This window comes from Malonomonas rubra DSM 5091 (assembly GCF_900142125.1).
GTDB lineage: Bacteria > Desulfobacterota > Desulfuromonadia > Desulfuromonadales > Geopsychrobacteraceae > Malonomonas > Malonomonas rubra.
This window is the reverse complement of the sequence record NZ_FQZT01000008.1, coordinates 57,230-114,760: the sequence shown is the minus strand read 5'-3', so window position 1 is coordinate 114,760 and position 57,531 is coordinate 57,230. Positions and strand designations below refer to the sequence as shown.

The following is a 57,531-nucleotide window of genomic DNA, read 5'->3' as shown; positions in this document are numbered from 1 at the left end:
AGGGCGAGGTGCAGTTTTTTCACCACGTCGCTCGGGCGGGTTTTGAGGATCGATTCGCCCATAAACTTGATATCGCCACCGACAACGCGCGGTGCTTCCGGCGGCGGCAGACGGGTGATGGTATAGAGGCTGGTGGTCTTGCCGGCACCGTTGGCACCGATCAGGGTGACGATCTCGCCTTCGTTAACATGAAAGCTGATCCCGTGCAGCGCCTGAATATTACCGTACTTGACTTCGAGATTTTCGACTTGCAGCAGCATCAGATATTATCATCTCCCAGGTACGCGGTGATAACCGCGGGGTGGTTGCGGATTTCTTCGGGATCGCCCTCGGCGATGGTTTCACCGAAATCAATGACCTTGATCTGTTCGCAGAGTTCCATCATGACGTCCATATGGTGCTCAATCATCCAGATGGTGACGTCGAACTTCTCATGGATCCAGCGCACCAGTCGGATCAGGTCTTTCGCATCGGCCGAGTTGAGCCCGGCAGCCGGCTCATCCAGCAGGAGCAGCTTCGGGTGGGTTGACAGAGCGCGAGCGATCTCCAGTTTGCGCTGGGTTCCGTAGGGCAGGTTCTTCGGGAACTCGTCGGCGAATTGCATCAGGTCGAAGACTTCCAGCAGCTCATAGGCTTCTTCGGAAATCTGTGCCTCGCGCTGCTTGTACTGTTTGGTGCGGAAGACGCTGCTGAAAAAGCCGTAGTTGAGCCAGTAGTGTTGGGCCACGCGGATGTTGTCGAGCACCGTCATGTCGTTCCAGAGGCGAATGTTCTGAAACGTCCGGGCGACACCGAGCGAAGTGACCTTGTGTGGCTTGAGGCCCGCCGTTGGCTGGCCGTTGATGAAGATCTCGCCGACGGTCGGCTGGTAAAAGCCGCTGACCAGGTTGAAGACGGTGGTCTTGCCGGCACCGTTCGGGCCGATTAGTCCGGTCAACTCTCCCGGCATCAGCTTGACGTTGAAGTCGGACACGGCGCGCAAGCCGCCGAACTGCTGGGTCATGCCGCGGACTTCGAGAACCGGTGTGGTGTCTGTTTGTATTTGTGTCTGTGCCATCATTTAAACCTGTAAAACTTCTTCAACTTCGGGAACACGTCGCTCAGCTCGCGGTTACCCATGATCCCTTCCGGGCGGAACTGCATAACGATGACCAGCAGCAGCGGGATCATCACCCACTTGATGACACCTGCAGAGGGTTCCCAGTCGGGGAACATGAAGGTTATCGGTGACACCAGGCCGTCGATGATCGCTTGTGAGCGCAGGATCTCCATCAGTCCGGTGAACAGGATCGCCGAGATGATGGCGCCGGAGAGCGAGCCCATACCGCCGAGGTAGACCATGACCATCGCTTCAGTCGATTTGAGGATGTTGAACGACTGCGGGTTGACGTAACCGATGATGTGCGCGTAAAGGCCGCCAGCGCAGCCAGCAAGGCCGGCAGCGACCATAAAATTGATGATTTTGATCTTGTTGGTGTTGACGCTCATGATCTCGGCGGCGACTTCGTCCTGGCAGATGGCGTTGACGCCTTTGCCGTAGGTCGAGCTGATGAAGCGTCGGATCACCCAGACGTTGAAGGCGGTGAACAGGATCACCCAGAACAGCATCCAGGGACCGTCGAAGATATCGATCATCGCCCAGTAGGTGTCTTTCATCCCCTGGAAACCGCGTGAGCCGCCGATGAAATCCATGTTCTCCAGCGCCGAGATGATCATGTAGTTGACAGCAATCGAGATGATCGCCAGATAGTCATCGCGGGTTTTAAACGATGGGATCGACACCAGCAGCGAGGAGACGGCAGCGACTGCACCACCGATCAGCAGAATGAACGGGAAAACAAGCAGCACCGAGCTGGCGGGCAGCATCGGATCGCCGAGCTTGGTGCCGAAACAAAAGACCGAAATGACCGACGAAACGTAAGCGCCGACGCACATGAAACCAGCGTGGCCGCAGGTAAATTCGCCCATGTTGCCGTTGACCAGGTTCAAACTGGTCGACATGATGATGTTGATGCCGATGGTCATAACGACAATCTGGATGTAGTTGTCGATCCAGCCGAAATGGGCCGCGACCAATAGCAGCATGGCAACGAAGGCCATCAGAACGTTGAGAGAATACTGTCTCATAGATATCTCTCCCAACTAAATCTTGGTCGACTGCGGGATACCGAACAGACCGGTCGGTTTCATCCACAGGATCAACAGCAGAATGGTAAAGGCGAACAGGTCGCGGTATGTAGACGGGAAAACCGTGACCACCGCTACCTCGATCGCGCCGAGTAGAAAGCCGCCGACGAACGCGCCTTTGATATCGCCGATACCACCGACGACGGCGGCGATAAAGGCCTTCCAGCCAATCAGCATGCCCATGAACGGCTCCAACACCGGGTAGCTCATGGCAAACAGTAGACCGGCCAGTCCGGCAAATCCGGATCCGAGGATAAAAGTAATAACGATGATGTTATCCATCGGAATGCCCATTAGCGGGATGGCGAACTTGTCGTAGGAGATGGCTCGCATTGCCATGCCGACCCGGGTGCGGGTGACCACCCACTGCAGGAACAGGAAAACGGCTATGGCAGCGACGATAACCAGTACCTTCAGGTTGGTGATGGCGACTCCGCCGACGTTCCAGATCTGCTTGTCAACCAGTTCCGGAAATTTCAACCGACTGGCACCCAAGACCGCCAGGTTGGAGTATTCGAGGATCAGTCCGCACATCAGGGCCGTGATGACCACGTACAGCCGGTGAGCGCCTTTCCTTCGCAGCGGGCGATAGGCGATCCGCTCCAGGGTGACGCCGACGCAGGCTGTTAAAATCATGGTCAGCGGCACGGTGAGCAGGAAGGTCATCATCGGCGAGAGCCCGGCGAGCGGGCCGAGCAGGAACCCGGCGACAAAAAAAGAAATGTAGGCGCCGACCATGAAAATATCGCCATGGGCGAAGTTGATCAGACGCAGAACCCCGTAGACCAGGGTGTAGCCGAGGGCAATGAGAGCGTAAAAGCTCCCCCACTGCAAGGCGTTCAAGACATTCTGAAAAATAAAATCCACTGAACTTTTTCCTTGGGTAATTCTTTAAAGCGTGCAACGGCCATAATTGACGCAGTAAAGCGGGGGTCCGAAGACCCCCGCACAGTACAATACTTATGTTCTTTTTTTATTACTCGGGGCAGACAGATTCCTCAAACTGGAAGCTACCGTCGTTGGCCACCTTAACAACGACAGCGCACTTGATCGGGTCTCCCTGCTCGTCGAATTTTGACGAACCGGTGATGCCGTCAAACGACTTGATGGCGGCCAGACCGTCGCGGATTGCTTGGCGCATTTTACGTGGGTTCTTCTCAACCTTGCCGGCATTCTTGATGCCTTCAACCAGCAAGCCGATGGAATCCCAGGTCAGAGCAGCGTAATCAGCCGGCTCAGCACCATACTTTGCCTTGTAGCGGTCGATGAAAACCTTGGTGGCGCCGGTGGCACCAGCGGCAGCATAATGGGTGGAGAAATATTGGCCGTAGCACTCTTCGCCACAAAGCTTGACCAGGTCAGGAGTACCCCAGGCATCACCGCCCATGAAGGGGCCCTTGTAGCCGAGGTCACGTGCCTGCGGGATGATCAGGGCAACCTGGTTGTAGTTGTCCGGGACAAAGATGAAGTCCGGGTTTGCTTTGATAATGGTGGTCAGTTGAGCCGAGAAGTCCTGGTCCTTGGTGCCGTGAGATTCGTAAGCGACAACCGGACCGAGACCTTTTGCGTCCCAGGCAGCTTTGAACGCTTCTGCCAGGCCGACGGAATAATCGTTGGAAATGTCGAAGAGAACCGCAGCAGTTTTAGCGTTATATTTTTTTGCTGCAAAGTTGGCTGCAACTGGGCCTTGGAAGGGGTCGAGGAAAGCAGCGCGGAAAACCCAGGGACGATCCAGGGTGGTGTTCGGGTTGGTCGACCAGGGGCTGATCATCGGAACGCGGTTGTCGTTGGCGGTACCACCGCCTGGAACAGCCTGCTTGGAAGAGTTCGGGCCAATAATGGCAACAACTTCTTCCTGCTCGATCAGCTTCAGGGCTGCGGTAACAGCAGATTCGGCTTTCGACTCGTTGTCCATGTAGACGAACTCGAGCATGTATTTTTTGCCACCGACTTCGACGCCGCCGGCACCGTTGATATCGGCCAGGTACATTTCGGCAGCGTTTTTGGAGCCTTCACCGACTTCCGGGATATCACCGGTCATCGGGATGTTGAAGCCGATTTTGATGGTGTCGGCTGCCATTGCCGGAATAGCCAGCATCATGGCGATAGTGGTCATCAGCAGTGTAGTCAGAACTCTTCTCATAAAATTCCTCCGTATCAAGTGGTGATGAAAACCGCAGTTGCAGATGCAAACGCAGCAAAAATAAAAAGCCGCCCAGTCGGCTCTTTCTGTCCAGACTTTTGGCGGCATCGTTGCACACCCGGATAACCGGCGTTGGCTCCTCCTGTGTAAAGTCGAGTAAAACTCTATGTCATGAAGACGTATCATTTTTCATCTTTGGAAAAAATGCAACAAATTTTGTGAAAATTAGTTTAGCCGCGATGAACTTTGTTTTTTAAAGGAGCTACAGCGATGCTGCGGAATAAAATTCACGCTAAGACATCCCACAAAAGGAAAAAAACAGCTATCCTTTAGATGACTAATCTACTCAACAAATTTTATAGCACAATACTTGGCAAAGAAAACAGCCATGGTGAGCCAATAGAGGAGAAAAATGAAAAATCGTACGATGAAAATGATCCTGCTTGCTGTTATTGGCCTGTTGGTCATGGCCTTTTTTCTTTTCGACCTGGGGCAGTATTTCACCCTGGAGTACCTGAAAAGCCAGCAGCAGGGTTTCAACGATTTTTATCTGCAGAACAAGCTGTTAACCCTCGGTATCTATTTTTTCATTTATGTTGCGGTGACAGCCCTCTCTCTGCCGGGTGCAGCTGTGATGACGCTGGCTGGCGGTGCGCTGTTCGGTTTCTGGGCGGCGCTGATCGTAGTGAGTTTCGCCAGCAGTATCGGTGCGACATTGGCGTTTCTGGTTTCCCGTTTTTTACTGCGGGACTGGGTGCAGGGCAAATTTGGAGACAAGCTGCAGGCGATCAACCGGGGGGTGGAAAAAGAGGGCGCGTTTTATCTCTTTTCGCTACGGCTGGTGCCGCTCTTCCCGTTCTTCGTCATCAACCTGGTGATGGGGTTGACGCCGCTTAAAACCTCTCTTTTCTACATCGTCAGTCAGATCGGCATGTTCGCCGGGACGGTGGTTTACGTCAACGCCGGAACCCAGCTTGGCCAACTGGAGAGCGCTGCGGGCATTCTATCGCCCGGTATCATCTTCTCTTTTGTTCTGCTCGGGATCTTCCCGCTGGTGACGAAAAAAATTCTCGGCATTTTTCAGGCGCGAAAGGTTTACGCTGGTTATCAGCGGCCGCAAAAATTTGACTATAACCTGGTCGTGCTTGGTGCCGGCAGTGCCGGACTTGTGAGCAGTTATATTGCCGCAGCAGTCAAAGCGAAAGTGGCGCTGATTGAAAAACACAAGATGGGCGGCGATTGCCTGAATACCGGTTGTGTGCCGAGTAAAGCGTTGATCCGCAGCGCCAAGATGCTCTCTTACGCCAAACGGGCCAAAGAGTTCGGTTTCGAAAAAGCCGAGGTCGAGTTCGATTTTGCCCGCGTGATGGAGCGGGTGCAGCAGGTGGTGGAAAAGGTTGAGCCACATGATTCGGTGGAGCGTTATACCGGGCTCGGTGTTGAGGTCATCGCGGGCGAAGCGAAAATCACCTCGCCCTGGACGGTTGAAGTCAACGGACAGGTGTTAACGAGCCGCAGCATCATCATCGCCACCGGGGCGCGCCCTTTTGTTCCGCCGATTAAAGGCCTGGATCAGGTTGAGTATCTGACCTCCGATAACCTCTGGGGGTTGCGCGAATTGCCGGAAAAACTGGTTGTTCTTGGTGGTGGCCCGATCGGTAGCGAACTCACCCAGGCCTTTGCCCGACTCGGGAGCCAAGTGACCCAGGTAGAGATGTTGCCACGGATTTTGAGCCGTGAAGATCCCGAGGTTAGCGCGTTCGTGCAGGAGAAGTTTGTCAGTGAAGGCATAACCGTTCTGACTGGCCACGCGGCTAAAGAGGTGCAGGTTGCTGAGGGCAGACAGGTCCTGGTTTGCGAGCATCGGGGAGAAACGGTTGAAATCGAGTTCAGCCATCTGCTGGTCGCGGTCGGTCGCAAAGCGAACGTGACCGGTTTTGGACTGGAAGAGCTGGGGGTGGAACTCAATAAAAACGGCACGGTTGCCGTCGATTTGCTGTTGGCGACCAACTACCCGAATATTTATTGTGCCGGTGATGTCGCCGGACCTTACCAGTTTACCCACACCGCCAGCCACCAGGCCTGGTACGCATCTGTCAATGCCCTGTTCAGCGGTTTCAAGAGCTTCAAGGTCGACTACCGGGTCATCCCCTGGGCAACCTTCACCGATGCTGAAGTGGCGCGGGTCGGGCTGAATGAATTCGAAGCGACAGAACAGAAAGTTCCTTTTGAGGTCACCCGTTACGGTATTGATGATCTCGACCGGGCGATCGCCGACAGCGAGGACCATGGCTGGGTCAAGGTGTTGACCAGGCCGGGCACGGATAAAATTCTCGGTGTGACGATTGTCGGCACCCACGCCGGTGACTTACTGGCCGAGTACGTGCTGGCGATGAAGCACAACTTGGGCCTGAACAAAATCCTCGGCACTATTCACACCTATCCGACGTTGGCAGAGGCGAACAAGATGACGGCCGGAATCTGGAAGAAAGAGCACGCGCCAGAGAAGCTGTTGCAGTGGGTGGAGAAGTTTCATGCCTGGCGGCGGGGTTAGGGGAGCAGCCGCCAGGCAGGAGAAGGGAATCGTGGTTTATGCCCAGATTTCGTCGTCGCTCGGGATCAGTTTGTCTCTTTGTGGGTACCCGACTTGGGAGACATTGATCAAATGCTTGTAGTCGAGGTTTTCCGAGATCGAATTGTTGCCCCATGAGCCGCAACCAAGAGTTGTCGTCGGCGCGAAACCGTTATAGAGGCTCCCTCCCGCGGTGGTAGAACTGGGCTCGTTGACAACAAGGCGACTGATCGGCAGTTCGATGCCGGCGCTTTCGATATGTTCGTCGTTATTCGAGTGGATCGCCGCCGAATGGCCGGCACCCTCGATGGTCAGGTTCTTCTTCGCAATGGCGAGTGCTTCACTGAATGAATCGTACTGGAAGGTGGTTATGACAGGAAACATCTTCTCTTTACGTAGAATGTCATCATCCCGGTCGTTTGAGCGCAGCAGAATCACTTTGGCCTCTTCCGGAACCTCGACGCCTGCCAGTTCGGCGATCCTGGCAACGCTCTGACCAACCGCGTTCAGTGATAAGTGGCCTTCTTCAAACAGCGCTTGGCGAAACTTATCGACGGTCGCCTGTTCTTCAATATAAAAAGCTCCGTTGGCCGTGAAAGCTTCTATCACCTCGGTATATTTTTCTTTCGGGGCGATGATTGTTTGCTCGCCGGAGCAGATAATGCCGTTGTCGAACTTCCGGCCGTAAATCACTTTCTGCGCCGCATCGTTGTAGTCGATATCTCGATCCAGTAAGACCTGTACATTGCCCGGCCCGACACCGTACGAAGGTTTGCCGCTACTATACGCTGCCTTCACCATTTCCGGGCCACCGGTTGCTACCAGAACATCGACTGTTTTCATCAATTCCTGGGTCAGTGCTAGGGAGGGCTCTTTAATGTACTGCAGCAGGTTGGCGGGGGCGCCCAGTTTGTCGAGTTTTTGCTGCATCAGGCGGGCTGTTTTTCCGGTAATTTTTTTGGCCCGGGGGTGAGGTGCGATAATGATGGAATTGCGTCCTTTGAGCGCATACATTGCATTGCACATCAGGGTGACGACCGGGTTTGTTGTCGGCATGATCGCACCGACAACCCCCTTCGGTTTGGCGACATAGACGATACCGCTGGTCAGGTCGCGACCGATGACGCCGACCGATTTTTTGTCTTTTAAATGATTCCAGATGACCTTCGATTTGCCTAGGCACTTGGCAACTTTGTCTTCGTAGACTCCCATTCCGGTTTCTACGACGGCCTCGTAAGCAAGCTCATGGGCGTGGTCGTAAACAACTTTTGCGATGACTTTGACGATCGCATCGACACCTGCCTGATCAAAAGATTCAAATGATCTCTGGGCGATACGAGCTTTTTTCATCATTTTTTCAATTTGGGTCGGTGCTGCCATCTGAAAAATCCTTTCTCTACCTGAAGCTGATACTTGATGTTTCACTGGAAACAGACCCAGGCGTTACAACTTCAAAGGAGTAAGCAGCATTGTAGAGTTGAAGCCAGCGGGGGCCTGTCAATGAATATTATCACTGTTGTGTGAAAAATTACCATAAAATAAAAGGTGGGGGCAGCATTCTGGGTGGGAAGTGCCTGGCAACGCGAGCGGTGATTTGGCCGTGCGTCACCAGGCTGAAAAGATCAGAAGGTTATGACCTCGTAACCCTGCTTGATGAAGTTCGAAATGTATTCGCCAACGTAGATGATGTTAGCTCCCTTTGCTTTCAGTTCCTCGGTAATCTGCATGTCGTCCGCGACAAATTTGCAGTAGGCGGCCTCATTCTGCTGCAGCAGCTCAAATGTCTCGGGGTGTTCTAGCAGCAGACGTTCACTTTCACCGAAAATGACAAACTGCACATCATCCAGCCAGCCGAATTTGCGGGCGTTGGTGCCATACAGAATGCCAGGTTGCAGTTTTTCAAGGTCGCCGGAAGCGAGCCAGATGAGAACTTTTGCCATAAGCTTTCTCCTGATTTCTGTTGGGTAACTGTAACTATTTTACTCCAATATAGCAGGGGTGGCAGATGATTTCACGTTTTCAGAGCAGCTGACAGTTCATGTGGCCTGCAACGATTGGTGCAGAAGTGAAAAAGACAGGACAGCCGCTTGTTCGATCTGTTAAGAATGGTTCAATATGTCTGGAAGCACCTTCTCGCTCAACGGTACATTATGAAACCTATAATTTTTTCTCTTCTGCTGCTATTGCAATTTTTTATCGGGGTCATCTTCGCCCAGCAGGACGGAGATCAGGTGACAGTGCTCGCCTCCGGCCCCATGAATCTTTCGGGCTGGTCGGTCTTTCTGTTAGCGGCGGTGGTTTTTGCTGCCGGTTTTTATTGGCAACGCAAGCTCTCGGTTGAGCGCGCCCGTACTGAAGATGTACGCGCAGAACTGGATGTCGTTAAAGCAGAACTGGAACAGAAAACTTTGGAACTGCAGCAGCTTGCCACCGTTGATTTCCTCACCGGGCTGTATAATCGTCCCAAACTGGAAGAGAGCCTGCAGAGTGAGCTTGATCGAGCTGAGCGTTATAAGCTGATGTTTGGTGTGGTGTTGTTCGATATTGATCTATTCAGGCAGGTCAATGACACTTATGGGCCCGATGTTGGTGATCGGGTTTTGCAGGAAATCGCTGAACTGCTCGCTTGCAATACCCGCCTGACCGATACGGCCGGTCGCTGGGGAGGGGAGGAGTTCATCATCATTTGCTCGGAAACTGAGGAAACGGGACTGCTGCGATTCGCGGAAAAGCTCAGGGGCATTATCGAAAGCTACGATTTTCCGACCATCGAGAAGAGAACGGCCAGTTTCGGGATTTCATTATTTCACCAGGGAGATGACAAACGGGCCATTGTCGGTCGGGCTGAAGAGGCTCTTTGTCGCGCGAAAGAGGGTGGACGCAACCGGGTGGAACTGAAACGCTGAGTACTGGCCAGCGATTTTCGTTCCACATATCACAGCAGTTCGCGAGATTTGAATTTATCTGTTTTCATGCTCACATTCTTTTTTTTTCCCATTCATTTTTTCCGGAACCTTTATACAATCACTTCTTTAAACCCTTTGCCGCAGCTTTTGCGAGGATCTGCTGATGAGTGACAACGCTGAAAACTGGATCGATTTCGACCGCAACCACCTCTGGCACCCGTACACCTCGATGACCGATCCGATGCCGGTTTTTCCGGTCGTCTCAGCCAGCGGGGTGCGCTTAACCCTGGAGGATGGGCGGGAGCTGATCGATGGCATGTCCTCCTGGTGGTCGACGATCCACGGCTACAATCACCCGCGCTTGAATGCTGCAGCGAAAGAACAGCTGGAAAAAGTGTCGCATGTGATGTTCGGTGGTTTGACTCATCCTGCTGCTGCCAAGCTGGGCAAGCTGCTGGTTGATCTCACTCCGGACCCGTTACAGCATGTTTTCTTCTGCGACTCCGGGTCGGTGTCGGTTGAAGTTGCGATCAAGATGGCGATTCAGTACTGGCACGTCTCGGGAAAACCGGAGAAATCGAGGCTGTTAACCATCCGCAACGGTTATCACGGTGATACTTTCGGGGCGATGTCGGTTTGCGACCCGGTGACCGGGATGCATCATATTTTCAGTCATCTGTTGCCGGAGCACCTGTTCGCCGATGCCCCGACCTGCCGGACCGATAACGACTGGCAGGATGAGGATATTGCTGGCTTTAAAGCTTTGGTCGAACAGCATCATGGCGAGATTGCCGCGGTGATTTTAGAGCCGATTGTACAGGGCGCCGGGGGAATGCGTTTTTACGCACCGGAGTATCTGAGGCAAGTTCGTCAGCTCTGCGACCGGTACGATATCCTGCTGATTGCCGATGAAATAGCCACCGGTTTCGGCCGGAGTGGCAAATTGTTTGCCTGTGAACATGCGGGAATCTCGCCCGATATCCTTTGCCTCGGTAAGGCGATCACCGGTGGCTACATGACCTTGGCAGCGACATTGGCGACGACAACCGTGGCCGAAGTTCTCTCCTCTGGAGACCCCGGAGTTTTCATGCATGGCCCCACTTTTATGGGAAACCCTCTTGCCTGTGCTGTCGCCTGTGCCAGCATTGAACTTCTGTTGGAGGGCGATTGGCAGAAGCAGGTCACCCGTGTCGAAGCCGGGCTGGAAAAAGGGCTGGCTCCCTGTCGCGGCTTGGCAGCTGTGGCCGATGTCCGCGTCCTGGGCGCCATTGGTGTGGTCGAAATGAAGCAGCCGGTCGATATGCGTAGAATCCAACCGATGTTTGTTGATGAAGGTGTCTGGGTGCGCCCTTTTGGTAAGCTGGTTTACGTGATGCCTCCCTTTGTTATGACAGATTCAGACCTGGCTTTTTTATCATCAGCGATCTGCCGGGTCGTTGCTGCACAATAAAAGCTTTTCCCGCTAGTGATCATAATCCACATTTTTTTGTGTGAATTTTCTGTTTATACATATTGACATCTGAATGCCTTTGCTCTATTTTGTGCATATGCACGAAACTTGGAGGGTGCTGCTCCGCGTTTTAAACGAGTTGAAATGCGTGAGCCCCTCAAAACCATCAGAAATGGAGATTTTATATGCGTGGACAAGGTAGAGGAATGGGACAAGGTAAAGGCCAAGGCCGTGGAATGAATTGTCGTGCTAATGGGCAAGGCCGGGGTTTGGGGCGTATGCAAGGTCAGGGTCGTGGCCAGGCTTGTGGGGCAGGACGTGGCCAAGGGCAGGGCTTCCGCATGCAGACCGCAGAATCTGAGATTGCCGAACCAGGTATGGGGCGTGGCATGGGCCGTGGCCGTAATGGAATGGGTTTCGGAGGCTGAGGCCTCCTTTCTACTTGAATAAAACTGAGGGAATGAAAAATGTCAGCATCAATCTATCATGCAGAGACCAGTAAACCAGTCGATCAATTTATCAAGGATTTTGCGGTTGCGGCAGACAAGCGGGGCTTTCTGATCCACAACGAAGACAAGATGGAAATGGCGCATACTTTTGGCAAGCACGGTGTCGAAGTTGCCGAAGGGTTCGACATGCACATGGTTCAGGTTTGTAAGCCGAATAAAGCAGCCATGACCCTGAGCAAAAACCCGGAACGCTGCGTTCTGCTGCCGAAATTTGTTTTTGTTTTCACCAAGGACGGAACCACCGCTGTACGAATGCTGCGTTTCAGTGCTGAACGAGTTGCTGAATTGATCGATGATGCTGAATTCCCGAATTCGGTTGTTGAAAGTTTCAACACGATTATTGCCATGATAGAAGAGGCTCTCTGATCGTTATTCTGTCGTGTAATGAAAAGCAGCTGTTGTTCCGACAGCTGCTTTTTTTATCCGAAACGGATCATCCATTGTTTCATCGACTCTCTTCGGTTATTTTCTGTTGACCAACCTTTAAAGCTCATTCTGTTTTACATGAGGGATTAAATGTCTCCACGTCCTAAAAAACTTCGCAACTGTTGCCCCAGCCGTCAGCCGGAGGATCTGGTTTTTAAACCGGCAGGGACCCCGATGAGTAAACTCGAAATTTTATCCCTGGCGGTTGATGAGCTGGAAGCGATCAGCCTGTGTGATGGCGAGGGTCTGACGCAACAGGAAGCCGGTGAGAAGATGGGCATCTCCCGGGGGACCGTACAGCGGCTGGTGACGAACGGGCGGAGAAAAATCGTCGAGGCTATTTTGCAGGGCAAAGCGCTGGAAATTCACATTCCCGAAACTGACGCGGACGAGGAACCAGGCTGCTGAAGAGACACATCGAAATAGATTCGAAACAACAGCCCTTTTACCTCGCTGAAATGTTCGCACGGCAAAAGGGCTGTTTTGTGTTGACTGTTTGTAGAATGAACCGTCTTTAGAACCCGAACATCTTTTGTATCTTTGATCCTCCGGTCGTTTTTCCCAACGAGCCGGCACTGCCGCTCAGGTCCGTGAGCGCCTTGCTGCGGTCGCCCAGCAATCCCTCGATATCGACCAAGTTGCCCGCAGTTCCCTTGAGAGTGCTGAGCTTGTCGCCCATCTGCCCGTCGAGCTTTGATTTAAGTTGCTGCTTGTAGACCAACGCTTCTTTGGAGAAGCTCTCGCCAAGGCCTTTGGCGATCTTGCCATCGAGGTCGGTCGCGACTGAAACCGTCGGCTGCAGTAATGTCCCCCCGAGATCGACATTCGTTTTAAAGGCGTTGATCCCTTTCAGTATCCCCGCTGCCAGATTCATCATCTTGCCTTCGCCTTTGAGGTCGATGACAGTGTCACTGAAAGCCAGGCTACTGGCTCCCGCGAGCGCTTTCATGCCCTCCAGAGAGACTTCGCCGTTGAAGGCGAGCATACTTTTGCCGAGTTCGAGCGTTTCGAACTTCATCGGTTCAAGAGGCAGCCCGGCTGAGGCGAACCGGATGCGGTTGGTGACGGGCTCGCCCAGGCGATTATCCTCGCCGCTGATGACCAGCTTGCTGACCTTCGGCCCATCACTGTTCATTGTGAAAGTCAGCGGGCGACCAAGCTGCTTTTGCTGGTCGGTGATATCATTGACCTGCGCTGAGAAGGTCTGTCCTTTCAAAATCCCGTCGACGACCATTTTGGCGATCCAGAGATCTGGGTCCGGCTGGGTCAGCGGATATTTCATCCAACGCCCTTCTCCTCGCGGCGGAACCGGCGGTTTTGGTTCACTTTGCAGATAGGGTTCGGCCATCGTGTAGTAACGCCGTGCCTGCGCGATATAGGTCTTGATCTGATCTTCGAAAATCGCCCCGATGATGTTCATAGCTCCACCACTGGAGAGGTCGTAGGCCGATTTAAGCTTGTTGAAATCTTCTGCTGATGCCTTTCGCATGAGCGCGTAGAGCTCTTCGATCCGCTTGCGGTCTTTGCTGAAATCGGTTTTGACCGTTTCGAGCCGTGTTTTGTAGGTATTGACCTTTTCCTGAAAAGCTTTCACATCTTTCGCCAGCGCGATCAACTGTGCCGGATCTTTGCTCTTGCTGTTTTGTTTCAGCGCGTCTAGCTCGTTTTTTAGTTCATCAAGCTTTGCGGTCGATAAATCGTCGCCCTTGGCAACCTCTCCCCATTTGGCGATGATCGCTTTGATCTCCTCTTGCGCCTGGTTATAGGCTGTGACTATTTTCAGGTCCGCCTTGGCCAGCAGGGATTCGGGAGTGGGGAGCTCGAAGCTCGGTAAGCCGAAGCCACCGGAACCTGCGTTGGCATTTTTTTCTTTCGCAGGCGGGGCAGGATCTTTTTTCATCGTTGCCGGAGTCTCAAACCCCATTCCACTGATGGTGATATGCTCGATATGGGTGCGGTTTAGCAGCAGGGCGTTCAAATCGATATCGATGGCGGCCCGGTCAAACGAAACCGCATCGACTCCCTCCTGCTCGCTCGCGATTTCGAGCCGATCGATGGTTACGGAACCTTCAGAGAAGCTGACGTTGACCCCGCCAACACGCAGGTCGCGCTGCAGCAGGGCGCTGCCTCCTGCCTCGAGGCTCCATTTTGCCAAGGGGTCTACCAGCACAATAGCGATAAAAGCAACCAGCCCTCCCAGCACGACGAAGATGGCTGCTCCCCACCAGCGCAGTAACGGATCGCGCTTTTCAGTGCTCTTAAGGATGCCGAAGAGCCCAAGCTTCGGGGCTTTTTCCAGCAGGGCAGACAGCGCCGTGCGGTAATGGTTGATCGCCCATCCCAGCGCAAAGTAGAGAGGGACTGCCAATGCCAGTGCCACAACCGTGGACCCGGCGACCAGGGTGTTGTTGAAGTGGGTCATGCGCATCAGGCCACTGTTGTACCATGTGGTCCAGATTCCCTTGAGCCCTTCACTGCTCAAGATTGCGTAGCCAATCTGCTCGAACCAGGGGTCGAAGAGATAGCCGACTCCGGCGAATACCGCCGAAGCGACAAAGAATAGCCCCAAATGAATGTTAAGCAAAAAAACGAGGAAAAGGATGAGGATAGACTGGATTCCCGAGATGGGTGTGAGACCTGCAATCATCCCCAGTGTTATTGCCAGAGTGACCTGCCAGGGAGTCTGCGCCGAGTTGAGCGCTCTGAAAAGCTTCAACAGGAATTGCATAAAGTCCTCCTTCTATAATCGCAAATTTTAACACACTCTGGCAGTGTTGCGATTATCACGAGAGACAGTCTAGAAGTTTTTAATATCACTTGTTTTATCCTGTTTTTAAGATAAGTTTTTAACTGACTGCTGGATGGCTTTTTAGTGTCATTGTGGACCTGTTGCTAGAGGAAGGAAATTGGAATGAAGGTTTCAGAATGCATGAGAACAGAAGTTCTCCTTGCGGGAAAAGACTGTGATTTCAAGATGCTGCTTTGCAAGATTACTTCTTCAAACCCACGTCAGGTTTATGTTGTTGATGAAAAATACAAACTGCTGGGGTTGGTGACGTCGATGGATTTATTACGGGAGATTATCCCTTCATACCTGAACGCGGACTTGGCGCGTTCTTTTACCGACGAGGCGGATTTTTTGCTGAAGCGGGTTGAGAAGGTTAAAAACAAAACGGCCGAAGAGATTATGGTCACGCGGTTTGTTTACGTTCATCCACATCACCAACTCCTTGAAGCCGATGCGTTAATCGCTGAAAAAGGCTGTAATACTTTGCCGGTCATTGATGCGCAGGGGCGACTTTTAGGTGAGGTCAGCCGGCGGGATATTTTAATCCGACTGGTCCATTCTTGCCCCGACTGGGGGGCAGAGAAGAATCAATTGGTTGATCTGGCTAAGTTGTAACGGGTATCGGCATGCTGCCACACTGGCAATTCTCAATTTGGAGACTGTGATGTTCTGGATCGCCACAGCTATTTTCTTTGTATCCTACGTGCTGATCATTTCGGAAAAAGTCCATAAAACAAAAGTTGCCCTCTTTGGCGCTGCCTTGGTGATGATCACCAAAGTGCTGCTCCAGGAGGAAGCGTTCAACGACATCGAACTGGGGGTCGACTGGAATGTTATTTTCCTGCTGATCTCAATGATGGTCATCATCAACATCATGACAAAAACCGGGGTATTCCAGTACGTGGCGATCAAATGTGCCAAGGTTGCCAAGGGGGAACCGTTCCGCATCATGGCCTTGTTCGCAGTCATTACCGCGATCGGGTCCGCTTTTCTGGACAACGTCACCACGGTTCTTTTGCTTGCTCCGGTCACTCTGTTGATCGCTGAACAACTGGAGATTGATCCGATACCCTACCTGATCACCGAAGCGCTGGCCTCCAATATCGGTGGCACCGCAACACTGATCGGCGATCCTCCGAACATCATGATTGCATCCAAAGCCGGCCTCAACTTCATGGATTTTATTTACAACCTGAGCCCGGCAATCATCATTATTTTTCTCTGTTGGATGCTGGCGTGGAAGCTGCTTTTCGGTAATCGCCTAAAGGTCAAGGCGGAGTTGAAGGAGCGGATCATGTCCCTGGATGAAAGGGAACAGATCAATGATGCGGGGCTGTTAAAAAAATCGCTACTGGTTCTTGGCTTGACTATCCTCGGCTTTATCCTCCATGGCCTTTTCCATTACGAACCGGCCACTGTTGCGCTGATGGGGGCAACAACTCTGTTCTTCATTTCTGGCGAGGATCCGCACACAATACTGGCAGAAGTGGAATGGCCAACGATCTTTTTCTTCATTGGCCTGTTCATTATTATCGGAGGAATCGTCAAAGTTGGACTGGTAGAGGACATGTCCCGCGCTATGATCAACGTTACCAACCCACAGCCGCAGGATATGACTTTACTCAGCATGGTTATGCTCTGGTTTTCAGCAATAAGCTCTGCTGTAGTCGATAATATTCCTTTTGTGGCTACGATGAACCCATTGCTGATCGATATGGCTCACAAGGTCTACGGTGTCGAGGCAGGAATGGCGACTATCGATCATATTCAGAACCCAGCGATGATGCCGGTCTGGTGGGCCTTGGCTCTTGGTGCCTGTCTCGGTGGTAACGGCTCGCCGATTGGTGCTTCAGCCAACGTCATTGTTGTCGGGCTGAGTGACAAAGCGGGACACAAGATCAGCTTTGTTCAGTTTCTCAAGTACGGGCTGCCCGTTATGTTTTTGACCATAGCTCTGTCGATGGTCTACCTCTATCTACGATATTACTTTTAGCGCGCCGGTTCGTTTTGTATCGGATTTGGAAGGGAACTGAAATGAACAGACTAACATGGTACGGCCACGCAACCCTTGGCCTGGAAACGGATGGGCACCATTTGGTGATAGACCCCTTCTTCGAGGGAAATCCAGTTGCCTCAACAACGGCGGATCAGGTCGAGGCCGATTTTATCCTTGTCAGTCATGGCCATGGTGATCACATCGGTGACACGGTAAGGATTGCCAAACGCACTGGAGCCGTCGTGATCAGTAATCACGAGATAGCCATCTGGCTGCAAAAAAATGGGCTTGAAAAGGTTCATGGACAGCATATTGGCGGTGGCTACAGGCACACGTTTGGCTACTTGAAACTGACATTGGCCCTGCATGGCTCTCAGTTACCAGATGGTTCAGATGGCGGCAATCCATGTGGATTTCTGTTGACGGCCAACGATGGAAAGAAAATCTACCTGGCCCAGGATACCGGGTTGTTCGGTGACATGAAATTGATCGGCGAGGAAGGGATAGATGTTGCGGTGCTCCCCATTGGCGACAATTACACCATGGGACCTGGCGACGCTTTGAGGGCGGTGAAAATGCTCCAACCGCAGACAGTAATTCCCATCCACTACAATACGTTTGATCTGATCAAGCAGGACGCCAGCGCTTGGGCCGCGCGGGTGGAGACTGAGACCGATAGCAAGGTTGCAGTTTTAAAGCCTGGCGAGCAGTTCAATTTTTAGGAAGCTCCAGGCTGTCACGTTCTGATTTCGGTAATTAATTCTTTGAGCCCAGTTGTTACAGCATCCAAAGTCACTGGTTCGCGGGTAGGGTATGTTTTTGTGAGCCGCTTCCTTCCCCTGGAGCATTGTCGGTGTGCTTGCAGGGCAGGTTCACATCACCCTAGTGTCTTCTTTGCATGACTGTGACCGGGCAGGATTGCTCAAAAACCGGCTCTGGTTGGCGTGCTTCCAGCTTCTTCAGCCAAAGCTTTACCAGCATCGGAAACAGTGCAATCAGCAGGAATGAAGAAACAACACCGGGGGACAGCGCCCCCCAAACTGAATCCAGCTTGTTCAGCTGGGTCCCTGCATTTGAATAAATCATATTATGAGGAAGCTTGCCAAGCTGAGTCCCCCAGTAAAAGGTTGTTACCCGGATTCGTGTCAATCCCATCAGCAGGTTGATGAGGATACAGGGGAAGATCGGCATCAGTCGCAGGTAGAGTAGGTAAAACCATCCCTTGCGGTCAATGCCGGCATTAACAGCTCGAAAACGGGCAGGGTAACGTTCTTGCAAATAGTTGCCAAACAGGTGACGGGAGCCGAGAAAAGCCAGTGTCGAACCGAGCACATCGGCGCAGGATGTCACGAGCAGGGTGGGGATAAAGCCGAACAGGGACCCACCAACCAGAATCAGGATCGATACCCCGGGAAGCGAAAGAGCCGTCAAGGTGAGGAACATGAAAAAATAGATGAGCAGAGAGAGGATGGGATATTGCCGGCAAAATTCTTGGTAGATGGCGTGGCGAGTCCGTAGCTCGTCAAGAGACAGATACTGTGCAAGATCGAAATAAATAAAGCTGCCGATCAGCAGGACTATTCCCAAGGGGAAAATCCACCTGATGCCCGTTTGCTTCATAACAAGCCACCCCTATTCTGGACGGGAGCGCCCATCTTGTTAGGCACTGCATCATTTATATCTCATCAGGGAAGACTTTTAAACATAAATATATAAATATATTATTTTTACAATGCAGCTAAAGAAAAGAAACCTCAGAGAAGCGGCGCTAGAATGCGTGCAAACCCTTCCTTCAGGCGTTCACGATGGGACAGGCCGGCCCGACTGGCAAGATCAATTTCCTGTGCCGGCTGGCTCTGACTCAGAAAATCGTCAGCCAATTCTGTGGCAATCTTCTTGCCGAAGAACATCAGGTTGCCTTCAAAGTTCAGGCGAAAGCTGCGCTGATCCATATTCGCCGATCCGGCTGAAGCAAAGACCCGGTCGACAATGACCGTTTTGGCATGGGAAATGGTTCCATCCAGAGTAAAAAGCCGGACTCCTGCATGCAGCAGTTCATCAAAGAAAGAGCGTCCGGCATAGTCGACCCAGATATGGTCTGAGCGTTGTGGCAACAGCAAGCGAACATCGAGGCCACGCAGAGCTGCAGACTGCAATGACATAAGAATCGGCGGGTCAGGGACAAAGTAGGGCGTTTCGATCCAGACGCGCTCCTGGGCGCTGTTGATTGCTACAAACAGTAAGGTGTAGATCGCCCGCCAGCCGTCATCTGATGGGCCGCTGGCCAAAAAGTGAGCACAGACATCTCCGCTGATGTGGGTCGAGGGGAAATATTGTTCAGTGGCAAGATCTTTGCCTGTAGAGTGATGCCAATCCTGGCAGAAAACGCTTTGCAGCTCATTGACCACCAGTCCCTCAACTTTTATCAGCAGATCACTCCAGGAATGTGACAGACCAGCGTACAGGTCACCAATATTCATGCTGCCGGTAAAGGCGGTTGTGCCATCAATCACGATAATTTTACGATGATTGCGATTGTTCACGGAAACCTGCCGGCTAAGCAGGTTCAGCGGCAGAAAACGGGCGACCTCTCCTCCTGCCACAACAAGCTCGTGGAAGAAATCGGTCTTGGTTAAATATGACCCGACATCGTCCACCAGCAGGCGCACTTCAACGCCCCGCTGGGCTGCCCGGGTCAAAGCCTGGCAGAAACGCTGGCCGGTGGTATCCGCTTCCCAGATGTAAAACATCAGGTGGATGTGATGCTCTGCTGCGTCGATTGCGCTCTCCAGGCTGTTGAAAATCTGCTCGGCATCACGGCACATCTCGACTCTGCAGCCCGGCTGTGGACCGCACTCGTCCAGTCGCGTCGCAAGGGAATAGAGCGAGCCCGCCACCAGGTCGTCATCCCCTGTCAGTTGCTCTTGGCTCCTGAGTCTCTCCAGCGATGGTGTCAGCCGTGCTTCTGCGCGGTGCCTTTTACGACGCAGCAGCTTGATCCGTGTCGACCCGAGCAGCCAGAAAAGCAGCAGCCCCAAAAAAGGCAGAAAAATGACAACCAGAATCCAGGCCAGTGTCGCACCCGATTCTCGTCGCTGAAGGACGATTTTAAATACCAGCAGTGGAATTGTCAGCGCGTGCAGAAGCAGCAGGAGCTGAAGTATCCCCCAAATTGACCAGCTCATGGCCTAGGTCCCTTCATTTTCAACAATATTTGAGCCAACTGTAACCGGCAACAGGCGGGTTTGGCAATCGGCAACGCGGGTATCCCCTCACTTGGAGATGATTAGTCTCCGGTAAATATTGGGATTTTAGTTTCGTTTGTCCATTTGTTCGAAGATTCATCAGCAGCTTTCGGGAAAGAGCCGTTTTTTTCTATTGCCACGGCTATTGATTTTACCGATGGAAGGTATTTGTAAAATTGAATATATCTGTTTGACCTGTTACTGCAACTGCTTTATTCCTGACATATATCTTCATCTTTCAGAAACAGGTCAGCATGCCTCTATACGCCGATAAAATATTTCAGACCACTTTGTTTGAGCGCCAGCTTAAAACACTGCAACGCAGTGACAAGAAGGGGGCTGCTGCTGCAATAAGAGCTGAAAGTTTGATAAGCTCCATCGCCAGCGGGCAGTTAAGCGAAGAAGAGATGCTTTCCAAGCTGACAAAAAATGGTGAGCTGCGTTTGAGCAACTGCAGAAAATTTGATCTTGGCAGCGGTTACAGACTGATCAGTCTGCGCGAAGAAAACAGTTTATGCTTCGCCTTTGTCGGGACCCATGATGCATGTGATCGTTGGCTGAATAATCGTCGGGCCGAAGGGGTAACCCTGAATCGGTCACATTTGAAATCGGTGTGCGTGAATCAAGACCAAGTTGCTGAAACGGATCTGCCCGAAGAGCTTTTGCAGGCAGAAGCCGAGTATGAAGCCTATCTTTCTTCAAAACTCGACGACGAGACGCTTCGAGCCATTTTTAGCGGCCTGTGTGGGTATTAGCCCTTCCCATCCTCCTTTCACACGCCTGGCAGTAGAGTCGCTACAGAAAATGTTGCCAAAGCCGTAGCTTGCAACCGAGATGAAATGAAAAAGGTCCCGCCAGAATATTGAGCGGGACCTTTTTGTTGGGTTACCTTTTGCGTTTAGTGGGTCGGCGCAAAAATCTTTCCGGAAATAACCCCTTTGGCCGTGCGGAGCAGGACCAGGGTCCAGACAACCAGCAGGAAAATGACGGCCAGGTAGTAGAAGTTCTGAATCAGCCCGACATTGGTGATTTTCCAGGCGACACCGGAGGATACGCAGAGAGCGCCGGAAGGGAAGGTGAAAGCCCACCAGGAAAGGGCATAGGGCAGCTGCAGAACTTTCAGGTAATAGCTGATAACGATAACAGCCATGATGAACCACCAGGCGGAAAACCCCCAGGTTGTTAAAATGCCGATTTTGGCGATCGGAGTAAAAACTTCGCCGCTGATGCCGAAATAGGCGTGATGTTCAAACAGGTGGATCATCTTGAACAGGATGACCGAGATAATAGCAGTCGGAGCTATGCCGATAAAAAAGGTTGCGGCAAATCGCGCCATCGGCAGCTCATGGTAGATGTAGCGGTGGTAAACGGCCGCTCCGACAAACAGAAACAGGAAGAAACCGACACCGAGGCTGATCATCGACAGGGTAATGGCGAATTCTGCTTTATCTGCCAATTTTGCTGCCAGCTCGAAACCGGCAATCGGTATGATCAGTTTCGAGACCGGTGGGATGTACCAGCCGAAGTTGGCGTGATTCAACTTGATTTCCTGATGGCGGAAAATATGCGTCAGGATGATAAAGCCCATCAGGTAAATGCCAAGTGATCCGAATAACCAGAGATAGTAAGCCAGGATCAGAGAGGTTTCCTTGCTGAAAAACATGGTCGGAAACTTCATCAGGTTCAGCGAAAACAGAATCAGCGAAATCGGCATGGTCGGGAAAAAGTTGGCCGCGATCGGATGATTCAGGTCTTTTTTAACACTCGCCTGGTAGAGAAACAGTTTTGCTGTCCAGGGCATTAAAAAAGCGAAAAACAGAATCGCTGAGAAGATCAGGAAAACCATCGCCAGCGGTTGAACCCAGGATGCTTTGATAAATGAAATGGCCAGAGGGATAACAGCAGTTCCCATCACTGAGGCAAACCAGGCCGGGTTAAAGTGCTCTGTAATTGCACTTGGAGTTGCTTTGAATTGTTCAGACACGGCTTATTCTCCTTTTTCCTGAACTCTGACTTAAACGGCAGCTTCGACGCTGGCTTGCATGGCCGAAAAAATTCCTGCCATGCGCTCGGCAAAAACGTCATCGCTGAAGCCTTGCTCGTATTCATTGTGTCCCAGCAGGTCAGCCATCAGTTGCTGAGAATATCTTAAAAAGCGGATTTCGGTTTTGCCGCCCCGATTGAAAATAAAAAAGAACTTTTGTACCAGCAGGGAGCGCTCAGGGTTAACCTGGAGGGCCTTGCCGGAATTCTCCGGTTTGCATAACTGCAGGACCCGGTGCTCGTAGTCTTCCGGCCACTCAACACCAAAGGATCGGTAAAAATCGCCAAGATCAGATTTGTCTAAATGGTAGAAGCCGAATCCCCGTTTTTCAACTTCTTTGCTCAGGTCAGCAACAAAATCTGCCAAAGATTTTTCCGTGCAATTTCTGTAGATACTTACAGTTTCCATGATATGTCCTTTGTATTCGCCTAACGCTTTGATTGCGTAAAAACCATTTCTTGGTAAATTGTCGATTAATCAACCATCAAATGTTACAAAAGCGATAATATCGTATTATTCATAAAATCGAATGTCAACGTTATTTTCAACTCACTCAGGTGAGAATCAGGAGTTCTTTCTCGCCTTGATTTCTGACGCTTATCGCATGGGTCTTTAACCTTTGCACTGACTTCAACCAGATGGATTGGGGCAGCGAAAGGTACCGCAAATTCTTCCTCTGGTGTAGACTGTAATAGCCGGTGGAGTGGCTCTTGTCGGCTTTGTGTCCGAAGGGGAAAATATGAAGAAAATAACCTTCTTGCTGCTCGGCTGTTGTTTTTTGCTGACTGCTGCCGCCCAGGCTTTTGATCACAAGCATACCGCCTGGAACCGTTTGCTGCGTGAAAATGTTTACTGGAACAGCAGCGGGGTCGCCTCGACAGTCGATTACCAGTCCCTTGCAAAGCGGCAGGCAGAACTGGATCAGTATCTCGCAGGGCTGTCAGCTGTAACAGAGGAAGACTACAATGACTGGCAAAAACAGCAGCAGCTGGCTTTTCTGATCAATGCTTACAACGCCTTTACCATCAAGTTGATACTCGGTAAATATCCCGACCTGGAATCGATCAAGGATCTTGGGTCACTCTTCACGTCGCCGTGGAAAAAACGCTTTTTCAGCCTTCTCGGGAAAGAACGGCACCTTGATGAAATTGAGCATGATATGATCCGTCAGCCGGGTGTTTTCGGCGATCCGCGCATTCATGCGGCCGTGGTCTGCGCCTCGATCGGTTGCCCCGGGATTCGAGATGAGGCTTTCGTCGCTAAAAAAATCGATGGCCAGTTAGAAGATAGTATGCGTCGTTTCCTTTCCGACCGGGCGCGCAACCGCTATAATCCTGCAACAGACGAACTGGAAATCTCAAAGATTTTCGACTGGTACGGAGATGATTTTATCGGCTTTCGTGGGCATCCTTCAGTTTCTGCATTTTTAAGCGATTATGCGGAACTGCTGACCGATGATAAGGCGTTACAGCTGCGGATAAAAGCAGGGGATACCCCGCTCGACTATCTTGATTATGATTGGGATTTGAACGACTATCGGCCATAAGGTTTGTTGCAGGAGAGTTTTTGTGCAGATCGAAATTTTTACCACCGGCGGCACAATCGATAAAATCTACTTCGATGCCAAAAGCAATTATGAGATTGGCGAACCGCAGATTGTGGAACTGCTGCGCGATGCCAACCTGACGGTTGATTACAAGGTAACCTCTCTGTTGCGGAAAGACAGCCTGGAGTTGACGGATGATGACAGGCAGCTGATACGTGCAGCAGTTGAAAAGAGTGAGGCGGGAAATGTCGTTATCACTCATGGCACCGACACCATGATTTCCACCGGACTGGCACTGCAGGGTCTTGCCGGAAAGACGATCGTTATGACCGGGGCCATGCAACCGGCACGTTTCCGTTTTACCGATGCGATCTACAACGTCGCCAGCGCGATTACTGCGGCGCAGACGTTGCCGGCCGGCGTTTATATCGCCATGAACGGGCAGATTTTCGATCCGCTGAGATCGCGCAAAAATGTTGAGATGAACCGCTTCGAAACCGTTTGAGGAGGGATAAAATGTCTAAAATGAATAGTGACGCCGGAATGCCGATCGCCATCACTCTGGAACCGGGCACGTATTTCCGCTGCACCTGCGGCAACTCGCAGAACCTGCCGTTCTGCGACGGTAGCCACCAGCCGGGCGAAGGCTGTCCGCTACGGTTTGAAATCAAGGAAAAGAAGAAAGTGTACATCTGTAGCTGCGGGCAAAGCGGGAAACAGCCGTTTTGTGACGGTACCTGCGGCGTGAACCTCTGATTATTCCGTTTTTTCTCGCCGGCGGATCTTTTTCAGCTGCTTATGGAATGCCTCTGCAATGGCTGTGATTGCCTCGACCTGGCGTTCGGAAAAGCTGTTTTTCTGTTGTGAACAGAAGATCAGTACGGTGCGCATGGCGCCTCGTTCGTAGCAAGCTTTGGCAATATAAGAGTACAGCCCTTTCGGCACGAACAACATCCAGTCGATTGCCTTGATGCTGCTTTGAGTGTTGTCAACGATGAGATATTCAAGATTTTCTTTGGCGATGTTCTCGGCAATCGTTCCCGTGTAGGGGAATCTGCTCCCGGGGGTCAGGGGTTCTTTCAGTTCGCCATGAGAGTAGACAACGACCCGGTCTTTGCGCGCATAAATATCAGAATACATGACAGCATCCAGCCCCGGAAACAGCTCACGAGATTGGTAGATCCGGGCCAGCATCGCTTCGATCGACCAGCAGTCGGCCAAGCTGCTGCAAAGTTGGCTGATGTCCTGAGTCGTGGTTTGAGGGTTCTGCTCCGCTGGTTTTGAGATGCTGTTGTCGTCCAACATGGCCAGGCGCAGGTATGCTTGGCCAGCGTGGCTGAAATATTCAAGTCGGCAGAGAACTTTGTGGGTCGGCTGCAGACCTGTCGTCAGGGTCAACTCGGTTGTCAGGTGGCGCTCGGACATCAGGCTTTCCAGTAGCAGAGGCAGGTTGATGTCGCCAATCAGCAGGTCTTTCAGCTGTGTTTTGCGATTTTTAGCCGCATTCAGGTCGAGACGGTCAACAAATGCCAGGTTGGCTTTCTGCAGGGTGAGACACGGCCAGAGAAACAGGGCGACCGGGTAGGGAACAGCATCTTCCAGCAGCATTCGGTTCTGGTCCTCAAAGATATTTTTCAGCTGATGTATCTGACCCGTTATTTCCTCGACACTTCCCTCGTATAATCGGAAATCCTCAGCCGGCCAGCCAGACATCCTGAACCAGTGAATTTTATCCTCGTTTTGCACGCGAAAGACCAACTGCACCGGCTGGCGTTCCTTGAAGCATTTGATCGCCTGTTCAAGGTCACCCCGGTCATCCGGGTGAAGCTGCCTGAAACGATAATCCTTATCCTTGAAAAATCGATAATCTTCGGCGCTGAGGATAAGCTCGGGGCAACTGTTGAGGTTGGTAAAGGTCCGCTTTGCCAGGTCAAGTTGCCAGAGCAGCAGCTTCATTTTTTGTAGTGCCGGTAGCAGCGATTTAACTTCTTGTGAGGGCATGCTTCTTTCCCGTCGATATTTAAACCAACCTAATTAGTGCGATAATTTTACCTCCTGCTTATCCTTCTGTCCAGTTTCTCCTTGCCATTTATTTATCTCCATTTTGATTGAAATTTCTATGGTTTTGTAGGGTTTTTTACTTTTTTTTGAAATATTTACCGATTTTTCGTGTGACAAAATGGGTGTCATTACAGTGGCTTGCCTTTAAATTTGGTAGAACCAAAACTGTTTAATTTGACCTTTTGTTGACAAATTGGTGAGCCAAAATAAAATAAATATGACTCAAAATGTAGGGTGTTAACGCTTGCAGCAGCAGATTGGCAGGGTTGAGATGGGTGACGCAGCAGCAAAAAGTGCTGAAAAATACGTCTACAGCAAGGAAGAATGGTTGGAGAGTTTGCTGCTGCGACGCATTTCTGCCGGCTATTGGGCCGTCGGTGAAAGATTGCCGGCGGAACGCAAGATGGCAGCCGAACTTGACGTTAGTCGCAATACCCTGCGTGGTGCGTTGCGGCGGCTGGAAGCCCGTGGTTTGATTGAAGCCCGGCAGGGAAGTGGTTACTATCTGCAGTCGACCTGCCTGATGACCAGCTCGAATGTCTCTCCTGCCGAAGAGTCGGACGAACGGATCATGGCGCGCCTTGAAGCAGCTTACCTGTTTTTACCGGGAGTGGTTGCAATGGCCGCCTGCAAAATTACCGACGTTCAACTGGCTGAGCTGGAAGAATGTACCGCCAATTTGAGCAAGGCTGTTTTCAGCAAAGATATCAGTGAGTTTAAAGCCCAGGCCCGGCGTTTTTTCAAGATCATCGCTGGCGGAACAAAAAACCAGATCATTGATGAGATGGTGTCCTCTTTCTGTGCCAGCTCGTCGCTGATGTTTCCCGGATTCTCCTCCTTTGAAGAGGCGCAACAGCAAAAGTTGTTTGCAGATTATGTCCTGATTTTCAATGCCTTGAAAAAACGTGACAGCGAAGAATCTTCCCGTTGCGTGAAAATAAAAGTGATCAACACCTGTGTTGCTTTTTCCGAGCTTAAAGGGGTGGCGTTGCCGTTCTCCATTGAGCAGGCGAGACAGGAAATGCTTTAACGCTGAAGGAGCCAGCCATGGCCGAACCGATCAGCAGGAAACAGTTTTTCCGTCAGGCGTTTGTAAACAGCGCCAGATTCTCAGCCGAATTGCTCGACGCATTTCAACCCGCCAGACAAGCCCGCCTCGCGCCGACCGATTACGACTTTGGCGCCGATCTGCCACCGGAACTGCTTGCAGCAGAAGCCGAACGACTGGGGGTTGACCCCGAAGACAAGGCTGCCGTCATGGCTGCTATCGCGGAAAGGATGCAGCCACCACAATACTGAAATGCCGATGACCATGTGATCTTTTGTTTGTTGGGAGGGGAACCCAAAATTTTGAGGAGGTCAGTATGGAAAGGTACGGTGCAGGTTTCCTTGAGGAACGCAAACTGGAGAAGCGGTGGTCGGGGCCGGTTCCGGCTCTGGTCAGCATCGCGGTTCTGTTTGCCGTTTTCTATGCCACCTGGTGGATCTTCCAGGATCCGCGCGGCTACATGAGGATGTACACGCCATATGTCGGCTATATGTACTGCCGCTGGTGGCTGATCATGATGATCTGGATGGTCTACATCTTCAACTACTGGCCGTTTAAACGCAGCTGGCTGGAAAATGCCAACCCGCTCTACAAGGGCGCGGTGCTGACGTTGGCTTCAGTTGCTATTCTGCTTGTCCTGATTAAAGGCTTCTTCGAGGGTTTCCTCGGCAACTTTGGCCTCGCTTACTTCAACCCTGAGCAACTTGAGAAACTGCCTGGTATCACCAGCTTTTTTGCGATCGAGTATGCTTCGCTGGCCATCCTGATGTTTGCAGCCATCGCCTCCTGGCTGTCACCGGCCTGGGTGGTCGCTTTTGAAGAAGCCCCCTGGCAAAAACTGAAGCAACCGGCCAAAGGCTTCTCGATTCTTATGATTACCTTCTTCCTTTCGACCCTGGTCTACTTCGTCACCATGCACCCGCACATGGGTATCCTTTACGATCCCTGGCAGTACTTCACCTCGATCGCACCGCCTTACTGGGAGCAGTTCGCCGATACCGTCTCCGGCAACTTCCATGTCGGCTGGATCATGTGCTGTACCGTGGTGGTCTGGCTGGTTGAGACGATATGGGAGCGCTACCCCTTCAACCTGATCAAAAACGACTGGGGTCGTCGTTTCGCCTGTTTCTTCGGCATTATCCTCATCGCCCTGGCAATGCACTTCTTCTTCTACTTCGCCCAGGAGCTGACCTTCGGTGAAGCGATCCGTGGCACCCGCCGGGGCTTCGCACCCGACTGGCGTTGGCTGCACGTCGGCGAGATGGCGATCTTCCTGCTGGTGCCGGCTCTGTTCCTCAACTTCTACTTCGGTAACTGGCCGCGCAAGTTCAGCATGCCGGTCAACGTCATGGTTCGCACCCTGATCACCATCGTTGCGGCAGTTCTGCTTTACATCGTCTACTATCGTACTTCTCACCTGTTCCTCGGTACTCAGAAGGGCATATCGCACCCACAGCAGTTCCCGATGATTCCGATGATCTGGCTGGTCAACCTGATGCTGGTCCAGCACTGGTTCATGGACAACTGGCCCGGCTGGAAACTGGTCGCCAAGACCGAAGAAGAGATCGCAGCCGATCATGCCTCTCACCAGGCACAGATCGAGGAAATCAAGCCGACGCCGCAGTTCGGTATCGGACTCGGGGCCGGAGCGGTCATGGGGGTGGCGTTCTTCTTCATCACCGTCTGGGCGCTGCCGTTGTTCTATGCGTCGATTGACCTGATCAAGTAAGGGAGGAGGTTGATATGTCTGACAATATGAAGCGCCGCGATTTTCTCAAGGGAGCAACCACCGGGGTCGGTCTGGGGATGCTCGGAGCGATGGGAATCTACTCCTATTCGCCACTGCGCAAGCAGCACTTTCCAGAAGTTGCGCGCAAAATGACCGATATCGGCGTCTGTAAAAGCGTCAATGTCACCAATATCAGCGAAACCAGCTGGTTTGAAAATGCCACCCTGATGGGCGATATCAAGGGGGCCGGTGGGTTGTTGGTTAACCAGTACGATTATAACTGGCCCCCCTTCGGCAACGGCAAGGGGCTGGGCAAGGGCAGCTACGATGACGGGATGGCAAAAATCAAGCATCTGCTGCCGGATAAAATCGATGAAGCCTGGCAGGTCTGTGTCGAGAACTGCGTGCATCCGGAAAACGCTGGCGGTTATGCAGCACTGATCGATGTCGAAGAGATGTCGGGCAAACACCGCAAGTTCCTGCTCGATTCCGGTTGGGGCTACGCCTGGACTGATGAATGCTTCAAGCGGGAGGGCATCGACAAAATGCTCGCCAATCGTGAGATCGAAGCACTGTTCTTTTCCCACGAACACTTCGATCATTTCTGGGGACTGCCGGTCACCCTCAAGTATGACCCGACCATCACCATTTACATCCCAGAAGGTTTCTATCCGGAAGGGTTGCAGTACATCAAGGATTCCGGCCACAAAGGCAAGGTTGTTACCGTGCCGAAGGGCTTGAACCCACATATTCCCGGCATGGCAACCTACGTCTTCGGTATTCCGATCATCTGCCGGGTTTACGGTGAGCAGTCGATGTATTTCAACGTCAAGGATAAGGGACTGGTCAGCGTTACCGGTTGCTGCCACCAGGGCATCATCCGTTTCGCCGAGACCGCTTACAACGAGATCAAGTACGAGAACGACAACTTCTACGGCATTTACGGCGGCCTGCATATCTCGCCGTTCGACGACTGGGATCCTAAGTACGATGACCTGGTCATCTCGTTGAAGAACTACGGCTTCGAGCAGATTGGCTGCAACCACTGCACCGGTGTCCTCTGCGCCAAGAAATTTGTCGCCGCAGGCTACAATGTTATCGAGGGAACAGCCCAGCACCGTTCCAAGGACAAGGTTTACCTCGGTAACGGGGACAAGATTTCCTTTGGCTGATCACTGTCGTGATGATGGAGCTGCCCGTAATGGGCAGCTCCGAATTTCGTTGGAGGACGCATGATCGACTTCTCTGCCTTGTTGCCGCCTGCCGTCACCGCTGATCCGCAGCTGACCGCGTTGGAACTACCCCGTGCGGTGCTGATGCGGGTCAACTTTATTCCCGGAGTGCGGCAACGGCTCGGTTGGCGCGGGGTGAAGGAGTGCACCGGCAACCCCGGTGCGCTGACGCTGAAGGTTGTCGATGCCCCCGGTGTGTTTGCCATCTGTCCGCAGGCGTCCGACATGGATGGAGAGCAGGGGCGAGCGCTGTTCGATTTGTATTATTTTCCCGCCCCGGAGGAGGACTTAGTGGAATCCTTCTCCATTGCCGCGGGCATTACCGTCCTGCAGGATGATTTTCTCGATCGGGTGCGTGAATTTGCCGGAGATGAGCAACTGCAGGCCCTTTTCAAATTGGCAACCTTGCAATTGAGCTACAACGGTAATACCGGGGCCGTCGCTGTTTCTTTCATGGCCGCTGAGCGTCAGTTGCTGATCAGTGCCGAGGGGGTGATGATTTCCGGCATTGATGGTCTGCAGCAGGCGGTCGAGCCTGGAGGCGTTGATCAGGACCTGGCAGCGCAGACGGTCATGTTCCCCTTTTTCCGCGCGCTTGCAGCGTCCTTCAGCTTCTGTTTCGCTGCTGCACCGAACGCGCTGCTGCAGCTCAGCCGACCTGGCCGGAAAATTATCTATTATCAACAGAATCGTTTTGAGTCCGAGTTCTGCTACGACAGCAAAGAACGGCTGCTGTCACTGGTCTGGGGTGAGCAACGCGGCTTGAGTATCGACGATAGCGAATTCCCCAAACTGGAACTGAACTGGCGTGATCCGGAGGAAAAACCATGCGAATATGCCGATGAACCCTGGTGGCAGAAACAGGTGCCGGGAGCTCGTTTCAGTGTTGATAAAAATACAATGGGCATCAGCGAGAAGCCGAAGTTGATCATCCTGACCGGTTTTCTCGGCGCCGGGAAAACAAGCTTTCTCAACCACTTTATCGAGTACCAGGCGAGAAAAAACGCCTTTGTCGCCATTATTCAGAACGAAATCGGCGCGCAGGGGTTGGACACCAAACTGCTCGGCCAGCACTATGCCGTGACAGAAATGGATGAAGGATGCGTTTGCTGTACCCTCTCCGGCAACCTGAAGTTGGCCCTCGCTGAAATCCTTGCCGGCTTTCAGCCAGATTTCGTCGTCGTCGAAACCACTGGCCTGGCTAACCCTGCTAATTTTTTGAGTGAAATCAGCGAGCTGGAGGATCAGCTCGACTTCTGTTCGATTACGACTCTGGTCGATGCAGCCCAAGGGGCTGCACCGCTTGAGAAATACGGCGTTGCCCGCGAACAGTTGATGCTGGCTGATGCCGTTATTCTCAATAAAATTGATCAGAGCTCCGAGGAACAACTGGCGCAACTGACAGCGAAAATTCAGTTACTCAACCCGGTCGCATCCATCTATGAAACCTGTCACGGTGAGTGTTCACCGGCGCAGATTTACGGTGTCAATTTCGCCGGACAGATGCGCCTGCCGAACGACAGGGAAAAGCATGGTATCCACGGCCACACTCACGCCGAACATGGCATTTCCAGCCTGCTGCTCGACCTGCCGCAATCGATCGGCCGCGAACAGTTCCTTGCTGCCACTGCCAAACTACCGGAGCAGGTGCTGCGGGTGAAAGGGGTGCTGCAGTTCGAAAACGAAGGCGATCCGCTGGTCTACCAGTATGTTCCCGGCTCACAAACCCTGAGCCCGGCACCGGAAGAGGATTCAGGTCAGCGCTTCCTGGTTTTTATCGGCGAGGACGTACAGCGGTCGGCAGAGTCTTTTCTGAATACTTTCATTTAGATTCGCTCTGTTGACGTTTTTGAATCAAGGATAGCTCTGATCTTCTTTGTCAAGCTATGGGCGGAAAAGGGTTTCAGCAGAACATCTGGTTCAGTGGCAGCATCACTTTTGGGGATGAGGTGTTCACCAGAATAGCCTGACATATAAAGAATTTTTAAATGGGGATGTTTTTTTAACAGGGCTTCTCCGAGTTCGACTCCACTCATTTTCGGCATAATGATGTCTGTCAACAGAAGCTCGATGGTTCCCAGATGGTTGTTTGCCAGCTTGATTGCTTCTTCAGGGACCTGTGCAGATAGAACGTTATAGCCGGCTTCGGTCAAAAAGGAACGGGCGATTTCAAGGATGCTGGCTTCATCTTCGACAACCAGGATCGTTTCGCTGCCATGGACTAATTCATGATTTTCAATCAGGGCCGGATCTTTTATCTCTGAGGCAACAGCGGGGAAATACAGGCTGAAAGTTGCTCCTTGCCCCTCGCTGCTTTGAACGTAGATATAACCGTTGTTCTGTTTGACTAAACCAAAAACCATCGATAATCCCAGACCGGTTCCTTTGCTTGGATCTTTTGTCGTAAAGAAGGGATCGAATATTTTGCTCAGGACCTCTTTATTCATGCCGCAGCCGGTGTCGCTGATTTCCACCAAAATAAATTCCCCAGGCTTGGTCCCGAGGTGCTCCTGGCAGAATTTTTCATCCAGCGAAGCATGAGCTGTTCTGATCGATATGCTGCCGTTGCCATCTATAGCATCCCTGGCATTAATGATCAGGTTGGTCAGTATCTGGTTGAGATGGCCGGTGTCGATCTTCACGAAAGCCTTTTCGGTTTCCGCTCGCCAGCGGACATCAATATGTTTTCCGATCAGGCGTTTTAGCATATTAAGGGTTGTTGTGACCGCTTCATTGAGATTCAAAATGCGGGGTGTGTGTGGTTGTTTGCGGGCAAAGCCGAGTAATTGCTGTGTCAGTTCAGATGAACGGGTAGAGGCGTTTTTAATTTCCAGAAGGCGTTGCCGCAGTGGATTGTCGGCTTCGGTTTTCATCAGTAAAAGCTCGACCTGCCCGAGAATAATCGCCAGCATGTTATTGAAATCATGGGCAACGCCGCCGGCAAGCTTGCCAATTGCGTCAAGCTTTTGTGATTGACGATATTGTTCTTCAATCTGCAGCTGCTCGGTGATGTCACGTTTGACCGCAACATAGTTCACAATTTCGCCTTCGGAATTGATAATGGGAGAGATATTGACATCTTCGACAAAGCGGCTCCCGTCCTTTTTTTTGTTGGCGAATCGCCCTTTCCACGATTTTCCATGACTGATTGTCTGCCAGAGATCTGCATAAACCGCATCGTCCTGCTCACCGCTGTTCAGAATTCTGGGATTCTTACCGATGACTTCGTCCCGCCGATAGCCGGTGACGGTTGTGAAGGCTGAATTGACGTACTCGATCTTTGCTTCCGCATCAGTGATAACGATAGTTTCTCCGGATTGTTCGACCGCAGAGGCAAGCCGGTTCAGGGCTTGCGTCCGGTTTGCAATGCGTGATTCCAGCTGCCGGTTCAAGCGGGATTTGTAGACAGCGACATAGGACAGCAGGCAAATGCAAATGATGACCAGAACCCCTGCCTGCCAATGCTGCTTTAAAAAAGTGCTCAGGGTTGGTTTGCCGACATACTTTTCATGCAGGAACAGGTGGCGGTCTTTGAGCAGCTCATGAATCGACTGATAATCGAGCGGTGCCGTCCAGCCCGCGATGTTCGCTGTTTGGGCTGCATGACTTGATGTCGGCATTGCCATCAGGGCGAGGGTGACTTGTTCTACGAGCCTTTTAGGAGTGTGTTTGAGGGCTGCGAACGGCCACTCCGGGTAAAAGCGAGTGCTGCACAGGTAATCAAATTTTGAATCTCCCGCTTGCTGATTGAGAACCTTGACCTCATCGAGCGAGATTTCCCCTTCAAAGGCCATTCTTTCCAGGGTGTCGGTCCGTACCGTTCCGGCGTCTGCCTCACCGTTAAAAACCGCATGAACCACCTCATCGTGAGTACCGGAAAATTTGAGCAGGCCGAAATCACGTTCGGGATTTATCCCTTGAGCATGAAATTCGCGCCAGGCTGCGAGCCAGCCACCTAAAGAGTTCTGATCGACGGCCCAGAAGTGCTTACCGATCAGATCTTTAAAGGTGCTGATGTCGGACCGGTCTGCACGGGTAAAAACAACCCCGCCAAACATCTGTCGTGGCTCTTTGTCATGCAAGTTCACCAAGGTGGCAATACGCTGTAAACCGTGGTCTGCCTCCAGAGTCACATAGTAGCTGCTGTTGGTGATCAGGAAATCTATGTCGCCGGCCATTACTGCCAGCCGCACGTTTTCGAAGTCAAGCGGAATGATTTCAAAGCGCCGATCATGGATTGTGCCGGAGAGGTAGGACGCTGTGGCAGCCCATTTTTGAAAGTCGGCAAAAATACTGCGTTTGGCGAGAACGCCTATTTTGACGGGAGGTGCAGGGTGACTGTGAGCCAGGCTGACGAGAAGGAGTAATGCGAAGATAATACAGAGATAACGCAGGAGGCTGGAGCCTCTGGTGACAAATTTACTTTTTTGCCTGTGACTGGGAAACGCATGAAGCATTTTGAGCCCTCGCAGACTGAGGTAAATGTTTCTGCCGGCAGCAAGTCTGTAGAATCTGGTTTGTGCTAAAAGTGATAAATTTTAACACATTGTAATCCATATTGCGTCTAATTGAAAGCTGAAGCTATTTCCCATCTTGGTTAAAAAATACCCGCAGTTTCAATCTGTTGCTGTTTTGCTAAGCTTTATTTTACCACAGGATCTGCTGCAATATTTAATGCTTCAACCGAGGGGCGCGAGATGATTGAGCGAACAAAGTCGCAGCAGGATCCTGAGCGCTTCGCTGCAGCTGTCAACGCCCCCTACTACCAGACCGACCTCGCTGTTGCCCAATATTGTGATGCTCACTATGGCCCTGATCGTTTCGGGATTGGTAATTTTTCCCGGGAGATGGTCTTTCTTTGTTGCCAGGTATTAGACGGCAGAGCGCCGCTTCGCGCTCTTGATCTCGGTTGCGCTGTCGGTCGAAGCAGTTTTGAACTAGCCAGATTTTTCAAGCAGGTCACGGCAATCGATTCCTCGCGCAGGTTCATCGACGTTGCCCGGCGTATTCAAAAGCGCGCTCGGGTTTGTTACAGCTTGCTGGAAGAGGGGGACATCCTCTCTGATCACAAGGTCTATCTGGCCGACCTCGGCCTGGCCGAAACTGCACAAAGGGTCTCCTTTTGCCAGGGAGATGCACAGGCTCTGGATCCTGAGCTCGGTCCTTACGATTTGATTCTCGCCGCTAACCTGATCGACCGTTTGCCTCATCCGGCCCGTTTTCTTGTCAATATTCACCGCCACCTGGTTTCCGGTGGGATCCTGGTGCTTGCTTCACCCTACAACTGGCTGGAAGAGTACACGGCAAAAAAATATTGGCTCGGTGGGCACTTCCGTTTCGGCAGGCCGGTCGATTCGTTGAACGGTCTGCGCCAGCGGTTAAACAGGCATTTTCAATTGATCGGTGAGCCGTGTGAGCTTGAATTTGTTATCCGCGAGACAGCGCGCAGCTACCGCCACAGCATCTCCCAGGTGACCTGCTGGCAGTTGCTCGAACGTTAATTCAAAATTCAGATCTTTGCCCGCTCGTATTGTAACGGCCAGGGGTAATCAAACGTCAATGCTTTCGCTGCTTTGAGTGGCCATTGCGGATCGCGCAGCAGCTCGCGCGCAAGGAAAACCGCATCCGCCTGCCCGGTGACGATAATCTGTTCCGCCTGCTCCGGTTTGGTGATCAGGCCAACAGTGCCGGTCGGGATTCCCACTTCTTTTTTGATTTCCGCCGCCATTGGCACTTGGAAACCGGGTGCTACCGGAATAACGGCATCCGGAATCAACCCGCCGGTCGAGCAGTCGATCAGGTCGATGCCAATCTCCTTCAATTTGCTGCACAGCTCAAGCGATTGCTCCAGGTCCCACCCCTTTTCCGTCCAGTCGGTCGCTGAAATTCGCACCAGCACCGGCAAATCGTCCGGCCAGAAATCTCTCACTTTTTCTGCCACCTTTAGCGGGAAGCGCATCCGGTTTTCCAAACTACCACCGTATTGATCAGAGCGCTGGTTGCTCAGTGGTGAAAGGAATTGATGCAGCAGGTAGCCATGTGCCATGTGCACTTCAACAACTTGAAATCCGGCGCAAAACGCGCGTTCGGCCGCAGCGACAAAGGCAGCACAGATTTTCTCCATATCCTTTTCGTCTAACGCCTTCGGCTTCGGCATGCCGGCAGAAAAGGCGAGCGAACTGGGCGCTACAGGTTGCCAACCACCATTTTTGAGAGCGACCACTTTGCCACCCAGCCAGGGAGGCTCGGTCGAGGCTTTGCGTCCGGCATGCGCCAGTTGTACGCCTGGAATGGCTCCGTGTTCGCTGATAAATTGGGTGATCGGTTTGAACGCTTCAGCCTGCTGATCATTCCACAAACCGCAGTCGCTCGGGCTGATTCTGCCTTCGGGGAGAACGGCGGTTGCCTCCACCATCACCATCCCGGAGCCACCGACAGCTCGGCTGCCGTAATGCACCAGGTGCCAGTTGGTCGCGATGCCGTCGACGCAGGAATATTGGCACATGGGGGAAACGAAGATCCGGTTGCGGATTTTCAGCGACCGCAACGCGATGGGGGTGAACAGTTTGCTCATGGTGTCCTCTCAAACCGATAAATAACGTTTCTTGATTTCATCATTTTCCTGCAACTCTTGCCTGCTGCCGGAGAAGCGGATCAGTCCCTTGTCGATGACGTAGCCGCGGTCAGAAATCTCCAACGCAAAATGGGCATTCTGCTCGGCCAGCAGGATCGGGAAATGCTTTTTCAGCTTGAGGATAATTTCTCCCAGCTGTTCAACGATCACTGGCGCCAGCCCTTCGCAGGGTTCATCCAGCAGTAATAGCTTTGGTTGCCCAGCCAGGGCCCGGGCGATGGCAACCATCTGTTGTTCGCCGCCGCTCAATTCGCCCCCTTTGCGGTGGCGGAACTTGTCGAGCAGGGGGAAAGTGTCGAACAGGTCGTCGATGCTCCAGCGGGTCTCAGTCTTGTCGTTGAAGGAAACTTCAAAGTTTTCGTGCACCGTCAGTTCGGAGAAAATGCGGCGGTCCTCTGGCACATAGCCAAGGCCGAGGCGGACGTTCTTGAACACCGCTTGTTTGGAGATGTCCTTTTCAAGAAATGTAATTGTGCCTTTGCGCGGATGGTTGTAGCCCATGATGCTTTTCATGGTGGTCGACTTTCCCGCGCCGTTGCGTCCCAGCAGGCAGACGATCTCGCCAGCATTGACCGCCAGGTCGACCCCCTGCAGGATGTAGCTGTCGTCGTAATAGGTGTGGATGTTGTCGACTTTAAGCATGGACTTTTCTCCCCAGGTAGGCTTCCTGCACCTGCTCGTTGCTGCGAATCTGTTCCGGGCTGCCCTGAGCCAGAAGGTGTCCCTGGTGCAGCACATAGATTTTTTCCGCCAGCGAGAAAACGACTTTCATATCGTGCTCGGTGATGAAGAAGGTGGTACCGGAGCCAGTCGCCAGCTTTTTGATCAGCGCGATCATGTTCTCGGTTTCCTCCGGGTTCATCCCGGCGGTTGGTTCGTCCAAGAGCACCACGCTCGGTTTGCGGGCCAGCACGATTGCCATCTCCACAAGTCGTTTATCGCCGTAAGCCAGGTTGGCCACCACCTGATCGGCGCGGTCGCTAAGGCCGACCTGCTCCAGCGTTTGCATGGCGCTGTCGACAATCTGTTTGTCCTTGAAAATGTTGCCGTAGATTTTGAAGTGCTTTCCCCGCTGGATGATCAAGGGTGCGATGACGTTTTCCAGCACCGTCAGCTCGGAGAAAATATTGGTGATCTGGAAAGAGCGGCACATCCCTTTATCGACCACCTTGTGCGAGGTCAAGCCGGTGATCTCCTCACCGTTGAGGAATACCTTGCCTTTGGTCGGTGGAAAATGCCCGGAAATGGCATTGTAAAAGGTGGTTTTTCCAGCACCGTTGGGGCCGATCAACGCCGACATTTCGCCTTTACCGATGCTTAAAGAAATATCCTCGATCACCTTGAACTTACCGTAGGAGTGGCCCAGATTTTCGATTCTCAGGACATCGCTCATTTGGCTCCCTCCCTGAAAATTTTATTACGCAGAGTGCCGAAGACACCTTGCGGGAAGAAGATGACGATCGGTACCAGTACGATGCCGAGGAACAGCATCCAGTTTTCCGTGAACAGGATAATCACCTGCTCCAGCAGGAAGAAAATACCGGCGCCGAACAGCGGTCCGAGGAACACCCCGGTGCCGCCGATGATCGACATGATGACCGGTTTGGCGGAGAAGCTCCAGTGCATGAACTCCGGCGTCGCCATGCTGTTGAACAAGCAGAACAGCACACCGGCCAGCCCGGTAAAGGCGCCGGAAATGGCGAAGGCGACGATCCGCAACAACTGGACGTTGCCGCCGACGAAGGAGACCCGTTGCTTATTCTCGCGCATCGCCTTGAGAATCAGGCCGAAGGGTGAGTGGACGATCAGCCAGAGCAACACCACGCCGACCAGCACAATGCTGAACACCAGGTAGTACATGTTGAGCGGATCGTAAAAGGTCAGTTCAGTGCCGAACAGGTTCAGGCTCGGTAGCACGAAGACTGGCAGCCCGTCGCTGCCCCCGGTGACGTCGAGCCAGTTGTGAGCGACTGAGAAGAACAGCATGCCGAAGCCGAGGGTAATCATGGCGAAGAAGATCTCGTCCAGCCGCACGGAAAAGAAACCGACCACCAGCGCAGCCAGCAGCGAAATCAGCATCCCGACCAGCAACAGGAGAAACAGGTTCTGATAACCGGCTTGCAGCATCAGTGCGGCGCAGTAACCGCCGAGACCGAAGAAGGCGCCCTGGCCGAAAGAGAGCAAACCGGTGTAGCCGAGCAGCAGGTTGAAGCTGATCGCCATCAGGCCCATGATCAGGATTTCGGACAAAATCATGGTCGAGTAGGTGGAGATCAACAGGGGCGCAAGCAGCAGCAAAACTGTCAGCACTGCCGGACCGAACCATCTGTTACGCAGGAGTTTCATGCTACACCCCCTTCCGGAACAGGCCGTTTGGTTTCACCAGTAGGATTACCGCCAGCAAGATGTAGGGGATCGCCATCTGCATCCGCCCGGCGAAGACGGTGCCGAAGGACTCGAGAAGACCGAGCAGCAGCGCACCGACGAAGGCACCGGGGAAGCTGCCCATGCCGCCGACCACGACGACAATGAAGCTTTCGATGATGATCTTCTCGCCCATCGACGGGATCAGACTCTGTTGCGGCGCGGCCAGGGCGCCGCCGACGGCAGCCAGCCAGGTACCGAGGGCGAAAACGGAGGTGTAGATCAGCGGGACGTTGATGCCGACCCCTTCGGCCATGATGTTATCGAAGGAAGCGGCGCGGATAATCTTGCCCCACTTGGTGTAATGGAAGAAGGCCCAGAGCAGGCCGCCAATCACCGGGCCGATCAGGATCAGGAACAGCCGGTAAACCGGATAATCCTGTCCGGCGATGGCGACGATGCCGCTGAGAATCTCCGGCGGTTCAACGACATGGTAGCCGGAGCCCCAGATCATCCGCACCGCGTCATCCAGGATCAGCAGCACGGCAAAGGTCAATAGCAGCTGGTAGGAGACATCCCGGTCGTAGACTTTCTTTAACAGGTACTTCTCGATCAGCAGGCCGACCACCACTGCACACAGCGGGCCGATCAGCAGGCCGAGCCAGAAGGAATCGAAGAACTGCATCGTCTGCATGCAGAGGTAGGCGCCGAGCATGAACAGCGAACCGTGGGCGAAGTTGAGCACGCCGAGCACGCCGAAGACAGTGGTCAGGCCGACGGCGATCAAAAACAACAACATTCCCCAACTGAGACCGTTAAGGGTGTTCAGAAGAAATATTTCCATGTGAACTCCGTAAGTGGAAAAGCTGATTTACGGATAAATGGCCCGGCAGCGGAGTGAACCGCTGCCGGGGAGATGCTATTACATGCTGCAGCCGGTTTCGGCGACTGGCGGGGTGACGTCCACGCCTTTGAATATCTTGATCGGTTTGAGAATGCGGTGCTTATAGGCCGGGTCTGCCGCGGTTTTACCCCAATGGGCATCGGTAATCGCCTGGTGGTCTTCCTTGCGGAATTCGATCATCCCGGTCGGAATCTCCAGCTTCAGACCTTCGAGCGCCATGGCGACTTTATCCTTGTCAGTCGAACCGGCTTTTTCCACTGCAGCCTTGTAAGCGTAGACCGCGCTGTAAGCACCGTGGGCGTTGTAGGAGGGGTAGGCACCGTACTTTTTGACGTAGTCAGCGGCGAACTTCTTGTTCATTGCTGAGTCGTTGGCCAGGAACCAGTAGCGGGTACCAACCCAGAGACCTTCCGGCATCTTGTCGCCCAAAGCGGTCAGGACTTCAGTTGCCGCGCCGAGAGTGAAGAGCACTTCGAAGTCGGCGTCAAAAAAGCCCATGCTGCTGGCCTGGCGGATAAAGTCGATCAGGTTGCCGCCCCACAGGGAGATAACCACGCCGTCCGGCTTGCTGCTCATCACCTTGGTGATGTAGGCTGAGAAATCTGTGGTTTTAAACGGCGGGAAGGCGACCTGATCCTTCGCCATAAAGGTCGCCTCGGGGTTTAATTTGGAGAGGTATTTTTCAAAATACTCCCATGACTGATGACCGAATGCGTAGTCAGGACCGACCGTGGTCCACTTCTTGGCGCCGGTTTCCTGGGCCAGCAGTGCGGCGGCCTTGATGTTCTGCGCGATGTTGACCGAGATGCGGAAGGTGTACTTGTTACAGACGCTGCCGGTCACGTCAGGAGTCGCGGCGTGGGTGATGATCAGCGGGGTCTTCATTTGCTCGATCGAGGGGACGACGGTCTTTGCCACGCCGCTCGAATCGAGGCCGATCAACATATCGACCTTATCCTGGTAAACCAACTTGCGGATCGCCCGCAGGGCGACGTCGGCCTTGCCGGTGGAGTCCTCGAAGAATCCTTCCACCTGCTGGCCATTGATGCCACCAGCAGCATTGATTTCGTCAATCGCCAGTTCGGCGCCCTGTTTGGCAAACTGACCATAAGCTGAGAAGGGCCCCGACATGATGTAGGTAAACCCGATCTTGGTCGCAGCGTTGGCGGCGAGGACGGACACAGCAACAAAGGCGACAGCCAGCAGAACACTCAAAGCTCTTCTTTTCATCTCTCCTCCTTGTTTTTTGTCAACGTTGAATCTGTCCGGAAGGCGCAAAATTTCTGCGCATGTGCGATCTGATAAAAATTGAAAAATCAAAAAAGACAATAAAAGAAGTGTATACAAAAGTTTGGTGGAGTCAAACACCTCTGCATTGTTTTCTGGTTACCCCTTTAGGATATTCTTCGAAATTCCATGTGGTTGCATCGTTGAGAAGAAGAGTTTTCAGCTGGGAATATTAACAGGCAAAACGGCAAGGGACGACAGTAAAAAAATCTCTTCTGCTAAAGACTCCGTGGGTGCTTTTGTTTTACACTGACTTGGAAATATAACTACAGGAGTTGCTAATGGCTAAAACGCTCTACGACAAATTATGGGATGCCCACCTGGTTCACCAGGATGATGACGGCACAGCGTTGCTTTACATTGATCGCCAATTGTTGCATGAAGTCACATCGCCACAGGCTTTCGAAGGTTTAAGGCTGGCCGGGCGCAAGCCGCGGCGGATCGACGCCAACCTGGCGGTGCCTGATCACAACGTGCCGACTGATGATCGCAGCAGCGAGATTGCCGATCCGGTATCGCGTCTGCAGGTCGAAACCCTGGAGAAGAACTGTAAAGAGTTCGGCATCACCATGTTCGCTATGAACGATCCGCGACAGGGGATTGTCCATGTTATTGGCCCGGAACAGGGCGCGACCCTGCCGGGGATGACGGTGGTTTGTGGTGATTCGCACACCGCCACACATGGTGCCTTCGGTGCCCTCGCTTTTGGTATCGGCACTTCGGAGGTTGAACATGTGCTGGCGACCCAGTGCCTGATTCAGAAAAAATCGAAAACCATGCTGATCGAGGTCAACGGTGAGTTGCCATCAGGGCTGACCGCCAAGGATATCGTCCTTGCTATCATCGGCCGGATCGGCACCGCAGGCGGAACAGGGTACTGTGTCGAGTTTGGCGGCGATGCTATCCGTGCACTGTCGATGGAAGGCCGGATGACGGTTTGCAATATGGCGATCGAAGCGGGTGCCCGTGCCGGATTGATTGCCGTCGATCAAAAGACTATCGACTACGTTGAAGGGCGCCCTTTTGCACCCCAAGGTGCTGATTGGGAACTGGCTGTCGCGAGTTGGAGGCAGTTGAAAAGTGATCCCGATGCCGAATTTGATAAAATTGTCCGCATTGATGCCCGCGATCTGAACCCGCAGGTGACCTGGGGAACATCGCCGGAGATGGTTGTCAGTATCGCCGACCGCGTGCCTTCTCCGGCAGAGGAAGCCGATCCGGTCAAGCAGGAAGGAATGCAGGCTGCGCTCAAATATATGGGGCTGGAACCGGGCACGCCGATCAACCAGATCAAGCCGGATATCGTTTTTATCGGTTCTTGCACAAATGGTCGGATCGAGGACCTGCGTGCGGTCGCCGCTGTCGCCAAGGGGCGCAAGGTGGCTGATAACATCAAACAAGCACTGATCGTCCCCGGCTCCGGACTGGTGAAGCAGCAGGCTGAAAAGGAAGGGCTGGACAAGATTTTCATCGACGCCGGTTTCGAATGGCGCGAGCCGGGATGTTCAATGTGCCTGGCGATGAACAATGACCGGCTCAAGCCGGGTGAGCGATGTGCCTCGACCAGCAACCGCAACTTTGAAGGCCGCCAGGGGCAGGGCGGACGCACTCATCTGGTCAGTCCGGCGATGGCAGCTGCGGCTGCTGTCACTGGTCATTTTGTCGATGTTCGTTCGCTGGAGGTGAAATAATGGAAAAGTTTATCACGTTTTCCGGCCTGGTTGCACCGCTCGATCGTGCCAATGTCGACACCGACGCGATCATTCCAAAGCAGTTTCTCAAGTCGATCGAACGGACCGGTTTCGGTCCCTATCTGTTCGACGAATGGCGCTACCTGGATCACGGTGAACCGGGGATGGATTGCAGCGATCGGCCGCGCAACACAGAGTTCGTCCTCAACCAGGAGCGTTACCAGGGCGCACAGATTCTGCTGACGCGCGATAATTTTGGCTGCGGATCCTCGCGCGAACACGCGCCCTGGGCGCTGCTCGATTTCGGCATCAAGGTTCTGATCGCACCCAGCTTCGCCGACATCTTCTACAACAACTGTTTCAAAAACGGTATTCTGCCGATCAAACTGGAAAGCAGTCAGGTTGACAGCCTGTTCCGCGCGGTGGAAAAAGCCCCCAGCTACCAACTGCAAATCGATCTGGAACAGCAATTAATCGGTCTGCCGGATGGTATCTCGATTCCGTTTGAGATCGATCCCTTCCGCAAGCACTGTTTATTGAATGGGCTGGACGATATCGGTTTGACTCTGGAGAAAACTGACAAGATTGAGACCTACGAGATGCAGCGCAGGCAACAGGCACCCTGGTTGTTTGCTGGCTGATTCAAAAATTTAGCGACCAAACAAAAAAGCGGGGTCCGATCGGACTCCGCTTTTTTGTTTTAACTCCCTGTCGTCAACCTACAAGATTTGACTGAGAAACAGCTTGGTTCGCTCATGTTGCGGGTTGTCGAAAAAGTCGTGCGGGTTGTTCTGCTCGACGATCTGGCCGGCGTCCATGAACATGACCCTGTCGGCGACGCTCTTGGCAAAGCCCATCTCATGTGTGACGACCAGCATGGTCATGCCTTCTTCGGCCAGATCGATCATAACATCGAGAACCTCTTTGATCATCTCCGGGTCGAGGGCCGAAGTCGGCTCGTCGAACAACATGACTTCCGGTGCCATACAGAGGCTACGCGCGATTGCCACCCGCTGTTGCTGACCTCCGGAGAGTTGGCCCGGAAACTTTTTGGCCTGCTCAGCAATTTTAACCTTTTCCAGATACATCATCGCTGTTTCTTCGGCCTGCTTCTTCGGTGTTTTGCGGACCCAGATCTGGCCAAGTGTCAGGTTCTCGAGGATTGTCAGGTGCGGGAAAAGATTGAAGTGCTGGAAGACCATGCCGACTTCAGCGCGGACCGTCTCGATGTTTTTGATATCGTTGGTCAGCTCAGTGCCGTTGACGATGATTTGTCCTTGCTGATGTTCTTCAAGCCGGTTGATACAGCGGATCATGGTCGACTTGCCAGAGCCGGACGGGCCGCAGATAACGATCCGTTCGCCTTCCTGCACTTCCAGATTGATATCGCTGAGTACGTGGAAGTCGCCGTACCATTTATGCATGCCGACAATCTTGATGATCGGCTCGGATGATTTGTTCGGTTGTGTATCGGTCATATCAGTCTCACATCTATAAATGGCACCGGATCAGTGGCCGGTGTGCAGTTCTTTTTCCAGCCGGCGGCTGTAACTCGACATAGCGTAGCAGCAGATGAAGTAGAGCACCGCCAGGAAGACGTAGGCCTCAGTTGAGTAGCCGGTCCACTGCGGGTTCTGTAGGGTGACCTTGGTGGTCTTGAGCACATCGTAAAGGGCGATGATGACGACCAGCGAGGTGTCCTTGAAGGCGGAGAGCAGAATCCCGACAGTCGGCGGAATGACGATCTTCAGTGCCTGTGGCAGAATGATCAGCCGCATCGTCTGCGAGTAGGTCAGGCCCAGCGAATCGGCAGCTTCGTATTGCCCGCGTGGCATCGCCTGCAGGCCGCCGCGGACGACCTCGGCAATATAGGCGGCAGTAAACAGGATGATTGCCACCTGCGCCCGCAGCACCTTGTCGATGGTCATGCCATCCGGCAAAAACAGCGGAAACATGATCGACGACATGAACAGCAGGCTGATCAGCGGAACTCCCCGGATCATCTCGATATAGACGACGCAGAGGGTTTTGATCGCCGGCATTTTCGACTGGCGACCCAGCGCCAGCAGCACGCCAAGCGGATAGGCCATGACCATGCCGAAGAAGGAGAGCATCATGGTCAGTGGCAGACCGCTCCATTGGTCTGTTTCGACCACCGGCATACCGAAGATCCCGCCGTACATCAGGGTGCCCATGATGATCAGGCCGACCGGCCACATCCAGGCCAGCAGTTTGTTCCAGCGGCTTTTCTCTTTCGAGTAGATGACCAGCGCCAGCAGCAGGATCATCGCCAGGATCGGTCGCCACTCCTGCCCTTCAGGGAAGAAGCCGAGGATGATGAACTTGATGTTCTGCGGCACGATTGACCAGCAGGCGCCCTCGATATCACGACAGGCATCGGCGCTGCTGTTCCAGAGACTGTCGATAAAGGCCCACTTGAAAAAGGGCGGCACAATGTAGCCGAGCGCCAGCAGGGTCAGTACTGTCAGCAGCGAGTTGTACCAGCTGTTGAACAGGTTGTCCTTCAACCAGGCTGCTGCGCCAACTTTCTTGACCGGCGCGGCCAGATATTCTCTGGTGGGATTTTCAGGTTGATTCATGGCATCACCTCTCCACCAGTTTCATCTTCTTGTTGTACCAGTTCATGAACAGCGAGGTCGACAGGCTGAAGAACAGGAACACAAGCATGATCAGAGCGACCCCTTCGATCGCCTGACCGGTCTGGTTGATCATGGTATTGGTGACCGCGACAAAGTCGGCGTAGCCGATGGCGATCGCCAGGGAACTGTTTTTGGTCAGGTTCAGCATCTGACTGGTCAGCGGCGGAATGATGACCCGCAACGCCTGCGGCAGGACCACCAGTTGCAGGACTTTACCTGGCCGCAGACCGATCGCCATGGCAGCTTCGATCTGGCCTTTGCCGACCGACTGGATACCGGCGCGGACGATTTCGGCAACGAAGGCCGAGGTGTAGATCACCAGGCCGAGCAGCAGAGCGCTGAATTCCGGGCTGACGGTTACGCCGCCCTGGAAGTTGAAACCACGTAGTGCGGGAATGTCCATTGCCGTTGGTGCACCGTAGAGCAGCCAGACAAGCCCTGGTAACAGGATCGCGGCAGCAGCTGTAATCCGCAATGCCGGGAACGACTGGCCTGTCAGGTCTTGGCGTTTGTGCCCCCAGCGGTTAAGGAAGTAGCCGGCGATCAATACCACCAGAAAGACCCAGCCCATCACCGGGTGGGCTGCATGTGCCTCCGGCACCCCAAAGATCATTCCCCGGTTGCAGAGGAAAACTCCGTCGATCGGGTTAAGTGCCTGACGCGGTGGCGGGAAGGCCTCGTAGAAGATGGCGTACCAGAAGAACAGCTGCAGCAGGACCGGGATGTTCTGCATCACCTCGATATAGAGCGCGGAAAGTCTGGAGATCAGCCAGTTGCTGGAGAGTCGGGCGATGCCGATCAGGGTGCCGAGGATGATGGTCAGAACAACACCGATAAGTGAGACTTTCAACGTATTCAGGGCACCAACGGCTAAGGCGCGCAGGTAGGTGTCGGCCGCCGAATACTCGATGATCGATTCGCCGATTTCGAAAGAGGCTTCCTTGTCGAGGAAACCAAAACCGGTTGCGATTGACTGGCGTTCCAGGTTGGCCTGTGTATTGGAATAGAGATAGTAGCTTACCAGGCCGACAACCAGCAGGGCGACCACCTGAAAGACGATGGCGCGCTTTTCCTCATCCCGCCAGAAGGGGGGCTTGGAAGGCATGGGTGCTTCTGTGCTAGGTGGCAAATTATCCGACATAAAAACAATCCTGAAAATATTCGGCCGCCGGAAGAGCAAGCTTCCGGCGGCCGAGAGTGTTTATTCAGATTACTTGAAAGGCGGTGCGTACATCAGGCCGCCGTCGGTCCAGAGAGCGTTCAGGCCGCGCTCGAGGCCGAGCTTGGTGTTGACACCAACATTGCGCTCGAAAACTTCACCGTAGTTACCGACTTGCTTGATCACGTTGTAAGCCCACTTCTCGTCCAGGCCGAGGGCTTTGCCGTTACCTTCGGTGACACCGAGGAAGCGTTGGATAACCGGGTTCTTGCTCTTGAGCATCTCATCAACGTTTTTCGAGGTGATCCCCAGTTCTTCAGCGTTGATCAGCGCCAGAACAGTGAAGTTGACGATATCGAAGAACTGGTCGTCGCCATGACGGACGGCTGGAGCCAGCGGCTCTTTGGAGATCAGTTCAGGTAGAATTTCGTAATCGCTCGGCTTCGGAGCGATGGCACGGGTACCTGCCAGCTGGGAAGCATCGGAGGTGATGACGTCGCAGCGGCCGGCAAAGAAGGTTTTGGCCAGCTCGGAGGTTGACTCGATGACAACCGGGTTCATCTTCATGTTGTTGGTGCGGAAGAAGTCGGCAGCATTCTGCTCGGTGGTGGTTCCGGGAAGGACACAGACGGTTGCACCATCCAACTCTTTTGCACTCTTGACGCCGAGATTTTTCGGCACCATGAAGCCTTGGCCATCGTAGTAGTTGACCTGAACAAAGTTGAGACCGAGCTGGGTTTCGCGGCTCAGGGTGCGGGTGGCGTTACGGGTCAGCAGATCGATCTCGCCCGACTGCAGGGCAGTGAAGCGCTGCTGAGCGGTCAGTGGAGTGTACTTGACCTTGTCGGCATCGCCGAAGATTGCTGCGGCGACAGCGCGGGCGGTATCGACGTCCAGACCTTTCCAGACACCTTTTTCATCCGGCATGCCGAAGCCGAAAACGCCGCCGTTAACACCGGCTTGAATATAGCCCTTCTTCTTGACCGCATCCAGGTCCTTACCCGCATGGGCGAAACCGACCATCAGCATGGTTGCACAGACTGCAACTGCCATCAATTTGACAAATTTCATTCTGTTTCCTCCTCTTGACTTGAGTGTTGGTGGTTGAAGCAATAGAACATTGGTACATCATTTAAGCCGGCGTTCCGGCAGAAAAATCAAATCTGTTTGACGCACAAGCACTAAGTTTAATACATCTTGAGAAAAATGCATGCAACGTCAGGTAAAGGCGTTCGTTCAGTAACCCTGAGGAACGCGTTATCGTCGAAAGATCATTATTTTAGAGGGGTTGATAAAAATAAAAACTTGTCTGCTCAACAATCTAATGCTGACTAATTAGGTATACGGCAGCAGCCTCCTGTTTGTCAAACAGGAGTTGTGCCTGAGTGCTGTGTGTGTTTGCAGTTGCGCGATTACTAGCCAGGAAAAGGAGGGTGTGCTATTGGTTTTGAAAAAATAAAAACAAAGTTTGGCCCAGCGAAACGTTTCAGCTGTTTTTCTCAGCAGTTCTCTGCCGGGAAGCCGTAGCTGTGCAGACGGTGAAGAATCTCTTTGCCTGTTTGTAGATTTTGCGGCATCGGCTCGTTGGAAACGGAGCTGCTTCAGGGCCTCATCGCCCGGTTAAATTGGGCGTTTGCAGACCGAATCGATATAGTCGAAGCTAATCTTTGGCCTGCTCGAAGATACTTTTTTTTGCTAGCTCCTCGCGCATCCGCTGCTGAATTTTTTTTACATCTAGCTTCCGGCTCCTTTGCTGTTTGTCCGCCAGGTTCAATTCGACACCGGCCAGATGGAAAAACCCAGACACAAACGGGCGAAAAAATGCCCGGCACAGTCGGTTTCCCCGGTTCTCAAATTGTCTGAAACATGTTACCAATGTGCGCGAAAAAAACTGCTTTTAGCGCTGGTTATTTTCCTGTTGAAAGGATCAAAGCGATGAATTTTGAGAAGATTGGCCTGCAGGTACCAAAAATTCTGTTGCCGAAACCCGGGACTGATATGCAGAAGTGGGCGGTTATCGCCTGCGATCAGTACACCTCCGACCGGACCTACTGGCAGCGGCTGGAAGAGCAGACCAAGGGTTCGCTATCGACCCTGCCGCTGATCTTCCCTGAGGTTTACCTGGAAGATGATGATGCCGAGGCGCGGATAAAATCGATCAACCAGCAAATGGACGCCTACCTGGCAGACGGCAGCCTGGTCGAGCAGCAGGAGGGTTTTATCCTGATCGATCGAAAAACCTGCGAAGTCGAATCGCGCAAAGGGCTGATCGTTGCTCTTGATCTTGATCAATATGATTACAACAAGGGGGCACAGAGCCTGATTCGTGCCACCGAGGGGACAATTCTCGACCGTCTGCCGCCGCGTATCAAGGTGCGCGAGAATGCGCCGATCGAACTGCCGCACATCATGGTGCTGATTGATGATCCCCAGCGCACCGTCATCGAGCCGCTGTTCAACGAAGATCTGGAGACGGTTTACGACTTCGAGTTGCTGGAGAACGGCGGGCATCTGAAAGGCTATCGCATCGATCAGCCGGAACTGATCAACAAGATCGCCGCTGCGCTGGAAAATCTGGCAGATCCGGGCGCCTACAAAGCCAAGTACAATGTCGACGATGCCGTCATGCTCTACGCTATGGGCGACGGTAATCACTCCTTCGCAACCGCCAAAGCGATCTGGGAGCGGTTGAAGGAAGAGGCCGTAGACAAAGAGGCGATCATGCAGCATCCGGCCCGTTATGCGCTGGTCGAACTGGTGAATGTGCATGATCCGGGGCTGGAGTTCGAAGCAATCCACCGGGTGCTGTTCAATGTTGATGTCGAACAGCTTAAAGCCGAAATGGAAAGCTTCTTCGCCGAGCGTGGCACGCCGATGACTTTCACCGCCTGTGCCGACCTGGCGGAAGCTGAAGCGGTGGCAGATAAAGCGAACAATGCCCATGCTTTCCCGGTTGTTTTTTCCGGCCAGTTCGGCGTCTGCTCGGTCGCCAAGCCGGAATTCACCCTGGTGGTTGCCACCCTGCAGGCCTTCCTCGATAAGTTCCTGGCTGAAAACAGTGCTGCAAAAGTTGACTACATCCACGGCACCCAGCCGGTTACCGACCTCGGCAGCGCAGCTGATGGCGCCGGTTTTTATCTGCCGTCGATTTCCAAGCACGATCTGTTCAAGACGATCGTCTTCGACGGTGCCCTGCCGCGCAAAACCTTCTCCATGGGCGAAGCGGACGAGAAACGTTTTTACCTGGAATGCCGGGCAATCAAGTAAGTCTTTCTGACATAAAATGCGCGAAACCCGCAGAGATGTTAGAATCTTCTCTGCGGGTTTCGTTTTTTACCGTAAGTGCTCCAGCAAAGTGAGGTGACGCATGGCGCAGGTTTCCGATGTGGTCTTCGATGTCGGTCGCGTGCTGATCGATTTCAGCTACGATAATTTTGCAGAGACCTTGCGCCAGCATGGTTTGTCCTGCAAAGGCCCGGAAGATTTTCTGGAACATGTCGACCTGATCGCTTACGAACATGGCGAAATCAGCACAGAAGCCTTTCTTCAACAGATCAACAGCCTTCTTGCTGAACCCATGCCGTTCGACGAACTTAAAAACGCCTGGAATAACCTGTTTTCACCAATCCGTGAAATGCTGGCAGTCGCTGGCGTACTGAAAAAGCACTGCGGTGTTTACCTGCTTTCCAATACCAGCGAACTGCACTGGCAGTATCTGCAGGATGCTTTTGGCCTGGATAAGGTTTGTCATGATCGACTCGCATCCTTTGAGGTTGGGGTGATGAAGCCGGCGCCAGCGATTTTCTCGGCAGCTTGCAACCGTTTCGATCTGCACCCCGAAACAACCGTGTTCATTGACGATATCGAGGATAACGTGCGTGGTGCGGTCGCCTGTGGCTGGCACGGCATCTGGCATCGTGATATCGACACCAGTAAGGCTGAACTGCAGCGGTTGACCGGAATAGAACTCTGATTTTTTTGCTGCAGGCGATTTGCGTCGGAATCCTTCTGTTAAAATGTAGTGTTGTCGCTCGGCTGTAAATCTTACACAGCTGTATTTAAGCCCTCTCGAAATCACGGAGGTTTGACGTTGCCATCTGGAATGAAAGTTTTTCTGCTGGTTGTTTTCCTTAGTTTCTGTGGCGGGGGAGTTGCTTTCGCGCAGAAGGAACAAGTTTCCGTTTTACACTACTTTGCCGACGATATGGGGCGGGCAGGGATCAAGACGATCTTTGAGCGTTTTTCAGAACAGCGGAAGATTGCAGTTGTCGATAACCCTGTTGGCCACGAAGAGTTTAAGACTGTTTCTTTGCAGATGGCTGCGGAAGGGCAGTTGCCCGGTGTGGTCAGCTATTGGGGAGGCGCGCGGACCCAGTTTCTGGTTGATAGCGGCGTGCTTGAGCCGCTGGACGATTTGTGGCAGCGGGGCAATTTCAGCGCACTCGTGAATTCTTCTCTGGCAGACGAGGCCACCCTCTATAACGGGCAGCGATACCTGATTCCTTTCGGCTATCACGCCGCTGGTTTCTTTTATAACCCTCATGTTTTTAAAAAAGCGGGAATCGACCATCCCCCGGAGACCTGGGATCAGTTCCTCGAGACCTGTCAGCGTTTGCAGCAGGCAGGAATCCCTCCTCTGGCCCTCGGTGCCCGAAACCGCTGGCCGGCTCAATTCTGGTTCGATTACCTGCTGCTTCGAACTGCGGGCCCGGAATTCCGAAAAAAGCTGATGAGCGGGGATGAGCTTTATACTGCAGGGCAAGTCGAAAAGGTTATGCGGATATGGGCGGAATTGTTGCAGAAGGGCTACTTTGCATCTGGCTACAAAGTCGACGATTGGGGGGACTCCGCCGACCGGGTTGCTGCTGGTCGGGCAGGAATGGTTTTGATGGGAACCTGGGTTTCCGGCTACTGGGCCGATAAAGGTCTGGCGGCGGAGGCTGACTACGATTTTTTCCCCTTTCCGGTGATCGATCCACAACAGCCAAAAGCCGTAGTTGGCCCTGTTGATGGCCTGGTGATGGGGGCGAATGCGCCGCACAGGGAAGAGGCGGCGCAGTTGATTGAATTCCTGTTGACCGACCTCGAAAGCCAGCAACAATGGGCGCTGGCGCAAGGGGCACTCTCTCCGAACATAAAGGTTTCTGCTGAAATCTATAATCCGGTCTTGCGAAAGGTGGCTGCGGAAGTAGAAAATGCAGAATCTTTTGTCTTCAATTACGACCTAGCAACCACCCCACCAGCTGCTGAGCAGGGGCTGATGCTGTTTTCTAACTTTCTCGCTGATCCGCAAAATTATCAGCAGTTGCTGCGCAATACCGATTCTCTGGTCGGCCCCGTTCTACGTGCCCGGAAAAAGGATGCTGCCTCTCCACGATGAATGATACTCAAGGCATAAAAACAGCTTCTCCGGCAATCAATAAGGCCCCTCGGCCCGTCGAGCACCTGACGATCCGCCGAGGCCTGTCGCTTGCTTTCGGCGTTTTGCTCGGCCTGACCCTGTTGATCTGCTTGCTGGCCTGGCTCTCGTACGATGAACTGGGTTCCGACATGGAGCAGATGTCGACCGAGCTGATTCCCCGTGTTGCCAAATCACGTAACCTGGCGATGGCCAGCAACAGCCTTGCCGGACTCGCTGGGAAAATGGCCCAGGCCCGGAGCAGGGAAGAACTGGAACGGCAGGCCCAGTTTGGCCTTTTGGCATCGGAACGTTTGCAACAAGTGTTGGAAGAGGCGAGCGGCTTTCTCGACCCCGGTCAATTTCAGATTCTTACACAGATCAACCGGCAGATTGCCGATGCACTGGGGCGCCTCAGTCTTGCCGTGAAGCGGCACCTCGATCTGCTGGTAGAACAGGAGAAGAAAAGGCAAGGGTTTCGCCAGGCACTGATAACGGCCACCGGAGGGGTTGAAAAAGAGATCCTGCAGTTGGCCGCAGAGGGTGATCCGCAAAAACTTCAGTTGATGCACAACCTCATGGCGCTGATGCTCGAAGCAGAAAGAATGGTGAGCAGGGCGGGGTATGGCAAGTCACTGCGCGAGATTGACCTTCTGCTGGGCGAAGCCAGGAAAATCAATACCACCAGGAAGCGCCTGTTCAGCCAGATCGATGCTCTCTCTCTTAATAACCCGTTGCGGCAGGCCCTGCATGAATATGGTTGGCAGCCAGGGAGCTTTTTGACATTGCAGGCAGAAATGCTTGAGATCAGAGGCGAAGTCGACTCTCTGGTTGCAGCCAGCTCGCAACTGAGCGCCCAGTTCAGGCTGTTGACAACTGTCATCGTCAAAGACTCCGGGGAGCAGATCGAACGGGTCCGTCAGGTTGCACTGGAAAAAATCGATGGACGCAAAAGGGATATGGTTGTCGTCGTGTTCTCGACACTGGCGATAGCTGCTCTGTTTGTCTGGTATTTCGGTCATCGACGAATGGCGCGACCTCTTGTGATGTTGTCCGAAGCAGTTCAGGCTTTTGAGCAGGGGAGAGAGGATGTTATCCCGCCACAAACCGGGGTGCAGGAAATCCAGGAATTATCGATGATTTTCGAGCGGATGAGCGAGCGTATCGGCCACCGTGACCGCGAGTTGCAGCATCTGCATATGCTGCTGCGAAATGTCATCGATTCGCTCGATTCCGCCCTTCTTGCCGTTGACCAGAACTGTACCTTGCAGTTGTGGAACCTGCGGGCGAAGCAATGGTTTGACGCGGAGAAATTGCGTTTTGGTTGTGCTGCTATTGCGGCTCTAGACTGGTTGCCAATCGAAATGGAGCAAGTGAAACAGGCTGTTGCCAAGGGCGACCATCTTTTGCTGAAAAACATTCAGGCTGAGCGCGACGGGGAGCAGCAGGTTTTCGAATTGAGCTGCAATCCATCGATCGATACTCTCTCGCCTGGAGCTGTGCTGCGCCTTGAAGAGGTTACGGAGCGCCTGCGCCTTGAAAAAGCGATCGCGCAATCGGAGAAGATTCTTTCAGTCGGGAGCCTGGCTGCTGGTGTCGCCCATGAAATCAACAACCCGCTGGCAGGAATCATGCAAAACACTCAGGTGCTGAAGAACCGCCTGAGCTCATCGCTGCCTCGTAACCAGAAGGTTGCTGAGGAATGTGGTTTTCAATTTTCGGCGCTGGAAAGTTATCTTGAAGAACGTGGGATACAAAAAGTGTTAGGCAGCATTCTTGCTGGTGCTGATCAAACTGCGCAGATTGTCAAAAAACTGCAGATGTTCGGGCGGGGGAGTTCCGGCTTAGCAGAATTGAGTTTAGAGCGGGCCGATATCGCGGTGTTGCTGGAAGATACGCTTTCGCTGATGAGCAGTGATTACGACCTTCGCCATGGCTACGATTTCCGCAAGATCGCGATAACGAGAAACTTCGCCACGCCTCTGCCGCAGATTTATTGTGACCCTGCACTGATCCAGCAAGCGCTTTTCAATATTCTGAAAAATTGTGCCCAGATGCTCGGCCAGGAGGATCCGCCTAAAGTGGATGCCTGTATCGCCATTGATCTGCAGCAGGATGGCAGTCAGCTTAAGTTATCGATAGCCGATAACGGTCCGGGCATGGCGGAGGCGGTTCGCCAACGTATTTTCGAGCCTTTCTTCAGTACCAGAGACGTTGGGCTGGGGGCAGGTCTGGGCATGTCGGTCGTTTATTTTATCATCAACGATTTCCATCGTGGCAGCATTGAGGTCGATTCCGAACCCGGGAAAGGTTGCCGGTTTGATATCTGGTTGCCGCTGGAGCAGCCTGCAACAAAGACTGCCCGATAATGCCTGGTCTCAGCAAACGTATCTGCCCAGGGCCAGGCAGTTATCTGCTGGTTCTTTATCTGCGGCGGCGTACGACGATCCAGGTCGGGCAGCTTGGCTCATGCTCTTTTCCCCGCGGCTGGTATTTTTATGCTGGCTCCGCCTTCGGTCCGGGCGGCCTTAAGGCGCGCCTCTCTCACCACTTGAAGCCTGTCAATCGTTACCACTGGCATATCGATTACCTGCGCTCCTGCGCTGAGCTGCGCATGCTCTGGTACGTGCAAGCTGTCAATAATGAGCACCACTGGTCGGCAGCTCTGCATAATTTGCCGGGGGGCAGTTATCCGCTTCCCGGTTTCGGGTCCAGCGATTGCCGCTGCCCGAGTCATCTCGTCCACTTTTCCAGCCGCCAGTCGCAGCGTTTATTGCGTACCACCCTGGGAGGAGAACAGTTGAAGCTGGTTCTGCTGAAATAAATACGAATTTTCTGAGTTTGTCCTTTCTTCCTATCTGTCCGGTATTGTTGATAAATGATTTTTCCTATCTCTAATGCTGAGATTTTTTTATATCGATTTTTGAATTTTTTCTACCAAATCAGGTTTTTGTCAGAGGCTGCAGCTATACTTCAGAAAAGCTTACAAATAAACGTGACTCACACCAGTTACGGAGGGGGGAAGGCCCGATCGGCGAACAGCTGATCGGGCCTTTCCGATGTCTCTGCGGGAAATGTCTCTATTTACGCCAGAAGGATGGGAAGAACAGCACCATGACGGTGAAAAGTTCGAGGCGCCCCATCAGCATACAGATAATCAGGACCGATTTGCCGAATGCGGGGATATGAGCGAAATTGTCGACCGGGCCGACGCTTCCCAGGCCAGGGCCGATGTTGGCGAGGCAAGCGATGACCGCAGCTCCGCCGGAAACCAGGTCCATACCGCAGCTCGCCATCAGTAGCGAAGCGAAGACGAAAATCCCGATAAAAAGCGCGAAGAAACCGAGAATCGATTGCAGTACTTCTTTGTCGACCGGCCGGTTGCCAAGTTTCACCAACCGGACAGCACGGGGGTGAATCAGGCGGAAAACCTGTACCTGGGCGTGCTTGAAGAGCAGCAGGATACGTGCGACTTTCATGCCGCCGCCGGTTGAGCCGGCGCAGCCACCGACGAACATCAGCATCACCAGAATGTATTGTGGCAATACCGACCAGGTTTCGTAGTCGGCCGTGCCGAAGCCTGTGGTGGTGATAATCGAAGCAACCTGAAAGACCGAGTAACGGAAGTTTTCTCCCAGTTCACCGTAAGTGCCGTGGTACCAGTTGAAGCCGACGATTATTGCCGTCGCAGCGACGATCAGGCCGAGGTAACAACGGAACTCCTCGTTGCGGTGGAACTCGCTCAAACGGCCGCGCAGCAGCTGGAAGTGCAGGGTGAAGTTGATTCCTGCCAAGATCATGAATAGAGTGATAACGCCATCGATGTAGCTGCTGTCGTAAGCGGCAACTGAAGCGTTCCGGGTGGAGAAACCGCCGGTTGCCAGCGTTGCGAAGGAATGACAGACGGCATCGAAAAAGCCCATGCCGCCGAACATCAACAGCATCGCTTCCATCGCCGTCAGCATCAGGTAAACGCCCCAGAGCAGCTTGGCGGTATCCTGAATCCGCGGCCGCAGCCGGTCCGCTGTCGGACCCGGCACTTCCGCTTTGAACAGCTGCATGCCGCCGACACCAAGCATCGGCAGGATCGCCAGCGACAGCACGATAATCCCCATACCGCCCAGCCAGTGGGTCAGCGAACGCCAGAACAACAGGCTTTTCGGCAGTGATTCGATCTCAGTGAGGATGGTCGACCCGGTGGTGGTGAAGCCGCTCATGGTCTCAAAGAACGCATCGAGCGGAGAAGGGATAGCGCCGGAGAAGATATAGGGCAGCGCGCCGAACAGGGCGAAGAACGTCCAGCCGAAGGTGACCACGGCGAAGCCTTCGCGGACCGACAGGTCTTTATTGCTGCGGCAACAGGTGAACAGCATGCCGCCGCTGCTGAAACAGATCAGCGCCGAGTAGAGGAAGGCCACCCAGGCACCGTCGTGATAGTAAAGGGAAAAGGGGATCGGGACCAGCAGGGTGCCGCCGAGATAAAGCAGCAGCGCGCCGAGGATCCGCATGGTGAGGATCAGGTTCATTTAGGAAAAAAACCTCTCGACCTTTTGCAGCGCGTCCGGCAGGGCGAAGATGACAACCCGGTCACCATCTTCCAGGCGACTCTCGCCAGTCGGGATTTCGTAGCCATTTCCGCGGACAATAGCACCGATAATAGCACCGCGAGGGAAGTGAAGCTCACTCAGCGGGACACCAACCAGGCCGCTATCCGCCTTGATTTCGAATTCGAGAACCTCTGAGTCACTGTCCTCGACCGCGGTAATGGATATGATTTCGCCGCGACGGACAAATTTGAGAATCGTGCTCGCTGCCGCCATTCGCGGCGAGACACAGGCATCAATCCCCAGTTCGGACGCCAGGTCGATCAGTTCCGGTTGGCTGACCAGGGCCAGTGTCCGCTTGACAGAATGCTGCTTGGCCAGCAAGCAGGTGAGGATGTTGGTCTGATCGTTCTCGGTGACGGCAACGAAAACGTCGGCATCTTCTATCCCCTCATCAAGCAGGGTTTGCAGGTCCAGCCCTTCGGCGTTGATGACGACCGCTTTGCTCAACTCCTCTGCCAGCTTGTAGCAGCGTTCTTCATTCTTTTCGATCAGCTTGGAGATAATCCCGTGCCGTTCCATGTTCTGAGCAATCTGCAGGCCGATACTGCTGCCGCCGAGGATGAAGGCGCGCATGCTGCCTTTTTTTTCTTTATTCTGCGCATGCAGCATGTAGTTGATCGCCGGTAATTCGTCCTGGTGGGCAAATATATAGATGCGGTCACCGGCCTGGATCGAATCTTCCCCGCGCGGGATGATAGTGTTTTTGCCGCGGTGGATGGCGACGACAACAAAACGGTAGATGCCGCGCAGCTCACCGAGATCGGCCAGGGTGAGGTTACAGATCGGACTGTCTTCGGTGATGCGGAAACCCTGGAAGTGGATCTGCCCCTCAACAAACTCAGCAACGTCGAAGGCGCGCGAAGTGCAGGCCAGCTTGAACAATTCTTCGGCAACGGCATCTTCCGGGTTGATCAGCAGGTCGATGCCGAGCTTTTCCTTGGAGAG

At 53.1% G+C, this 57,531-nt stretch carries 52 protein-coding genes (2 of these 52 only partly in view); 26 read left to right on the top strand and 26 right to left on the bottom strand.

The genetic code is table 11. The annotated features are described in order from the left end of the window. From BUB13_RS11900 to BUB13_RS11880, 5 genes are all read right to left on the bottom strand, one after another. Window positions 1–260, bottom strand: partial view of an ABC transporter ATP-binding protein gene (locus BUB13_RS11900; RefSeq protein ID WP_072908986.1) — the 5' end (the start) only. It extends 466 nt beyond the left edge of the window; 260 of the gene's 726 nt are visible here — the first part of the coding sequence; the start codon lies at window positions 258–260; its stop codon lies beyond the left edge, outside the window. Next, entirely contained in the window at window positions 260–1,057 is a 798-nt protein-coding gene (locus BUB13_RS11895; protein ID WP_072908985.1) for an ABC transporter ATP-binding protein, read from the bottom strand. Before BUB13_RS11895 ends, BUB13_RS11900 begins: the two co-directional genes overlap by 1 nt. Beyond that, entirely contained in the window at window positions 1,057–2,127 is a 1,071-nt protein-coding gene (locus tag BUB13_RS11890) for a branched-chain amino acid ABC transporter permease (protein ID WP_072908984.1), read from the bottom strand. Before BUB13_RS11890 ends, BUB13_RS11895 begins: the two co-directional genes overlap by 1 nt. 15 nt (window positions 2,128–2,142) lie before the next feature. Then, window positions 2,143–3,054 (bottom strand): branched-chain amino acid ABC transporter permease, encoded by a 912-nt coding sequence (locus BUB13_RS11885; RefSeq protein ID WP_072908983.1) that lies wholly within the window; start codon window positions 3,052–3,054, stop codon window positions 2,143–2,145. A 109-nt stretch (window positions 3,055–3,163) separates the two neighbouring features. After that, window positions 3,164–4,303: an ABC transporter substrate-binding protein gene (locus BUB13_RS11880; protein ID WP_425269184.1), complete on the bottom strand. Its 1,140-nt coding sequence runs from the start codon at window positions 4,301–4,303 to the stop codon at window positions 3,164–3,166. Window positions 4,304–4,742: 439 nt separating this feature from the next. Here BUB13_RS11880 and BUB13_RS11875 point away from each other — a divergent pair, with 439 nt between their 5' ends. Continuing rightward, window positions 4,743–6,884: an FAD-dependent oxidoreductase gene (locus BUB13_RS11875; RefSeq protein WP_072908981.1), complete on the top strand. Its 2,142-nt coding sequence runs from the start codon at window positions 4,743–4,745 to the stop codon at window positions 6,882–6,884. Window positions 6,885–6,920: 36 nt separating this feature from the next. Here BUB13_RS11875 and BUB13_RS11870 read toward each other — a convergent pair whose 3' ends face one another. Then, window positions 6,921–8,282: an aldehyde dehydrogenase family protein gene (locus BUB13_RS11870; RefSeq protein WP_072908980.1), complete on the bottom strand. Its 1,362-nt coding sequence runs from the start codon at window positions 8,280–8,282 to the stop codon at window positions 6,921–6,923. Between the two features lie 242 nt (window positions 8,283–8,524). After that, window positions 8,525–8,842, bottom strand: a complete 318-nt coding sequence (locus BUB13_RS11865) for a hypothetical protein (RefSeq protein ID WP_072908979.1) — start codon at window positions 8,840–8,842, stop codon at window positions 8,525–8,527. A 210-nt stretch (window positions 8,843–9,052) separates the two neighbouring features. Between BUB13_RS11865 and BUB13_RS11860 the strand changes: the two genes are divergently transcribed. The 5 genes from BUB13_RS11860 (at window position 9,053) to BUB13_RS11840 (ending at window position 12,601) form a co-directional block, all read left to right on the top strand. Beyond that, window positions 9,053–9,808, top strand: a complete 756-nt coding sequence (locus BUB13_RS11860; RefSeq protein ID WP_072908978.1) for a GGDEF domain-containing protein — start codon at window positions 9,053–9,055, stop codon at window positions 9,806–9,808. A gap of 163 nt (window positions 9,809–9,971) precedes the next feature. After that, window positions 9,972–11,258: an adenosylmethionine--8-amino-7-oxononanoate transaminase gene (gene bioA, locus BUB13_RS11855; RefSeq protein ID WP_072908977.1), complete on the top strand. Its 1,287-nt coding sequence runs from the start codon at window positions 9,972–9,974 to the stop codon at window positions 11,256–11,258. A 185-nt stretch (window positions 11,259–11,443) separates the two neighbouring features. Further along, window positions 11,444–11,686: a hypothetical protein gene (locus BUB13_RS11850; RefSeq protein WP_072908976.1), complete on the top strand. Its 243-nt coding sequence runs from the start codon at window positions 11,444–11,446 to the stop codon at window positions 11,684–11,686. A 39-nt stretch (window positions 11,687–11,725) separates the two neighbouring features. After that, complete coding sequence (locus tag BUB13_RS11845; RefSeq protein ID WP_072908975.1) at window positions 11,726–12,133, top strand: DUF302 domain-containing protein; 408 nt, start codon at window positions 11,726–11,728, stop codon at window positions 12,131–12,133. Window positions 12,134–12,283: 150 nt separating this feature from the next. Beyond that, on the top strand, window positions 12,284–12,601 hold the full coding sequence (locus tag BUB13_RS11840; RefSeq protein WP_072908974.1) for a DUF134 domain-containing protein: 318 nt from the start codon (window positions 12,284–12,286) through the stop codon (window positions 12,599–12,601). A gap of 106 nt (window positions 12,602–12,707) precedes the next feature. On the opposite strand, the gene BUB13_RS11835 is transcribed toward BUB13_RS11840, so the two are convergent. After that, window positions 12,708–14,921 (bottom strand): TIGR03545 family protein, encoded by a 2,214-nt coding sequence (locus BUB13_RS11835; protein ID WP_072908973.1) that lies wholly within the window; start codon window positions 14,919–14,921, stop codon window positions 12,708–12,710. 183 nt (window positions 14,922–15,104) lie between these two features. Between BUB13_RS11835 and BUB13_RS11830 the strand changes: the two genes are divergently transcribed. Genes BUB13_RS11830 through BUB13_RS11820 form a run of 3 tightly spaced genes read left to right on the top strand, consistent with a single transcriptional unit; the run spans window position 15,105 to window position 17,699 of the window. Beyond that, window positions 15,105–15,596 carry a CBS domain-containing protein gene (locus BUB13_RS11830; RefSeq protein ID WP_072908972.1) on the top strand — a complete coding sequence of 164 codons (492 nt, stop codon included), beginning with the start codon at window positions 15,105–15,107 and terminating at the stop codon, window positions 15,594–15,596. A gap of 49 nt (window positions 15,597–15,645) precedes the next feature. After that, window positions 15,646–16,974 (top strand): ArsB/NhaD family transporter, encoded by a 1,329-nt coding sequence (locus tag BUB13_RS11825; protein WP_072908971.1) that lies wholly within the window; start codon window positions 15,646–15,648, stop codon window positions 16,972–16,974. Between the two features lie 41 nt (window positions 16,975–17,015). Continuing rightward, window positions 17,016–17,699 (top strand): metal-dependent hydrolase, encoded by a 684-nt coding sequence (locus BUB13_RS11820; protein ID WP_072908970.1) that lies wholly within the window; start codon window positions 17,016–17,018, stop codon window positions 17,697–17,699. A 160-nt stretch (window positions 17,700–17,859) separates the two neighbouring features. On the opposite strand, the gene BUB13_RS11815 is transcribed toward BUB13_RS11820, so the two are convergent. Continuing rightward, window positions 17,860–18,597 (bottom strand): TVP38/TMEM64 family protein, encoded by a 738-nt coding sequence (locus BUB13_RS11815; RefSeq protein WP_072908969.1) that lies wholly within the window; start codon window positions 18,595–18,597, stop codon window positions 17,860–17,862. 134 nt (window positions 18,598–18,731) lie between these two features. Next, window positions 18,732–20,162 (bottom strand): cardiolipin synthase, encoded by a 1,431-nt coding sequence (gene cls, locus BUB13_RS11810; protein WP_072908968.1) that lies wholly within the window; start codon window positions 20,160–20,162, stop codon window positions 18,732–18,734. A 350-nt stretch (window positions 20,163–20,512) separates the two neighbouring features. On the opposite strand from cls, the gene BUB13_RS11805 reads away from it, so the two are divergent. Beyond that, window positions 20,513–20,977: a hypothetical protein gene (locus tag BUB13_RS11805; RefSeq protein ID WP_139249370.1), complete on the top strand. Its 465-nt coding sequence runs from the start codon at window positions 20,513–20,515 to the stop codon at window positions 20,975–20,977. A 143-nt stretch (window positions 20,978–21,120) separates the two neighbouring features. Here the strand turns inward: BUB13_RS11805 and BUB13_RS11800 are convergent, their stop codons facing one another. Beyond that, window positions 21,121–22,206: an SLAC1 family transporter gene (locus tag BUB13_RS11800; RefSeq protein ID WP_072908966.1), complete on the bottom strand. Its 1,086-nt coding sequence runs from the start codon at window positions 22,204–22,206 to the stop codon at window positions 21,121–21,123. Window positions 22,207–22,236: 30 nt separating this feature from the next. Continuing rightward, window positions 22,237–22,674, bottom strand: coding sequence for a DUF302 domain-containing protein (locus BUB13_RS11795; protein ID WP_072908965.1), 438 nt, complete (start codon window positions 22,672–22,674; stop codon window positions 22,237–22,239). 331 nt (window positions 22,675–23,005) lie between these two features. Between BUB13_RS11795 and BUB13_RS11790 the strand changes: the two genes are divergently transcribed. Genes BUB13_RS11790 through BUB13_RS11780 form a run of 3 tightly spaced genes read left to right on the top strand, consistent with a single transcriptional unit; the run spans window position 23,006 to window position 24,568 of the window. Continuing rightward, on the top strand, window positions 23,006–23,812 hold the full coding sequence (locus BUB13_RS11790; protein WP_072908964.1) for a DUF547 domain-containing protein: 807 nt from the start codon (window positions 23,006–23,008) through the stop codon (window positions 23,810–23,812). 22 nt (window positions 23,813–23,834) lie between these two features. Continuing rightward, window positions 23,835–24,317 carry an asparaginase domain-containing protein gene (locus BUB13_RS11785; RefSeq protein WP_072908963.1) on the top strand — a complete coding sequence of 161 codons (483 nt, stop codon included), beginning with the start codon at window positions 23,835–23,837 and terminating at the stop codon, window positions 24,315–24,317. Window positions 24,318–24,328: 11 nt separating this feature from the next. After that, a complete protein-coding gene (locus BUB13_RS11780; protein WP_072908962.1) occupies window positions 24,329–24,568 on the top strand; it encodes a CDGSH iron-sulfur domain-containing protein in 240 nt (79 codons plus the stop codon). Here BUB13_RS11780 and BUB13_RS11775 read toward each other — a convergent pair whose 3' ends face one another. Continuing rightward, window positions 24,569–25,813 (bottom strand): hypothetical protein, encoded by a 1,245-nt coding sequence (locus tag BUB13_RS11775; RefSeq protein ID WP_072908961.1) that lies wholly within the window; start codon window positions 25,811–25,813, stop codon window positions 24,569–24,571. A gap of 304 nt (window positions 25,814–26,117) precedes the next feature. Here BUB13_RS11775 and BUB13_RS11770 point away from each other — a divergent pair, with 304 nt between their 5' ends. From BUB13_RS11770 to BUB13_RS11750, 5 genes are all read left to right on the top strand, one after another. Next, window positions 26,118–26,903: a FadR/GntR family transcriptional regulator gene (locus BUB13_RS11770; RefSeq protein ID WP_072908960.1), complete on the top strand. Its 786-nt coding sequence runs from the start codon at window positions 26,118–26,120 to the stop codon at window positions 26,901–26,903. A 17-nt stretch (window positions 26,904–26,920) separates the two neighbouring features. Continuing rightward, a complete protein-coding gene (locus BUB13_RS11765) occupies window positions 26,921–27,172 on the top strand; it encodes a hypothetical protein (RefSeq protein WP_072908959.1) in 252 nt (83 codons plus the stop codon). 65 nt (window positions 27,173–27,237) lie between these two features. Next, a complete protein-coding gene (locus tag BUB13_RS11760) occupies window positions 27,238–28,650 on the top strand; it encodes a hypothetical protein (protein ID WP_072908958.1) in 1,413 nt (470 codons plus the stop codon). A 14-nt stretch (window positions 28,651–28,664) separates the two neighbouring features. Beyond that, window positions 28,665–29,822, top strand: coding sequence for an MBL fold metallo-hydrolase (locus BUB13_RS11755; protein ID WP_072908957.1), 1,158 nt, complete (start codon window positions 28,665–28,667; stop codon window positions 29,820–29,822). A gap of 60 nt (window positions 29,823–29,882) precedes the next feature. Further along, the gene (locus BUB13_RS11750) at window positions 29,883–31,712 is read left to right on the top strand and encodes a CobW family GTP-binding protein (RefSeq protein WP_072908956.1); all 1,830 of its coding nucleotides are present in this window, start codon (window positions 29,883–29,885) and stop codon (window positions 31,710–31,712) included. On the opposite strand, the gene BUB13_RS11745 is transcribed toward BUB13_RS11750, so the two are convergent. After that, window positions 31,709–34,339, bottom strand: a complete 2,631-nt coding sequence (locus tag BUB13_RS11745) for a PhnD/SsuA/transferrin family substrate-binding protein (RefSeq protein WP_072908955.1) — start codon at window positions 34,337–34,339, stop codon at window positions 31,709–31,711. The genes BUB13_RS11750 and BUB13_RS11745 overlap by 4 nt on opposite strands. A gap of 240 nt (window positions 34,340–34,579) precedes the next feature. Between BUB13_RS11745 and BUB13_RS11740 the strand changes: the two genes are divergently transcribed. Beyond that, window positions 34,580–35,383, top strand: a complete 804-nt coding sequence (locus BUB13_RS11740) for a putative 4-mercaptohistidine N1-methyltransferase (protein WP_072908954.1) — start codon at window positions 34,580–34,582, stop codon at window positions 35,381–35,383. An 8-nt stretch (window positions 35,384–35,391) separates the two neighbouring features. On the opposite strand, the gene BUB13_RS11735 is transcribed toward BUB13_RS11740, so the two are convergent. The 6 genes from BUB13_RS11735 to BUB13_RS11710 form a co-directional block, all read right to left on the bottom strand. Further along, the gene (locus BUB13_RS11735) at window positions 35,392–36,456 is read right to left on the bottom strand and encodes an NADH:flavin oxidoreductase/NADH oxidase (RefSeq protein ID WP_072908953.1); all 1,065 of its coding nucleotides are present in this window, start codon (window positions 36,454–36,456) and stop codon (window positions 35,392–35,394) included. 9 nt (window positions 36,457–36,465) lie between these two features. Next, window positions 36,466–37,158: an ABC transporter ATP-binding protein gene (locus tag BUB13_RS11730; RefSeq protein ID WP_072908952.1), complete on the bottom strand. Its 693-nt coding sequence runs from the start codon at window positions 37,156–37,158 to the stop codon at window positions 36,466–36,468. Continuing rightward, on the bottom strand, window positions 37,151–37,909 hold the full coding sequence (locus BUB13_RS11725) for an ABC transporter ATP-binding protein (RefSeq protein WP_072908951.1): 759 nt from the start codon (window positions 37,907–37,909) through the stop codon (window positions 37,151–37,153). The genes BUB13_RS11730 and BUB13_RS11725 overlap by 8 nt, the downstream gene beginning before the upstream one ends. After that, entirely contained in the window at window positions 37,906–38,862 is a 957-nt protein-coding gene (locus BUB13_RS11720) for a branched-chain amino acid ABC transporter permease (protein ID WP_072908950.1), read from the bottom strand. The genes BUB13_RS11725 and BUB13_RS11720 overlap by 4 nt, the downstream gene beginning before the upstream one ends. 1 nt (window position 38,863) lies before the next feature. Next, the gene (locus BUB13_RS11715; RefSeq protein WP_072908949.1) at window positions 38,864–39,724 is read right to left on the bottom strand and encodes a branched-chain amino acid ABC transporter permease; all 861 of its coding nucleotides are present in this window, start codon (window positions 39,722–39,724) and stop codon (window positions 38,864–38,866) included. A 78-nt stretch (window positions 39,725–39,802) separates the two neighbouring features. Next, window positions 39,803–41,014, bottom strand: a complete 1,212-nt coding sequence (locus tag BUB13_RS11710; RefSeq protein WP_072908948.1) for an ABC transporter substrate-binding protein — start codon at window positions 41,012–41,014, stop codon at window positions 39,803–39,805. A gap of 338 nt (window positions 41,015–41,352) precedes the next feature. Between BUB13_RS11710 and leuC the strand changes: the two genes are divergently transcribed. Together leuC and leuD are read left to right on the top strand one after the other, a co-directional pair. Continuing rightward, window positions 41,353–42,762 carry a 3-isopropylmalate dehydratase large subunit gene (leuC, locus tag BUB13_RS11705; RefSeq protein WP_072908947.1) on the top strand — a complete coding sequence of 470 codons (1,410 nt, stop codon included), beginning with the start codon at window positions 41,353–41,355 and terminating at the stop codon, window positions 42,760–42,762. Beyond that, entirely contained in the window at window positions 42,762–43,403 is a 642-nt protein-coding gene (leuD, locus tag BUB13_RS11700) for a 3-isopropylmalate dehydratase small subunit (protein ID WP_072908946.1), read from the top strand. The genes leuC and leuD overlap by 1 nt, the downstream gene beginning before the upstream one ends. 78 nt (window positions 43,404–43,481) lie before the next feature. Here the strand turns inward: leuD and BUB13_RS11695 are convergent, their stop codons facing one another. The 4 genes from BUB13_RS11695 to BUB13_RS11680 form a co-directional block, all read right to left on the bottom strand. Beyond that, on the bottom strand, window positions 43,482–44,240 hold the full coding sequence (locus BUB13_RS11695; protein ID WP_072908945.1) for an amino acid ABC transporter ATP-binding protein: 759 nt from the start codon (window positions 44,238–44,240) through the stop codon (window positions 43,482–43,484). Between the two features lie 30 nt (window positions 44,241–44,270). Beyond that, complete coding sequence (locus BUB13_RS11690) at window positions 44,271–45,362, bottom strand: amino acid ABC transporter permease (RefSeq protein ID WP_072908944.1); 1,092 nt, start codon at window positions 45,360–45,362, stop codon at window positions 44,271–44,273. 4 nt (window positions 45,363–45,366) lie between these two features. Beyond that, a complete protein-coding gene (locus tag BUB13_RS11685) occupies window positions 45,367–46,527 on the bottom strand; it encodes an amino acid ABC transporter permease (protein ID WP_139249369.1) in 1,161 nt (386 codons plus the stop codon). A gap of 105 nt (window positions 46,528–46,632) precedes the next feature. After that, complete coding sequence (locus tag BUB13_RS11680; RefSeq protein ID WP_084092052.1) at window positions 46,633–47,652, bottom strand: amino acid ABC transporter substrate-binding protein; 1,020 nt, start codon at window positions 47,650–47,652, stop codon at window positions 46,633–46,635. Window positions 47,653–48,516: 864 nt separating this feature from the next. Between BUB13_RS11680 and BUB13_RS11675 the strand changes: the two genes are divergently transcribed. The 5 genes from BUB13_RS11675 (at window position 48,517) to BUB13_RS11655 (ending at window position 54,803) form a co-directional block, all read left to right on the top strand. Beyond that, window positions 48,517–49,848, top strand: coding sequence for a DUF1015 domain-containing protein (locus BUB13_RS11675; protein ID WP_072908942.1), 1,332 nt, complete (start codon window positions 48,517–48,519; stop codon window positions 49,846–49,848). 100 nt (window positions 49,849–49,948) lie between these two features. Continuing rightward, window positions 49,949–50,554 carry an HAD family hydrolase gene (locus tag BUB13_RS11670; RefSeq protein WP_072908941.1) on the top strand — a complete coding sequence of 202 codons (606 nt, stop codon included), beginning with the start codon at window positions 49,949–49,951 and terminating at the stop codon, window positions 50,552–50,554. A gap of 117 nt (window positions 50,555–50,671) precedes the next feature. Beyond that, the gene (locus BUB13_RS11665; protein WP_208610162.1) at window positions 50,672–51,961 is read left to right on the top strand and encodes an ABC transporter substrate-binding protein; all 1,290 of its coding nucleotides are present in this window, start codon (window positions 50,672–50,674) and stop codon (window positions 51,959–51,961) included. Then, entirely contained in the window at window positions 51,958–54,348 is a 2,391-nt protein-coding gene (locus BUB13_RS11660; RefSeq protein WP_072908939.1) for a HAMP domain-containing histidine kinase, read from the top strand. Before BUB13_RS11665 ends, BUB13_RS11660 begins: the two co-directional genes overlap by 4 nt. Next, on the top strand, window positions 54,348–54,803 hold the full coding sequence (locus tag BUB13_RS11655; RefSeq protein WP_072908938.1) for a GIY-YIG nuclease family protein: 456 nt from the start codon (window positions 54,348–54,350) through the stop codon (window positions 54,801–54,803). Before BUB13_RS11660 ends, BUB13_RS11655 begins: the two co-directional genes overlap by 1 nt. Window positions 54,804–55,059: 256 nt before the next feature. Here the strand turns inward: BUB13_RS11655 and BUB13_RS11650 are convergent, their stop codons facing one another. Further along, complete coding sequence (locus tag BUB13_RS11650; protein ID WP_072908937.1) at window positions 55,060–56,505, bottom strand: TrkH family potassium uptake protein; 1,446 nt, start codon at window positions 56,503–56,505, stop codon at window positions 55,060–55,062. Continuing rightward, window positions 56,506–57,531, bottom strand: the 3' portion of a protein-coding gene (trkA, locus tag BUB13_RS11645) for a Trk system potassium transporter TrkA (RefSeq protein ID WP_072908936.1). 327 nt of this gene lie beyond the right edge of the window; 1,026 of the gene's 1,353 nt are visible here — the last part of the coding sequence; the start codon falls outside the window, past its right edge; the stop codon is at window positions 56,506–56,508.

Bases quoted from the DNA above. Each gene is read 5' to 3' on its own strand.
- BUB13_RS11795 (WP_072908965.1), bottom strand. From the start codon at position 22,674: ATGGAAACTGTAAGTATCTACAGAAATTGCACGGAAAAATCTTTGGCA.
- BUB13_RS11655 (WP_072908938.1), top strand. From the start codon at position 54,348: ATGCCTGGTCTCAGCAAACGTATCTGCCCAGGGCCAGGCAGTTATCTG.
- BUB13_RS11680 (WP_084092052.1), bottom strand. From the start codon at position 47,652: ATGAAATTTGTCAAATTGATGGCAGTTGCAGTCTGTGCAACCATGCTG.
- BUB13_RS11710 (WP_072908948.1), bottom strand. From the start codon at position 41,014: ATGAAAAGAAGAGCTTTGAGTGTTCTGCTGGCTGTCGCCTTTGTTGCT.
- BUB13_RS11730 (WP_072908952.1), bottom strand. From the start codon at position 37,158: ATGCTTAAAGTCGACAACATCCACACCTATTACGACGACAGCTACATC.
- BUB13_RS11865 (WP_072908979.1), bottom strand. From the start codon at position 8,842: ATGGCAAAAGTTCTCATCTGGCTCGCTTCCGGCGACCTTGAAAAACTG.
- BUB13_RS11880 (WP_425269184.1), bottom strand. From the start codon at position 4,303: ATGACCACTATCGCCATGATGCTGGCTATTCCGGCAATGGCAGCCGAC.
- BUB13_RS11695 (WP_072908945.1), bottom strand. From the start codon at position 44,240: ATGACCGATACACAACCGAACAAATCATCCGAGCCGATCATCAAGATT.
- BUB13_RS11830 (WP_072908972.1), top strand. From the start codon at position 15,105: ATGAAGGTTTCAGAATGCATGAGAACAGAAGTTCTCCTTGCGGGAAAA.
- BUB13_RS11745 (WP_072908955.1), bottom strand. From the start codon at position 34,339: ATGCTTCATGCGTTTCCCAGTCACAGGCAAAAAAGTAAATTTGTCACC.
- BUB13_RS11790 (WP_072908964.1), top strand. From the start codon at position 23,006: ATGAAGAAAATAACCTTCTTGCTGCTCGGCTGTTGTTTTTTGCTGACT.
- BUB13_RS11725 (WP_072908951.1), bottom strand. From the start codon at position 37,909: ATGAGCGATGTCCTGAGAATCGAAAATCTGGGCCACTCCTACGGTAAG.
- BUB13_RS11895 (WP_072908985.1), bottom strand. From the start codon at position 1,057: ATGGCACAGACACAAATACAAACAGACACCACACCGGTTCTCGAAGTC.
- cls (WP_072908968.1), bottom strand. From the start codon at position 20,162: ATGAGCTGGTCAATTTGGGGGATACTTCAGCTCCTGCTGCTTCTGCAC.
- BUB13_RS11685 (WP_139249369.1), bottom strand. From the start codon at position 46,527: ATGCCTTCCAAGCCCCCCTTCTGGCGGGATGAGGAAAAGCGCGCCATC.
- BUB13_RS11735 (WP_072908953.1), bottom strand. From the start codon at position 36,456: ATGAGCAAACTGTTCACCCCCATCGCGTTGCGGTCGCTGAAAATCCGC.
- BUB13_RS11835 (WP_072908973.1), bottom strand. From the start codon at position 14,921: ATGCAATTCCTGTTGAAGCTTTTCAGAGCGCTCAACTCGGCGCAGACT.
- BUB13_RS11675 (WP_072908942.1), top strand. From the start codon at position 48,517: ATGAATTTTGAGAAGATTGGCCTGCAGGTACCAAAAATTCTGTTGCCG.
- BUB13_RS11755 (WP_072908957.1), top strand. From the start codon at position 28,665: ATGTCTGACAATATGAAGCGCCGCGATTTTCTCAAGGGAGCAACCACC.
- BUB13_RS11820 (WP_072908970.1), top strand. From the start codon at position 17,016: ATGAACAGACTAACATGGTACGGCCACGCAACCCTTGGCCTGGAAACG.
- BUB13_RS11650 (WP_072908937.1), bottom strand. From the start codon at position 56,505: ATGAACCTGATCCTCACCATGCGGATCCTCGGCGCGCTGCTGCTTTAT.
- BUB13_RS11845 (WP_072908975.1), top strand. From the start codon at position 11,726: ATGTCAGCATCAATCTATCATGCAGAGACCAGTAAACCAGTCGATCAA.
- BUB13_RS11760 (WP_072908958.1), top strand. From the start codon at position 27,238: ATGGAAAGGTACGGTGCAGGTTTCCTTGAGGAACGCAAACTGGAGAAG.
- BUB13_RS11870 (WP_072908980.1), bottom strand. From the start codon at position 8,282: ATGGCAGCACCGACCCAAATTGAAAAAATGATGAAAAAAGCTCGTATC.
- BUB13_RS11765 (WP_072908959.1), top strand. From the start codon at position 26,921: ATGGCCGAACCGATCAGCAGGAAACAGTTTTTCCGTCAGGCGTTTGTA.
- BUB13_RS11715 (WP_072908949.1), bottom strand. From the start codon at position 39,724: ATGGAAATATTTCTTCTGAACACCCTTAACGGTCTCAGTTGGGGAATG.
- BUB13_RS11750 (WP_072908956.1), top strand. From the start codon at position 29,883: ATGATCGACTTCTCTGCCTTGTTGCCGCCTGCCGTCACCGCTGATCCG.
- BUB13_RS11720 (WP_072908950.1), bottom strand. From the start codon at position 38,862: ATGAAACTCCTGCGTAACAGATGGTTCGGTCCGGCAGTGCTGACAGTT.
- bioA (WP_072908977.1), top strand. From the start codon at position 9,972: ATGAGTGACAACGCTGAAAACTGGATCGATTTCGACCGCAACCACCTC.
- BUB13_RS11780 (WP_072908962.1), top strand. From the start codon at position 24,329: ATGTCTAAAATGAATAGTGACGCCGGAATGCCGATCGCCATCACTCTG.
- BUB13_RS11875 (WP_072908981.1), top strand. From the start codon at position 4,743: ATGAAAAATCGTACGATGAAAATGATCCTGCTTGCTGTTATTGGCCTG.
- BUB13_RS11660 (WP_072908939.1), top strand. From the start codon at position 51,958: ATGAATGATACTCAAGGCATAAAAACAGCTTCTCCGGCAATCAATAAG.
- leuD (WP_072908946.1), top strand. From the start codon at position 42,762: ATGGAAAAGTTTATCACGTTTTCCGGCCTGGTTGCACCGCTCGATCGT.
- BUB13_RS11670 (WP_072908941.1), top strand. From the start codon at position 49,949: ATGGCGCAGGTTTCCGATGTGGTCTTCGATGTCGGTCGCGTGCTGATC.
- leuC (WP_072908947.1), top strand. From the start codon at position 41,353: ATGGCTAAAACGCTCTACGACAAATTATGGGATGCCCACCTGGTTCAC.
- BUB13_RS11740 (WP_072908954.1), top strand. From the start codon at position 34,580: ATGATTGAGCGAACAAAGTCGCAGCAGGATCCTGAGCGCTTCGCTGCA.
- BUB13_RS11775 (WP_072908961.1), bottom strand. From the start codon at position 25,813: ATGCCCTCACAAGAAGTTAAATCGCTGCTACCGGCACTACAAAAAATG.
- BUB13_RS11815 (WP_072908969.1), bottom strand. From the start codon at position 18,597: ATGAAGCAAACGGGCATCAGGTGGATTTTCCCCTTGGGAATAGTCCTG.
- BUB13_RS11850 (WP_072908976.1), top strand. From the start codon at position 11,444: ATGCGTGGACAAGGTAGAGGAATGGGACAAGGTAAAGGCCAAGGCCGT.
- BUB13_RS11840 (WP_072908974.1), top strand. From the start codon at position 12,284: ATGTCTCCACGTCCTAAAAAACTTCGCAACTGTTGCCCCAGCCGTCAG.
- BUB13_RS11860 (WP_072908978.1), top strand. From the start codon at position 9,053: ATGAAACCTATAATTTTTTCTCTTCTGCTGCTATTGCAATTTTTTATC.
- BUB13_RS11890 (WP_072908984.1), bottom strand. From the start codon at position 2,127: ATGAGACAGTATTCTCTCAACGTTCTGATGGCCTTCGTTGCCATGCTG.
- BUB13_RS11690 (WP_072908944.1), bottom strand. From the start codon at position 45,362: ATGAATCAACCTGAAAATCCCACCAGAGAATATCTGGCCGCGCCGGTC.
- BUB13_RS11825 (WP_072908971.1), top strand. From the start codon at position 15,646: ATGTTCTGGATCGCCACAGCTATTTTCTTTGTATCCTACGTGCTGATC.